At 53.6% G+C, this 57,671-nt stretch carries 52 protein-coding genes and 1 pseudogene (1 of these 53 running past the window's edge); 50 read left to right on the top strand and 3 right to left on the bottom strand.

Annotated features, from left to right (window positions below; translation table 11 throughout):
* The first annotated feature begins 104 nt into the window (after positions 1-104).
* From ABIE48_RS29335 to ABIE48_RS29255, 17 genes are all read left to right on the top strand, one after another.
* Positions 105-749 carry a TetR/AcrR family transcriptional regulator gene (locus tag ABIE48_RS29335; protein ID WP_105445773.1) on the top strand — a complete coding sequence of 215 codons (645 nt, stop codon included), beginning with the start codon at positions 105-107 and terminating at the stop codon, positions 747-749.
* 123 nt (positions 750-872) lie between these two features.
* Entirely contained in the window at positions 873-1,736 is an 864-nt protein-coding gene (locus ABIE48_RS29330) for a transporter substrate-binding domain-containing protein (RefSeq protein ID WP_145026993.1), read from the top strand.
* Between the two features lie 35 nt (positions 1,737-1,771).
* A complete protein-coding gene (locus ABIE48_RS29325; protein ID WP_076172728.1) occupies positions 1,772-2,416 on the top strand; it encodes an amino acid ABC transporter permease in 645 nt (214 codons plus the stop codon).
* 13 nt (positions 2,417-2,429) lie between these two features.
* Positions 2,430-3,182, top strand: coding sequence for an amino acid ABC transporter ATP-binding protein (locus ABIE48_RS29320; RefSeq protein ID WP_105445771.1), 753 nt, complete (start codon positions 2,430-2,432; stop codon positions 3,180-3,182).
* A gap of 85 nt (positions 3,183-3,267) precedes the next feature.
* Positions 3,268-4,482 (top strand): M24 family metallopeptidase, encoded by a 1,215-nt coding sequence (locus ABIE48_RS29315; RefSeq protein WP_192716023.1) that lies wholly within the window; start codon positions 3,268-3,270, stop codon positions 4,480-4,482.
* A gap of 230 nt (positions 4,483-4,712) precedes the next feature.
* A complete protein-coding gene (sda, locus tag ABIE48_RS29310; RefSeq protein WP_145026991.1) occupies positions 4,713-4,919 on the top strand; it encodes a sporulation histidine kinase inhibitor Sda in 207 nt (68 codons plus the stop codon).
* Between the two features lie 321 nt (positions 4,920-5,240).
* Positions 5,241-5,942: a response regulator transcription factor gene (locus ABIE48_RS29305; RefSeq protein ID WP_076172731.1), complete on the top strand. Its 702-nt coding sequence runs from the start codon at positions 5,241-5,243 to the stop codon at positions 5,940-5,942.
* Positions 5,939-6,928, top strand: a complete 990-nt coding sequence (locus ABIE48_RS29300; RefSeq protein ID WP_145026989.1) for a sensor histidine kinase — start codon at positions 5,939-5,941, stop codon at positions 6,926-6,928. The genes ABIE48_RS29305 and ABIE48_RS29300 overlap by 4 nt, the downstream gene beginning before the upstream one ends.
* A 91-nt stretch (positions 6,929-7,019) precedes the next feature.
* Complete coding sequence (locus ABIE48_RS29295) at positions 7,020-7,790, top strand: ABC transporter ATP-binding protein (RefSeq protein ID WP_145026987.1); 771 nt, start codon at positions 7,020-7,022, stop codon at positions 7,788-7,790.
* Positions 7,765-9,714 carry an ABC transporter permease gene (locus ABIE48_RS29290; protein ID WP_192716022.1) on the top strand — a complete coding sequence of 650 codons (1,950 nt, stop codon included), beginning with the start codon at positions 7,765-7,767 and terminating at the stop codon, positions 9,712-9,714. The genes ABIE48_RS29295 and ABIE48_RS29290 overlap by 26 nt, the downstream gene beginning before the upstream one ends.
* 38 nt (positions 9,715-9,752) lie before the next feature.
* Positions 9,753-10,373, top strand: a complete 621-nt coding sequence (locus ABIE48_RS29285) for a DedA family protein (protein ID WP_105445766.1) — start codon at positions 9,753-9,755, stop codon at positions 10,371-10,373.
* Between the two features lie 31 nt (positions 10,374-10,404).
* The gene (locus tag ABIE48_RS29280; protein WP_186326103.1) at positions 10,405-11,232 is read left to right on the top strand and encodes an undecaprenyl-diphosphate phosphatase; all 828 of its coding nucleotides are present in this window, start codon (positions 10,405-10,407) and stop codon (positions 11,230-11,232) included.
* A 105-nt stretch (positions 11,233-11,337) separates the two neighbouring features.
* The gene (locus tag ABIE48_RS29275; RefSeq protein ID WP_192716021.1) at positions 11,338-12,150 is read left to right on the top strand and encodes a response regulator; all 813 of its coding nucleotides are present in this window, start codon (positions 11,338-11,340) and stop codon (positions 12,148-12,150) included.
* A gap of 12 nt (positions 12,151-12,162) precedes the next feature.
* Positions 12,163-13,269, top strand: coding sequence for a sensor histidine kinase (locus tag ABIE48_RS29270; protein ID WP_192716020.1), 1,107 nt, complete (start codon positions 12,163-12,165; stop codon positions 13,267-13,269).
* Between the two features lie 190 nt (positions 13,270-13,459).
* A complete protein-coding gene (locus ABIE48_RS29265; RefSeq protein WP_116232885.1) occupies positions 13,460-14,395 on the top strand; it encodes an ABC transporter ATP-binding protein in 936 nt (311 codons plus the stop codon).
* Positions 14,396-14,423: 28 nt separating this feature from the next.
* Complete coding sequence (locus tag ABIE48_RS29260; protein WP_192716019.1) at positions 14,424-15,551, top strand: ABC transporter permease; 1,128 nt, start codon at positions 14,424-14,426, stop codon at positions 15,549-15,551.
* A gap of 1 nt (position 15,552) precedes the next feature.
* Entirely contained in the window at positions 15,553-16,704 is a 1,152-nt protein-coding gene (locus ABIE48_RS29255) for an ABC transporter permease (RefSeq protein ID WP_192716018.1), read from the top strand.
* A gap of 56 nt (positions 16,705-16,760) precedes the next feature.
* Here the strand turns inward: ABIE48_RS29255 and ABIE48_RS29250 are convergent, their stop codons facing one another.
* Complete coding sequence (locus ABIE48_RS29250) at positions 16,761-18,506, bottom strand: alpha-glycosidase (protein ID WP_145026972.1); 1,746 nt, start codon at positions 18,504-18,506, stop codon at positions 16,761-16,763.
* Positions 18,507-18,797: 291 nt separating this feature from the next.
* Between ABIE48_RS29250 and ABIE48_RS29245 the strand changes: the two genes are divergently transcribed.
* The 3 genes and pseudogenes from ABIE48_RS29245 (at position 18,798) to ABIE48_RS34485 (ending at position 20,899) form a co-directional block, all read left to right on the top strand.
* Complete coding sequence (locus tag ABIE48_RS29245) at positions 18,798-19,472, top strand: response regulator transcription factor (RefSeq protein WP_192716017.1); 675 nt, start codon at positions 18,798-18,800, stop codon at positions 19,470-19,472.
* Positions 19,469-20,434 (top strand): annotated as a pseudogene (locus ABIE48_RS29240) (histidine kinase dimerization/phospho-acceptor domain-containing protein); the annotation flags it as partial. The gene ABIE48_RS29245 and the pseudogene ABIE48_RS29240, both read left to right, overlap by 4 nt.
* 204 nt (positions 20,435-20,638) lie before the next feature.
* Complete coding sequence (locus ABIE48_RS34485; protein ID WP_483312699.1) at positions 20,639-20,899, top strand: hypothetical protein; 261 nt, start codon at positions 20,639-20,641, stop codon at positions 20,897-20,899.
* 109 nt (positions 20,900-21,008) lie between these two features.
* On the opposite strand, the gene ABIE48_RS29235 is transcribed toward ABIE48_RS34485, so the two are convergent.
* Entirely contained in the window at positions 21,009-21,458 is a 450-nt protein-coding gene (locus ABIE48_RS29235; RefSeq protein ID WP_192716015.1) for a GNAT family N-acetyltransferase, read from the bottom strand.
* Between the two features lie 148 nt (positions 21,459-21,606).
* On the opposite strand from ABIE48_RS29235, the gene ABIE48_RS29230 reads away from it, so the two are divergent.
* The 29 genes from ABIE48_RS29230 (at position 21,607) to ABIE48_RS29090 (ending at position 56,537) form a co-directional block, all read left to right on the top strand.
* Positions 21,607-22,527 carry an ABC transporter ATP-binding protein gene (locus tag ABIE48_RS29230; protein WP_285855349.1) on the top strand — a complete coding sequence of 307 codons (921 nt, stop codon included), beginning with the start codon at positions 21,607-21,609 and terminating at the stop codon, positions 22,525-22,527.
* Entirely contained in the window at positions 22,527-23,246 is a 720-nt protein-coding gene (locus ABIE48_RS29225; RefSeq protein WP_192716187.1) for an ABC transporter permease, read from the top strand. Before ABIE48_RS29230 ends, ABIE48_RS29225 begins: the two co-directional genes overlap by 1 nt.
* A 2-nt stretch (positions 23,247-23,248) precedes the next feature.
* Complete coding sequence (locus tag ABIE48_RS29220; RefSeq protein WP_089549184.1) at positions 23,249-23,992, top strand: ABC transporter permease; 744 nt, start codon at positions 23,249-23,251, stop codon at positions 23,990-23,992.
* A gap of 219 nt (positions 23,993-24,211) precedes the next feature.
* Positions 24,212-25,393 carry a GntR family transcriptional regulator gene (locus tag ABIE48_RS29215; protein WP_240913339.1) on the top strand — a complete coding sequence of 394 codons (1,182 nt, stop codon included), beginning with the start codon at positions 24,212-24,214 and terminating at the stop codon, positions 25,391-25,393.
* 202 nt (positions 25,394-25,595) lie between these two features.
* Positions 25,596-26,888, top strand: a complete 1,293-nt coding sequence (locus tag ABIE48_RS29210; protein ID WP_192716014.1) for a glycoside hydrolase family 125 protein — start codon at positions 25,596-25,598, stop codon at positions 26,886-26,888.
* Positions 26,889-27,162: 274 nt separating this feature from the next.
* Positions 27,163-28,872 carry a response regulator transcription factor gene (locus tag ABIE48_RS29205; RefSeq protein WP_192716013.1) on the top strand — a complete coding sequence of 570 codons (1,710 nt, stop codon included), beginning with the start codon at positions 27,163-27,165 and terminating at the stop codon, positions 28,870-28,872.
* 15 nt (positions 28,873-28,887) lie between these two features.
* Entirely contained in the window at positions 28,888-30,693 is a 1,806-nt protein-coding gene (locus ABIE48_RS29200) for a cache domain-containing sensor histidine kinase (RefSeq protein WP_192716012.1), read from the top strand.
* 63 nt (positions 30,694-30,756) lie between these two features.
* The gene (locus ABIE48_RS29195; RefSeq protein ID WP_354520185.1) at positions 30,757-32,169 is read left to right on the top strand and encodes an ABC transporter substrate-binding protein; all 1,413 of its coding nucleotides are present in this window, start codon (positions 30,757-30,759) and stop codon (positions 32,167-32,169) included.
* A gap of 397 nt (positions 32,170-32,566) precedes the next feature.
* Positions 32,567-33,985: an ABC transporter substrate-binding protein gene (locus ABIE48_RS29190; RefSeq protein WP_145026958.1), complete on the top strand. Its 1,419-nt coding sequence runs from the start codon at positions 32,567-32,569 to the stop codon at positions 33,983-33,985.
* Between the two features lie 122 nt (positions 33,986-34,107).
* A complete protein-coding gene (locus ABIE48_RS29185) occupies positions 34,108-37,080 on the top strand; it encodes an extracellular solute-binding protein (protein WP_354520183.1) in 2,973 nt (990 codons plus the stop codon).
* 21 nt (positions 37,081-37,101) lie between these two features.
* Positions 37,102-38,052 (top strand): carbohydrate ABC transporter permease, encoded by a 951-nt coding sequence (locus ABIE48_RS29180; protein WP_076172753.1) that lies wholly within the window; start codon positions 37,102-37,104, stop codon positions 38,050-38,052.
* Positions 38,053-38,072: 20 nt separating this feature from the next.
* Positions 38,073-38,930, top strand: coding sequence for a carbohydrate ABC transporter permease (locus tag ABIE48_RS29175; RefSeq protein WP_089550416.1), 858 nt, complete (start codon positions 38,073-38,075; stop codon positions 38,928-38,930).
* A 12-nt stretch (positions 38,931-38,942) separates the two neighbouring features.
* A complete protein-coding gene (locus tag ABIE48_RS29170; protein WP_192716010.1) occupies positions 38,943-40,364 on the top strand; it encodes an SMP-30/gluconolactonase/LRE family protein in 1,422 nt (473 codons plus the stop codon).
* Complete coding sequence (locus ABIE48_RS29165; protein WP_186326079.1) at positions 40,361-41,008, top strand: Yip1 family protein; 648 nt, start codon at positions 40,361-40,363, stop codon at positions 41,006-41,008. Before ABIE48_RS29170 ends, ABIE48_RS29165 begins: the two co-directional genes overlap by 4 nt.
* Before the next feature lie 10 nt (positions 41,009-41,018).
* Positions 41,019-43,268, top strand: coding sequence for a DUF5696 domain-containing protein (locus ABIE48_RS29160; protein ID WP_192716009.1), 2,250 nt, complete (start codon positions 41,019-41,021; stop codon positions 43,266-43,268).
* Entirely contained in the window at positions 43,265-44,134 is an 870-nt protein-coding gene (locus ABIE48_RS29155; RefSeq protein ID WP_145026948.1) for a carbohydrate ABC transporter permease, read from the top strand. Before ABIE48_RS29160 ends, ABIE48_RS29155 begins: the two co-directional genes overlap by 4 nt.
* Positions 44,135-44,161: 27 nt before the next feature.
* On the top strand, positions 44,162-45,148 hold the full coding sequence (locus ABIE48_RS29150) for a carbohydrate ABC transporter permease (protein WP_192716008.1): 987 nt from the start codon (positions 44,162-44,164) through the stop codon (positions 45,146-45,148).
* A 53-nt stretch (positions 45,149-45,201) separates the two neighbouring features.
* Entirely contained in the window at positions 45,202-46,257 is a 1,056-nt protein-coding gene (locus tag ABIE48_RS29145) for a glycoside hydrolase family 76 protein (protein ID WP_192716007.1), read from the top strand.
* A 192-nt stretch (positions 46,258-46,449) separates the two neighbouring features.
* Positions 46,450-47,469 (top strand): LacI family DNA-binding transcriptional regulator, encoded by a 1,020-nt coding sequence (locus ABIE48_RS29140; RefSeq protein WP_145026942.1) that lies wholly within the window; start codon positions 46,450-46,452, stop codon positions 47,467-47,469.
* A gap of 128 nt (positions 47,470-47,597) precedes the next feature.
* A complete protein-coding gene (locus tag ABIE48_RS29135) occupies positions 47,598-48,587 on the top strand; it encodes an ABC transporter permease (RefSeq protein ID WP_192716006.1) in 990 nt (329 codons plus the stop codon).
* A 23-nt stretch (positions 48,588-48,610) separates the two neighbouring features.
* The gene (locus tag ABIE48_RS29130; protein WP_192716005.1) at positions 48,611-49,495 is read left to right on the top strand and encodes a carbohydrate ABC transporter permease; all 885 of its coding nucleotides are present in this window, start codon (positions 48,611-48,613) and stop codon (positions 49,493-49,495) included.
* 92 nt (positions 49,496-49,587) lie between these two features.
* Positions 49,588-49,965, top strand: coding sequence for a hypothetical protein (locus ABIE48_RS29125; protein ID WP_354520178.1), 378 nt, complete (start codon positions 49,588-49,590; stop codon positions 49,963-49,965).
* On the top strand, positions 49,949-51,235 hold the full coding sequence (locus ABIE48_RS29120) for a type 2 periplasmic-binding domain-containing protein (RefSeq protein WP_354520176.1): 1,287 nt from the start codon (positions 49,949-49,951) through the stop codon (positions 51,233-51,235). The genes ABIE48_RS29125 and ABIE48_RS29120 overlap by 17 nt, the downstream gene beginning before the upstream one ends.
* Positions 51,236-51,281: 46 nt before the next feature.
* Positions 51,282-52,625: a glycoside hydrolase family 30 protein gene (locus tag ABIE48_RS29115; RefSeq protein ID WP_145026936.1), complete on the top strand. Its 1,344-nt coding sequence runs from the start codon at positions 51,282-51,284 to the stop codon at positions 52,623-52,625.
* Between the two features lie 310 nt (positions 52,626-52,935).
* Positions 52,936-53,913: an ABC transporter ATP-binding protein gene (locus ABIE48_RS29110; protein ID WP_354520174.1), complete on the top strand. Its 978-nt coding sequence runs from the start codon at positions 52,936-52,938 to the stop codon at positions 53,911-53,913.
* Positions 53,906-54,661, top strand: coding sequence for an ABC transporter permease (locus ABIE48_RS29105; RefSeq protein ID WP_145949096.1), 756 nt, complete (start codon positions 53,906-53,908; stop codon positions 54,659-54,661). Before ABIE48_RS29110 ends, ABIE48_RS29105 begins: the two co-directional genes overlap by 8 nt.
* 43 nt (positions 54,662-54,704) lie before the next feature.
* A complete protein-coding gene (locus ABIE48_RS29100; RefSeq protein WP_076172765.1) occupies positions 54,705-55,121 on the top strand; it encodes a GntR family transcriptional regulator in 417 nt (138 codons plus the stop codon).
* Positions 55,099-55,797 carry an ABC transporter ATP-binding protein gene (locus ABIE48_RS29095; RefSeq protein ID WP_152399435.1) on the top strand — a complete coding sequence of 233 codons (699 nt, stop codon included), beginning with the start codon at positions 55,099-55,101 and terminating at the stop codon, positions 55,795-55,797. The genes ABIE48_RS29100 and ABIE48_RS29095 overlap by 23 nt, the downstream gene beginning before the upstream one ends.
* Positions 55,794-56,537 (top strand): hypothetical protein, encoded by a 744-nt coding sequence (locus ABIE48_RS29090; protein WP_192716004.1) that lies wholly within the window; start codon positions 55,794-55,796, stop codon positions 56,535-56,537. The genes ABIE48_RS29095 and ABIE48_RS29090 overlap by 4 nt, the downstream gene beginning before the upstream one ends.
* Positions 56,538-56,954: 417 nt before the next feature.
* On the opposite strand, the gene ABIE48_RS29085 is transcribed toward ABIE48_RS29090, so the two are convergent.
* Positions 56,955-57,482 (bottom strand): YbhB/YbcL family Raf kinase inhibitor-like protein, encoded by a 528-nt coding sequence (locus tag ABIE48_RS29085; protein WP_145138581.1) that lies wholly within the window; start codon positions 57,480-57,482, stop codon positions 56,955-56,957.
* Between the two features lie 172 nt (positions 57,483-57,654).
* On the opposite strand from ABIE48_RS29085, the gene ABIE48_RS29080 reads away from it, so the two are divergent.
* Positions 57,655-57,671, top strand: partial view of a GntR family transcriptional regulator gene (locus ABIE48_RS29080; RefSeq protein WP_145026926.1) — the beginning only. It continues 649 nt past the right edge of the window; only the first 17 of its 666 coding nucleotides appear in the window; its start codon is at positions 57,655-57,657; the stop codon falls past the right edge of the window.

Below are 57,671 nucleotides of genomic sequence, written 5' to 3'. Positions count from 1 at the left end.
AGGCGCAGAGCTGCTCGCGAGGAAGAAATTACGCTTGACCCCAAAGGCTTCATATACTATAGTAAACCCATCGGAATTAAATTAACTGACTCGTCAGTCAAGTGATGAAAGGGGTCCTGATTCTGCCATCGCAAACTAATGAGGAACCGCAGCGCGAGCAGGAGCTGAGGCAGGCCGCCCTCGAGCTGTTTGCACGCAAAGGTTACCATAATACAAAGATATCGGAAGTAGTGAAGGCGGCCGGCGTCTCGCAGGGGACGTTCTACTGGTATTTTGACGGGAAGGAGCAGATGGCCATCCGTTTGGTGGAGAACGGTCGGGACAAGCTGGTCGAGGTCATTGAACAGGGATACCGCAAGCATGCGGGATCTGTAGACGACATGGTGAATTCCTCAGCCAACCTGCTGACCAACCTGTTCGAGTTTGCCAATGAAAACCGGAATTTGATGGCCTTTCTGCTGATCAAGGGGCAGGGCGCTGATCCCAAGGTCCGTTCGGCGGTATCAGAAGTGTGGATCGCGTTTGAAGAGGCCTTTAAGAAAAATGTGCTTCGCGCTATTGAGTTGGGCATGCTGCCGCAGTTTACGGACGTTTCGCTGCGCGTGAACATTCTCGTGTCGCTCATCACGGGCGTTTTGACCAAATGGTTGTTCGGTCCGCTGCATGACGTGGACTACGAGCCGGTATACACCGCATCGCAGATTGCCGAAGAAACGGCCCGGTTCGAGTTCCGCGGGCTGCTGGGTTAAATATTACAACCTATATAGAATGAACTAAAGAAATGAATAACACAGGCCTCTATTGGGCCGTATAACTAGGAAGTTCAATAAAAACATTAGTTCAATCTATATATTTTAAGGGGGATTATAGAAATGAAGTTTAGAGTCAAATCACTATTTATGTCGCTGTCGCTGATCGCCGTTATCGCTCTGGTACTGGCCGGCTGCGGCAAAGATCAGACGTCATCGGGCAGCAATGCTTCCGGAGGAAGCGGCAATCAGGCGTCTTCGTCGGCTGGCAATCTGCTTGAGCAGGTCAAGAAGAACGGAAAAATCAGGGTAGGTTTGATGGGTACGTATGCCCCGTATAACTTCTTGAACGACAAGAAGGAAGTAGACGGATACGACGCCGACATCGCCAAAGCGATCGCCAAGAAGCTCGGGGTTGAGGCTGAGTTCATTACAGGCGAATTTTCGGGCCTGATCGAGGGGCTGCAGCAGGGGAAATACGATGTGCTGATCAGCCAGGTGACGATCACGGATGACCGGAAGAAAACGATGGACTTCTCGGAGCCTTACATCAAGAACTCCGTAAATGTGGTCGTGAAGAGTGACAACGATACGATCAAGTCGATCGACGATTTTAAAGGCAAGAAGATCGGTGTCGGACTTGGCACCAATGACGAGAAATACCTGCGCGACGAAGCGATGCCGAAGGTTGGCAAGTTTGAAATCGCGACATACAACGACGTCATTTCGTCTCTGATGGATTTGAACACGGGCCGGATTGACGCAACGATCAACAACATGTTCGCCCTGAAGCCTCTTATCGACCAGAACCATCTGAAGATCAAAGCGGTCGGCGATTCCATCAAGGACGATTATGCCGGTGTCGCGATGCGCAAGAACAATCCGGAACTGCTGGATGCGATCAACAAAGCGCTGGACGAAATGAAGACCGACGGAACGCTGAAGGAAATCCACCAAAAATGGTTTGGCGTCGATCCAAGCTTTTAAGTTATGAGTCTTACAGCTGTGGGAGGCCGTTTTAAATGAAATTGGTAATGGATAATTTGGGTTTTCTGTTTACGGGAGCCTACTACACCCTGCTCATCACGATTGTCTCCATGTTTTTTGGGTTGTTTATCGGACTGTTCACAGCCATCGCCCGGTTAAAAGGAAACCGGCTGATCGCCGGCATCGCCAGGGTATATGTGTCCATCATCCGCGGAACCCCGATTATCGTGCAAATCTTCATCATTTATTTCGGCTTGCCCGATTATGGGATTACCCTGGGGCCGCTGACGGCAGCATATATTGCGCTTAGCATCAATATCGGCGCTTATTTGTCTGAAACTTTCCGCGGTGCGATTCTGTCCGTGGATAAAGGGCAGACCGAAGCGGCGCTGACTCTGGGGCTGACGCCATGGCAGACGATGCGCAAGGTCGTTCTGCCCCAGGCGGCCCGGGCGGCGATTCCGCCGATGGGCAACACGTTTATCGGGATCTTAAAGGAAACGTCGCTCGTGTCCATCGTTACGGTGACGGAGTTGCTGCGTTCGGCGCAGCTGCTGATCGCGCAGTATTACGTGGCGATGCCGTTCTACCTTGCTATCGCCGTCATGTACTGGGTGATGAGCACAGGCTTTTCGGCGATTTTGAACGTCATTGAGCGGAAGCTGTCCAAGGCTTATTAAGGAGGGAGAAGGCATGATCGAAGTCAGCCATTTAAGCAAAAGCTTCGGATCGCTATCGGTTCTGAAGGATGTGAGCCTGAATATTCGGCAGGGCGAAATCGTGGTGCTCCTGGGTCCCAGCGGCTCGGGCAAGAGTACCTTGCTCCGGTGCCTGAACGGTCTGGAGCAGGCTGATGCCGGCTCGGTCCGCATCGACAGTGTCCACATCGAAGCTGCGATGCGCGCCAAAGAGCGAAAAAAGGCGGTTCACGAGCTGCGCAGCCTGACGGGCATGGTGTTTCAGTCGTTCAACCTGTTCCCTCATCTCACCGTCCTGGACAATGTGATCATGGCCCCGATGACGGTGAAAAATATGCCGAAGGAACAGGCGGTTGACATTGCCGAAAAGCTGCTTGGCAAGGTAGGCCTGGCGGAGAAGAGGGACGAGTATCCTTCGCGGCTGTCCGGCGGGCAGCAGCAGCGGGTGGCGATCGCCCGCGCTTTGGCGATGGAGCCGAAGATCATGCTGTTCGACGAGCCGACATCGGCGCTGGATCCGGAGCTGACCGGCGAGGTGCTGCAGGTGATGCGGCAGCTGGCGGAAGAAGGAATGACGATGGTCGTCGTAACGCATGAGATGAAGTTCGCGCAGGAAGTGGCGAATCGGATCGTGTTTATGAGCGAAGGCATCATTCAGGAAGAAGGGGCGCCGGAGCATTTCTTTGCCGGACCGAAGACGGAACGGGCGCGCAAGTTCCTTCGCCAGATGGCGCAGGAGCCGGTATAAGGCTGGGATATAAACGATGAGACACGGACTTAAGAACGGAAATACGGAGACAGGACAGCCTGATCCGAAGGAGTTGAAGCACAGCATGAATGATCATCAGCAGCATCTAGACATGATTTCGGAGCGGGTACGGCGGATCATGGACAGTGAAAATATCGACGCGCTGGTCGCGACCAGCAGCGAAAATTTTTATTATCTCTCAGGGCATCAGAGTGCCTTTATGTATACCCTGCGCATGAGTGAGGTTGGGCTGGCGGTTCATTTCCGCGATCCCGGTCGGAAGGCAGTCATCATTATGAACGATTTCGAAGCCGCCGGGTTTGCCGGGGATTCTGAGCGGTATGAGGTTCGCACCTATCCTACGTGGGTGGACGTTGATGATCCGCTTCATTTGAAAGGCGGCAGCTATCAAGGGAAGCGGCCGGTGTCCCCGCAGGCGGAGGAGATGTTCGGCGTCCTTCAGCAGGTGCTGGAGGAGTACGGCATCTCACGGGGGCGAATTGCGGCCGAGCTGGATTTGATGCGGCATTCTTCCGTGATGGCGCTGCGCAAGGCTTGCCCGGACATTTCCGAGCTGGCCGAGGCGGGGCCGATCTTCACGCGGCTTCGGGCGATCAAGACGCCGTGGGAAATTCAGCAGCTGCGCAGGGCATGCGCCTATGCGGAAGCGGGCGTCGAGTACGCGGTCCGCGAAATCGAGCCGGGCGTTTCTGCCGCAGGGATCGTGGATGCGTTCCGGAGATCGCTGATGCGGAATCCGGACGGATCGACGCCGCGGTTCCATATGATTTCGGTCGGGGACCACTTTGCCCCTGTACAAGTGTTTGATACCCGGCCAAGCCAGCCGGGGGATGTGATCAAGTTTGACGTAGGCGTCGAGGTGGCCGGCTACGGCTCGGACATCGCCCGCACCTTCGTGCTGGGCGAGCCTACGGATGTCACGAAGCGGATCTATGAGGCCCTCCGGCGCGGGCATGACCGCCTGCTGCAGACGATCGAGCCGGGGATGCCAATGAAGGTGGCATTCCAAGAGGGGATGAGCGTCATCCGTGCGGCGGGGCTGAGCCAGTACAACCGGGGCCATCTGGGGCATAGCGCAGGGCTGAGCCTTGCCGCGGAGGAAGGGCCGTTCATCAGCCCGTCCGAGACGGCGGTTTTTGAGCCGAACATGGTCGTTTGCATCGAGACGCCTTACTACGGCTACGGGATTGGAGCCATCATGATTGAGGATATGCTTCTGATTACGGAGAACGGCGTGGAGCGGCTGAACCGTTTAAGCACGGATTTGGTATCTTTGTAATTAAGCGTAATGGAAGTAAAGTTTTGTCTGATTAGGGATAAATTTGACGAATTATTTTTTTCTGGAAAACATTCATCCCGATGAAAGTGCGTTTACAAACCGGCTGACTTGGTTTTAAATAGGGTAAGCCCATTTTCCTCGCAAAATCGGTTACTCATCATTAAGGGTTCCTTTCCTCCTGGAAGATCTCCAGGATTCTTAGGGAACCTTGGAAGATCGGGGGGATTGAAATGCAAATCTTGTCTGATGAACAGCTGCTGGAATGCGTGATGCTGGCCAAGCAGTTGGAACTGGATCGGGAATTTCTGGCCCTGCTGATGTCGGAGCTGCAGCGCCGGGGAATCGAGCTGCAGGATGAGGACGGTGTTCTTCTTCAGGAGAATTATCAGGCATCCGGAAGCCGCGAGCTCGATGCAGCTGAAATGTACTTTGCATGATCGGGAGAGTCGTCATGAGACCCATGAGAGCGCCGATGCAGCACTTGCTTCGGGCTCACCGGTTGAGCACCTGACTGAAGAGAATAAAGGCCTCAGCGATGCTGGACCATTCCATATTCGGTAACAAGATTTTCGCTGCAAGCGGTCTGCTTTCAGTGAATGTATGCAATTGGATCGTTTGAGACAAGGAGCTGCGCCCTTTGGGGCTGCAGCTCCTTTTTTATGGCATTCCAGTCTGGAATTCGGCCCGGCAGGCTGGACATGGTACAATACCAAAGGAGTGAGAAGACACCTTTACTTTTCCAAAGGAGATTTTTCGTCATGTTTAAAATTTTCATTGTCGAAGATGACAAGAAGCTTGTCAGCCTGCTGGAGGAGCATTTGCATAAATTCGAATATGACACGCGTTCTGTGACGGATTTCGCTGCGGTTCTGAGCGACTTCCGGAGCTACGATCCTCACCTGGTGCTGCTCGACATCAATTTGCCGAAATACGACGGATACTATTGGTGCCGGCAAATTCGAGGCCTGTCGACATGCCCGATTATTTTCATATCGGCCCGGGAGGGCAAGATGGACCAGGTGATGGCGCTGGAAAACGGGGCGGACGATTATTTGACCAAGCCGTTCGATTATGAAATCGCCGTGGCCAAAATCAGCAGCCAGCTTCGCCGAGCGTACGGTTCTTATGCCGCATCCCAGCAGACGCGGTCCGTCACGGTCTCAGGGCTTACGCTGGACGTGGACCGGCTCTCTCTGACCTTGAACGGGCAAAAGGTGGAGCTCAGCCATACCGAAGCTAAAATATTAGAGGAACTCCTCACCCGCCAGGAGCAGGTCGTCAGCCGCGACCGGCTGCTGGACCGGATCTGGGACGACCAGTCGTTCGTGGATGACAACACCCTGAACGTTTACGTCACCCGCGTCCGCAAAAAACTGTCAGGGCTCGGCGTGCAGGATGCCGTCCAGACCGTCAGGGGCCAAGGTTACCGGCTGCTTCCAAACTGGGAGGACGAAGCATGAAGCTGTATCTGAGAGACCAAGCCCCGCTTATCGCCCTTTATATTCTGCAATTATTTCTCATCACGCTGGTGTACCGGCTGGACGGGTACCGGAACGCCGAGGTCAGCCTATATGCGGCCCTGCTCAGCAGCTTCCTGTTCGCCGGGTACCTCCTGATCCGGTACTGGCGCAACCGGACCTTCTATGCTCGGCTGTCCGCGCCGTCCCCGACGACGGAAGAGCTGCTGAACAACAAGCAGCAGACTCCCTTGTCCCTGAGCCTGCACCGTCTGATCAAGGGGCAGTACCGCCGCTATCAAACCGAGCTGCAGCAGTATAAGCACAAGCTCGATTCCCATATTCAATTCATCAACCAGTGGGTGCATCAGATGAAGACGCCTGTGTCGGTCATCCATCTGATCATTCAGCATCAGGACAAGCCGGAGTTCACCGCGATCGGCGATGAGCTCGACCGGCTCCGGAAGGGGCTGGACATGGTGCTGTACACCGCCCGGCTCGACACGTTCGAAAAAGACTTTTATGTGGAAGAGCTGGATCTGGAGCAGGTGGTGCGTTCAGTGACGTCCTCACAGCGCCGGCTGTTTATACGGAGCCGCATCTTTCCTGTTATCGAGTTCGAACGGCCGCTTCGGATTACTTCAGACGAGAAGTGGCTGTCCTTTGTCATGACCCAGCTGGTCACGAACGCGGTCCGGTATTCCGCAGGGGAGGAGCACCGGCAAATCCGGTTCCGCGGATACCAAAGCGGCAGCGAGGCGGTTCTGGACATCCAGGACGAGGGCATCGGCATTCCGCAGGGGGATCTGCCGCGCGTGTTCGACCCGTATTTTACCGGCGAGAACGGCCGGTTGTACCAGGAATCGACCGGGATGGGACTGTACCTGGTCCAGCAGATTTGCAGCCGCATGGGACACGGCGTCGAGATCGAATCGGAGGAAGGACGGGGAACGACCGTCCGGATCAAATTCAAGCTTACAAATGTGTAAGCTAGTGTAATGTTGCGCGATGGCAGGCTGAAGCAGGCACAGCCTATAATAAGCCTATGACAGGAAATCAAAGCGGAGGAGCCTGGAGCACGTGACGATTCTGGAAGTGAAGCATTTGTCAAAAATCTATGAAGGCCGCGTACCGCTGCAGGCGCTCGACCATATCCAGTTCGCGGTGTCCGCCGGCGAATTCGTGGGTGTGATGGGCCCCTCGGGGAGCGGCAAGACTACGCTGCTCAACGTGATTGCGACCATCGACGAGCCGACGGCCGGCGAAGTCTGGATTAACGGGACCAACCCGCATCAGTTGAGCCGCAAACAGACCGCGCTGTTCCGCAGGCGCGAGCTGGGCTTCGTGTTCCAGCACTTCAACCTGCTCGATACCTTAAGTGTCGGGGAGAACATCGTGCTGTCCCTGTCGCTGGACGGCGTGCCCGTACAGGAGATGGAGCGCAGGCTGGAGGAAGTGGCGGAGAAGCTCGGCATTCGCGGGATTCTGGACAAGCGCACCTACGAGATTTCGGGGGGACAGATGCAGCGGACGGCCATCGCACGTGCGCTGATCCACCGGCCTTCGCTGATTCTGGCGGATGAGCCGACGGGCAATCTCGACTCCAAGGCGTCCAAGGACGTCATGGAGACGCTGGATCAGATGAACCGGCAGGAGCAGGCGACGGTGCTGATGGTGACCCATGATCCGGTCGCGGCGAGCTTCTGCCATCGGGTCATTTTTATCAAGGATGGCAAATTCTATAACGAAATCTATCAGGGCAGCAACCGGCAGGCGTTTTTCCAGAAAATCATCGACATGCTGTCGCTGCTGGGGGGAGACAGCCGTGTCCTTTCTACAGTTCGTTTATAGAAACGTCGCCCGCAGCAAGCGGACCTACGCAGCTTATTTTCTCAGCAGCGCCTTCTCGGTCATGATCTTCTTCATCTGCGCCCTGTTCCTGTTCAGCCCCTATATCCGCGGGCAGCTGATCTATCCGATCGTGATGCAGACGATGATCACGGCCGAATGCATCATGTATCTGTTCTCTTTTTTCTTCGTGCTGTATTCGGTAGGCTCCTTTCTGACCTCGCGGAAGCGGGAGATCGGAATCCTGCTGATGCACGGGATGACCAAGGGACAGTTGAACCGGATGGTCCTGATGGAGAACATGCTGATCGGCCTCGGGGCCATCCTGACCGGTATGGCCGCCGGCCTTATCACAGGCAAGCTCTTTTTGATGATCGGCTCCCGTTCCTTCGGGATGGCGCCGATTCCGTTTTACCTGCCCTGGCAGGCGCTGGCGCTGACGGCGGGCGCATTCGTGCTGCTGTTCCTGCTGATTTCGGTCTGCACCTCCGTCATGCTCCGAAACCGGACGCTCATCGAGCTGTTTCAGTCCGGGCAAAGGCCGAAGACGCCACCGCGGACGTCCGGCATCCAGTCGCTGCTGGCGGCCGTGCTGCTGCTTGCATCCTATGCGCTGGCCGCGACGACCACGGTGAATACGATCTACATCCGCATGCTTCCGGTCGTCATTATGACCATCGCCGGCACGTATTTCCTGTACACCCAGCTTGGCGTATGGGTCGTCCGGCTGCTGCAGAAGCGGAGGCTCTTTTTCTGGAAAAAGACGAATATCGTGACGGTCTCGAATCTGGCGTACCGGCTCAAAGACAACGCGAACATGCTGTTCATGGTGACGATCATTTCGACTGTTTCGTTCTGTGCGGTCGGCGTGTTTGCTTCCATTAATACGCTCTCCGGCCAGTTCCGGGAGGACTACCCGGCGGCGGTCAGCTATCTGTCCAAGGGCGGAAATTCTCTGGAAGCGCAGCATGTGCAGCAGCTTGAGGACGAACTTCGTGCGAAGGGGCTCAGTCCAGCGATCGTCAGCTTTCCGGTCAAAAACATCCAGGTCGGCCTGCCAGCCGGCGAAGGGGACAGCGCGCTGCTTCCGGTCATCTCTTATTCCAGCTACAAGCAGGCGGTGGAAGCCGCCGGGGACAGCGACCTGGAGAAGCCGCTGGAAGGCATTGACGCCCTGGTGATGATCAGTTCCGAGCGCGACCGTACCTACACCCGGATCCGGGAGATGGAGGTCTATACGCTGGCGGAAGAGAGGCTGCAAATCCGGGAGATCGGGTACACATCCCGGGTCCCCGTGCCTGAGCATGTCCTGCGGGAGATGAAGTGGAAGCGGGAGGGTGACTTCAGCGGCCTCGTGGTCAGCGACCGCCTGTTTGACCGTCTGACGTCTCCCGTGTCAGTGGACCTGTATACCGGATTCTACGTGGACGACTTCGAGCGTACGCTGGGCCTTGGAGAGCGGCTCGCACCGCGCGGCGAAGTCCGGTATGACGCCGGACAGCCGTACGCGATAACGGTGAGCGGCACGCTGTATGTGACGCAAATGACGTCTTACCGGGCGATGCTGTTCGCAGCGCTGCTGGTGGGGACGGTGTTTTTTATCGCGGCGGGCAGCTTCCTGTATTTCCGCCTCTATGCGGACCTGGACTACGACCGGCGCCAATACGACACGATCGCCAAGATGGGACTGACGGACCGGGAGCTGAACCGGATCGTGACCGGACAGCTTGCGATGCTCTTTTTCGTGCCGATATTACTAGCCGCTCTGCACAGTATTTTCGCTTTTATGGCGCTGCAAAGCTTCTATTATCTCTCCATCGCTTGGGAAATGGGGGCGGTGCTGGCGTGCTTCGTTACGGCCCAGGTGGCGTATTTTTTCTTCATCCGTTACAACTATTTGCGGAACGTAAGAAAGACCCTGATTTAACGCAGGGCTTCACTATAAACCGTATGGGAGGGAATTCCGTGGAGCAGTGGATTACCAGCGTCGTGGAACAGTTCGGCTATGTCGGTATTGCGCTCATTATTGCCCTTGAAAATATATTTCCCCCGATTCCGTCGGAGCTGATCCTTACGTTCGGGGGCTTTATGACAACGAAATCGCATCTGACCATCCCGGGCGTCATCGCGGCGGCTACAGTCGGCTCCGTGATCGGAGCGGTCATTCTGTACGGCATCGGCCTGCTGCTGGATGTGAACCGCCTGGAGCGGATCGTGGCCAAATGGGGCCGCATCCTGCGGGTCAAATCCTCCGATATCGCCAAGTCGGAGAAGTGGTTCAGCCGTTACGGCTACTTTACAGTGTTCTTCTGCCGGATGATTCCGCTCGTGCGGTCCCTGATCTCGATTCCGGCCGGGATGGCCCGGATGAAGTTCGGTCTGTTTCTGCTCTTTACCACCGTCGGAACGCTGATATGGAACACGGTGCTCGTGTACTTGGGGGCGGCCCTGGGAGATTCCTGGGAGAGCATTTTGCACTATATGGACGTGTATTCGCATGCCGCATACGCCGTGATCGGTCTGGTTATTGTATGCGTGCTGTTCCTGTACCTCCGCCGCGCGCGGGGAATGCGGGTTGAAAAGTAAACTGAAGGAGTTGTGAAACGTTTTGGATTTGATGGAAATCATTAAAGCGGTGATCCTCGGGATCGTCGAAGGATTGACGGAGTTCGCCCCGGTATCATCGACTGGGCATATGATTATCGTGGACGATATGTGGCTGAAGACCGGGGAGTTTCTGGCTTCGCCCGTAGCCAATACCTTTAAAGTCGTCATTCAGCTGGGCTCGATCCTGGCTGTGGTCGTCGTGTTCTGGAGCCGGTTTCTCGATCTGCTCGGCCTGCGAAGAAGGAAGCCGGAGACAGGAGGCAGCCGGGCGCAGGGACGCCTGAAGCTGACCCAGGTCATTGTCGGCCTCATTCCGGCGACCGTTCTCTGGCTTCTGTTTAACGATTATATTGACGAGTATTTGTTTTCGACCCGGACAGTGTTGATCGGGCTCGTCATCGGGGCGCTCCTGATGATCGCAGCCGACGTATGGCGGCCGAAGCGTCCGAAGACCGAGACGGTGGACCAGATTACATACGGGCAGGCCTTTGGCATCGGACTAGTTCAGTGCCTGTCCCTGTGGCCGGGATTTTCCCGCTCCGGTTCCACCATTTCCGGCGGGGTTCTGATGGGTATGAGCTACCGGGCGGCTTCCGACTTTACGTTCATTATGGCCGTGCCGGTCATGCTCGGTGCCAGTGGGTTGACCCTGCTGAAGAACTGGGAGTATTTTACGATGGATATGATGCCGTTCTTCGCGGCAGGCTTTATCAGCTCGTTTATCGTGGCGCTGATCGCCATCCGCTTCTTCCTGAAGCTCATCAACCGAATCAAGCTGGTACCGTTCGCCGTGTACCGGATCGTGCTGGCCGCCATCATTTTTCTCGTCATATGGTAACGATTCGTTATAAGCCCCTCGCAGAGGGGCTTTTTTTGCCGCTTAGAAACTCCTTCCAATCCAGGCCGGCCATCAGGTACAATAGGTTCGACAAGGAGGCCTGGCATGAAAATTAGAGTGCTGATTGCGGATGATAACTCGTTTATCCGGGAAGGAATGAAGATCATCCTGAATACGTTCGGGGAGTTTGAGGTGCTGGCTACGGTGAACGATGGGCAGGAAGCGGTGGACTACTGCCGGACTCACGAGGTGGACGTGGCGCTCCTGGATGTGCGGATGCCGAATATGAACGGGGTGGAAGCGACCAGAATATTGACCGAAGAGACTGGAACCAAGCCGCTGATCCTGACGACCTTTGATGACGACGAATACATTCTGGATGCGATCCGTTACGGCGCCAAAGGGTATCTGCTGAAGAACAATGACCCCGAGCGCATCCGGGATGCGATCAAGAGCGTGCACAGCGGTAATAACGTGCTGCAGGACGTGGTGCTGGATAAACTGAAGTCGGTGATGGACGGACTGCCTGCGGCCCAAGGGAGACGGACGGAAACAGGCGCCAATCAGGAACATGGAGGAGCCCAGCAGTCGGGTATGCAGGAGGCTGGCGGGAAAGGAGCGTCTGCGACCGCGGGGAGTGCATCTGGCCGGGGAACAGCGGGGGCATCGGCGGCATCGGCGGCGCAGGCTAAAGGAGACACGTCTTCCGATTGCCCGTTTGACCGCAGCGTATTCACCGAGCGCGAGCTGGAAGTGATGTCCCTGATCGCCCAGGGGCTGTCCAACAAGGAAATATCCAAAGAGCTGTTTATTTCGGAAGGGACGACGGCCAATTATATTACATCGATCCTGAACAAAACGGCGCTGTCGCACCGCACCCAGATCGCCATCTATTATTTGACCGGCAAGGTCCGGTAGGCGGCGGATTGTATGGAACTGTGGACCGTCGGCAACAAAACGATACTGCTGCTCTTTGTCGTGATCGCCACCTATTTTACAGCAGCCCAACCGGACCCGTGGATCGTGCTGCTGTTTCTCATTTACTCGGCGCTGAATCTGATGCTCCATATCGTGAAGGGCAGCCGGCTGAAGCAGGGCGCCATCGTGCTGATCGAGCTGTTTTTGATCGGATGTGCGGTGTACCATCCGTTTTTCGCGCTGCTGCTGCCCTTCGGGTGTTATGAGCTGGCTTCGTTTTATCCCCGGAAGAACGGGATCGTGCTCCTCGTCATCCTGATCCCGCTGATCTTCCTGCGGGATTCGATGATGGTTCTGTATATGTTCGCGGCCGCGCTGAGCTATTTCAATTATGTGCTGGTCCGGCAGTATATGGGCAGGATCGTCCGCCAGGAAGATGAAAATGAGCTGATACGCAAGGATATGCACCGCCTGGCCCGGAGCTTGAACGAAAACAGGGACTTCGCCAAGGCCTCGGAATATATGGTGAAGCTGGAGGAACGCAGCCGGTTAACCCAGCAGATTCACGACGGGATCGGGCATGCCATGACCGGGGCCCTGATCCAGATGGAGGCCGCCAAGCGGCTGCTGCACAGCGACCCCCATACCGCGGAGAATCTCCTCCAGAACGCCATCGGCATCTCGAAGGAAGCCATCGAGGAAATCCGCCTCACGCTGAAGAACAACAAACCCCCAGTGGAACAGCTCGGACTGAGCCGCCTGAAAACGGCGGTTGAAGCCTTTAGCGGCAAAACGGGGATGATGACCTCTGTCGTTCATGACGGGAACATGGAAATCATCACCCCTCTCCAATGGAAGATCATCTATGAAAATGTGACCGAGGCGCTGACCAACAGCGCCAAGTATTCCGGGGCTACGGCGGTGCATGTGGAAATCCGCGTGCTGAACCGCTTCATCAAAGCGGTCGTCTCCGATAACGGCCAAGGCTCGTCCAAGATCGTCAAAGGCCTGGGCCTGATCGGCATGGAAGAGCGGACGGCATCCGTGGACGGTACAGTCATCGCCGACGGCTCCCAGGGCTTCACGGTCACCACGCTGATTCCGTACGGCAAGAAATGATAAATTTCATATGACAGGTTATGCCCCCACGGCAAAGACATGAATTTTCTCATGGATCAAGGATGAACTTATGCACTGACATAAGGTCATCCTTTTTTATTAAGATAAGAGCATCAAGACAGATGGAGCGGGCGAGATGCATGCCGCCCTGTCGATCTGTTAAAAGGACAACGAAACGGAGTGGGATGAAATGAACGTGCTCGATATTCGGGGGCTGACCAAAAAATTCGGCGAATTCGTCGCCGTGGACAATATGTCGCTGACGGTAAGGGAAGGGGAAATCTTCGGTTTTCTCGGGGCCAACGGCGCCGGCAAAAGCACAACGATCAATATGGTATCCTCACTGCTGCGCCCGAGCAGCGGGGAAATCCGGATTTTGGACCGTGACATCACGAAGCAGAGCCGGTTCGCCAAGCTGAACCTGGGCATCGTGCCGCAGGATCTGGCGATCTATGAAGATATGACGGCGTATGAAAACGTGAGCTTCTTTGCCGGATTGTACGGTCTGCGCGGCACCCAGCTCAAAGAACGGACGGAGGAAGCTCTCGAATTTGTCGGCCTCAGCGACAAGGCGAAGAGCCTGCCGAAGAACTTCTCAGGCGGAATGAAGCGGCGCTTGAACATCGCCTGCGCGATCGCTCATAAGCCGAAGCTTATTATTATGGATGAGCCAACGGTCGGCATCGATCCCCAGTCGCGGAACTATATCCTGACCTCGGTGCGGAATTTGAATGAATCGGGCTGCACGATTATTTATACGAGTCACTATATGGAAGAAGTCGAGGAAATCTGCTCGCGGATCGCCATTGTGGATCATGGCAAAATCATCGCCGAGGGCACGAAGGAGCAGCTGAAGTCAACGATTACCGACGTGAAAGACATCCGCATCGAAGTGAAATCGGCGCAGCCTGCGGCAGCAGGGGCGCTCAAAGCGATCCCAGGCGTGCGGACGGTGCTGCAGGAAGAGAACGTGATCCGGATTCACAGCGACGCGGCGGTCGACAACCTGAACCGGATTCTGAAGCAGCTCATGGATGACGGGATGGAAATCCGCTCGGTGGAAGAGAAGGAGCCCAATCTGGAGACGGTGTTTCTGACCTTGACCGGAAGAAATTTACGGGATTAATCGCTTAAGCGGGGAGGAGGTTCATGAGGTGAATATTTTATCGATTGCATTTAAAGAAATCAAACAGGATTTCCGGGATCGGCGCACACTGATTTTTATGCTTGGCTTTCCGATCATTCTGATGCTGATTCTAGGCCTTGCCCTGACGAACGCATTCAGCGGCGACTTGAGCGTCGGTGACCTGAAAGTGGTCGTGAAGGACACCACCGGAGGAGGACCGCTGTCCGAAGCGTTTACTGCCTTTACCAAGGAGGCCGGAAAATCGGGGATCACGTTCGATTCGCTCCCGGCGGGGAAGAACGGCCGGACCGAAGTGGAGAACAACCGCTACGTGGATTATGTGGAGCTGAGCGGGCAGGGGATTTCCCTCTACGGCAGCAGCCGCAGTACGATTGAGAGCAATATTGTGCAGGGGATGCTGACGTCCTTTGCCGATAAGTACAATGCGGCTGCGGCGGTTGCGCAGACCGAGCCTGCACAGGTTCAGGCGGTGTTTGCGGGCGGAGCCGGGTCGGATTACATTAAGGAACTATCGATCAACGCGGACCGGACGCCGGGGTCCATTGATTACTACGCGCTGGCCCTGACGGTAATGGTTGGCCTGTGGGCGGCCATGCCGGCCGGGGGGCTGATCCAAAGAGAGATCGGGCGCGGAACGGCGGTGCGGCTGGTGACGGCGCCGATACGCAAAAGCGAGATATTTGCTGGCAAGGTGCTGGGCGGCATCGTGACCAACTTTCTGTTCGTGATCGTCATTATCGTCTTCAGCAAGTACGTCTTCAAGGCGTATTGGGGGGAACATATGGGCATCGTCCTGATCGTGCTGCTGTCGGAAGTCATCATGGCGCTGAGCCTGGGCCTTGCCTTCAGTTATCTGCTCAAAGGCAGCGCATCGCGGGGCATTGTCTCTCTGATCGTTCAGCTGATGTCCTTCTTTGGGGGAGCGTACTTTCCGATCGGGGACGAAGCCGGGGGAGGCATCATGGGATTTCTCGTGAATTTGTCTCCGATCCGCTGGGGAAATCATGGATTGACCCAGGTGATTTACGGAAACGACGTATCCGCTGCATGGCCGGCGGTGGGGCTGTATATTGGCTTTGCCATACTGTTTCTGGGCGCATCCATCGCCGTCATGAGACGCAGGGAGGGATTGTAACATGTGGAAGGATATCTGGTTTTTGGTGACCCGGACGCTCCGGGTCACATTCCGCAAACGCAGCACGATGATTCTGTATTTCGGACTGCCGATCGCTGGCATCTTGGCCTCCCTGCTGCTTTATGGATCGCAGGGAGCGACGGAACTGCGGGTAGGCGTGGTCAACGGTGACGACGGGCAGGCGATCGCAGCCGATACGGTTCGGTTCGTCCAAGAGTTGGACCATGTCAAGGTCGTGAACGTGACGCAGCAGGAGCTGCAGGAGCAGCTTGCCGCAAGCGATCTCGACAGCGGGCTGATCATCGAGTCCGGCTACTCGGAGAGCGTTCGGAGCGGCAGCCCGGACCATATCGCGATTCAGTCGGTGAAGGGCGCCCAGGTAACGGCGTATATGAAATCTATGCTGTACGGATATATCGACAACGTGGCGGCCATGGGCAGAATTTCGGCCGGGAACGACGCGAAGTTCCAGCAGCTGTATGACCGCTACCGTTCGGCCGACTTCAAGGTCACCTCCGAGTCTGTCAATGACACGTCGACCACGAAGGAGATGTCCTACCAGTCCATCGGCTTTCTGCTGATGTTCATGATGACCTCGGCAGTGAGCTTGTCGGAGCTCATTCTGAAAAACCGGGAGAACCGCACGTACTTCCGGGTGCTGTCTTCGCCGATTAACGCCAGGACGTACGTCATGGCCAACATCTTGATGAATCTGATCGTCATGCTGGCGCAGATCGTGATCGTCCTGTTCTTCATGCGTGTCGTGTTCCGGATCGATCCGGGCATGCCGGTGGCGCAGATGTTCGGCATCCTGCTGCTGTTCTCCTTGGTATCGGTGAGCATCTCCCTGGTGATCGTGGCCTTCTCGAAGAGCACCGCCATGGCCGGCGCACTTTCGAACCTGATCGTCACGCCGACCTGCCTGCTCTCCGGCTGCTTCTTCCCGATCAGCATCATGCCGGATGCGATCCGCCGGATGTCCGACTTCCTGCCCCAGAACTGGGTGCTGCAGTCGATCGAGAAGCTGCAGTCCGGCGAAGGCTTCGCCGGCGTATGGTTTAACCTGTCGATCCTGTTCGCGTTCGCGGTGGTGTTTTTCCTGATCGCGACCTACAAGTTCGGCAGAAACAACGATACGCGGAACTTTGTGTAAAGCTATATGGCGAAAAATAAGGGACCCCAGGTACGAAATCTGGGGTCCCTTGCTTCTTATTTGTCCGCTTTAAGCATGGCGCAGCCGTATGCCGGCAGCTTTACTTCAAGCTTGCCCTGGCGGGCAGACGCGGTTTGACCTGTGCGGATATCCGTCCAGCTTGATTCTTCCACGTCGACCGAGAGGGTATCCTCTTGGGCCGAATTGTTCATGAGAATGACGATCTTGTCGTTCTCGTCCTCGCGGGAGTAAGCCAGCTGTGTGCTTCCTTCCTCCGCGGACAGGAACGTCAGTCTTCCGGCGCGGAGCGCGCCGTACTGGTGGCGCAGAGCGATCAGGTCCTTATAGAACGCCAGCAAGTCCTGGTCCTGCTTGGCGGCATCCCACTGCATGCACCGGCGGCATTCCGGGTCCTGACCACCGCTGAGGCCGACCTCATCCCCGTAGAAAATGCATGGGGTTCCGGGGAACGTGAACTGGAACTGGGCGGCCAGCTTCATTTTATCTTTGTTCCCTTTGCATTTGGTCAGCAGGCGCGGCGTATCATGGCTGTCCAGCAGGTTGAACGCCACTTCGTTCGCCTGGCGCGGATAGCGGGAGAGCTGCTTGCCGATCGCATTGGCGAATCCTTCGGCATCCGTAATTCCGTCGACAAAGAAATCGAGCGCCGCGTTGGTGAACGGATAGTTCATGACGGCGTCGAACTGGTCCCCCTGCAGCCATGGTGAGGACTCGTGCCAGATTTCGCCGAGAATATAGGCGTCCGGTTTAGCCTGTTTTACGACCTGGCGGAACTCGCGCCAGAACTGATGGTCGACCTCGTTGGCCACGTCCAGGCGCCAGCCGTCGATGTCGGCTTCCTTGATCCAGTATTCCGCGACCTTCAGGAGGTACTCCTTCACTTCAGGGTTTTCGGTATTCAATTTCGGCATGAGAGGTTCAAAAGCAAACGTGTCGTAGCTCGGTACGCCGTCCTCCACGCCGATCGGGAACTTGCGGATGTGGAACCAGTCTTTGTATCGCGACTGCTCTCCTTTTTCCCGAAGGTCCAGGAAAGGGGCGAACGTCCGGCCGGAGTGGTTGAACACCGCATCCAGCAGCACGCGGATACCCCGCTCGTGGCAGGCGGCCACGACCTTCTTCAGCAGCTCCATATCCCCGAATTGGGGGTCGATCGTTAAGTAATCTTCGGTATCGTATTTATGGTTGGTCGTCGCCTTGAAAATCGGCGTAAAATAGATCGCATTGATGCCCAGCTCACTTAAATGATCCAGGTGGTCAAGCACCCCCTGCAGATCCCCGCCGAAGAAGTTGTCCCGCTCAGGCTCGCCGCCCCAGGGCAGCGTTCCTTTCGGATCCAGCGACGGATCGCCGTTTGCGAAGCGCTCAGGGAAAATTTGATAAAAGACCGCGTCCTTCACCCATGCCGGCACGGTGAAAATATCGACCGGATTGATGAAAGGATACTCGAACAAACGGTCCGGCGTCTCTGGCGGCTCCGGAAGGAAATCGTATTCGGTCATCCAGTACTTTTCCTTGCCGTCCTCGAGCAGAAATCCGTATTTCAGCCGGCGGTAGGGAGGCGTCACTTCGCATTCCCAGTAATCAAACAGTTCGTCGGAAACCAGCTTGATCATCGGGATATACTCCATCGACTCATCCCAAATGTACTTGTCGCCGGCCATAGCCGATACCGAGGTCACGTCGTCTCGTTTGGTGCGGATTCTCAGGTGGATGGTACGTCCGTCATAGGCATAACACCAGTTTAGTTTGGGGCGGTGGTACACAGCTTCCAGCAGCATCTCATTTTCCTCCTCACGCAAAAAAGGCACAACCAGGGTCCATTACTTCAGCCCGAGGTTGTACCTTCATTTAGGGTAACATAGCCTTTAAATTGGAATGCTGAGAACATCGGTTAAGGAAACGTCCGTGCTCAGGTAGCTAAAATATAGCATGATTCCTTCTGGGCTTCAACCTGTAAAATTGTGCGGCCGATAAGTGAACGCTCCTCCTCTTCCAGCGAAATAGGGTATAATCACAATGAAATTACCTTGGATGCTTATGCCTGAAACAGACAGAAAGGAACGATATCATTGAACGTATCATTGTTATATATCGAGGACGACGCCGAGATCGGCGAATGGGTCTGCCGGGACCTGACTGAACGCGGATATCAAGTGGAATGGCAGCGCAGCGGCGAAAGGGCTGCGGAGCTTGCGGCCAACTGCAAGCTTGTTATTCTCGATATCATGCTGCCGGGCCTGGACGGATTTACGGTTGGACAAAGGCTGAAGAAGGCGTACCCGGAGCTGCCGATTCTGATGCTGTCCGCGCGGACGTCCATCGACGACAAGCTGGAAGGGCTGCAGTTTGCCGACGATTATCTCACGAAGCCTTTTCATCCCGATGAGCTGGCGGCCCGCATCGAAGTGCTGCTCCGCCGGTCGGGATCGGTCGCGTTCGATGTGCTGGAACTGAAGCACTTGTCGGTACACGAGCGGGAGAACCGGATCGTGAACCGCGAGACCGGGGAAGAGATCATCCTGACCGGCAAGCAGTATCAAATTTTCAAGTTTATGCTCCGGCATTTGGGCCAGATCCTGACCAAAGAGCAGATCTATGAGGGCGTGTGGGGCGAGCCTTATTTCGACGGAGACAAAACGCTGATGGTGCACATCCGCTATCTCCGCGAGAAGCTGGAGCGTGACCCGGCCGCGCCCGAAATCATTGAAACGATCCGCGGTGTAGGTTACCGCATCAAGGCATGAAGACGGGCAAAAGCGGAAAGTTCCGCGGTTCGCTGCTGTCGAGATACCTTTTAATTATGGTCATCGCGCTGCTTTTTATTCCGGTGGTGTTTCCTGCGGCGCTGATCGGATATCAGCTCGTCAACTTGAATATCATCGATCCGCTGTTTCCCTCGGAGCCGGAGCAGGAAAATCCATACGCCGGCTTGCGTCTTGAGAGGAAGTGGCATCAGGAAGCCAAGCAGCTGAAGGACAAAACCCCGGCGCAGATCGATGCCAGGCTAAAAAAGCTTAGCCAGGAGTACGACAAGGCGGCCGTGTTCTGGGTTGACGGGCAGGGCAACCTCAGGGAGCCGGGGGGCAGCAAGCTGGATCTTCCGAAGCGGTGGAGCGCGTCGGATGCGATGGCCTATATGAAGAAGTACCGGGAATCCTACGGGAAGTTTACGGTGGTTGCTTTTATCGGGGATGCAGAGTCTCTGGGCAAGGGGTTTATGGTCATCGAGGTGCCGAAGGAAGTGCAGAGCACCCGCAGCGACTCGGTGTCAGACCGGACATTTTACTTCGTATATGTACTTATTCTGCTGATGTTTTTGGCCTTTGTCGCCGTCTCATGGATGTTCTTCGTGAACATGAGAAGGCGGCTGCTGAGCCTGCAGCATGCCATGAAGGTGCAGGGTCAGAACGGACTGCCGGAGCCGATCCAGGTCAAAAGGGAGGATGAGATCGGACAGCTGGAGAACGCATTTAACGGGATGGTGGCCAAGTTGGGCCGAAGTTTAAAGCGCGAACGGGAAGAGGAGGAGCTGCGCAAGCGGCTGATCGCCAACCTGTCGCATGACCTGCGTACACCGCTGACTGTCATCCGTGGCCATGTCCATACGCTGCAAAAGGAGCCCCTGTCCGATCGGGGACAGGAGCTGCTGAAGCTGACCGAATCCAAGCTCGGCGATCTGGGCGGGCTGATCGATAACCTGCTGTCGTATAATCTTCTGACGAGCGGCAGATACACCCTTCAGCCGGTCCAGGCGGATGTGCTCCGGATCGTGAGGGAAAGCGCGGCCGCCTGGTATCCGTTGTGGGAAAAAGAAGGCTTCGAGGTGGATGTCTCGCTGCAGGAAGAGCCGCTGTGGTGGCTTGTCGATATCCAGTGGTTCCGGCGGATTCTGGATAACCTGTTTCAGAACGTGCTGAGGCATGCCCATTCCGGTTTGTATATCGGCATCGCTACTGAGGCGGCCGGGGGCAGGACGGCCATCGTCATTTCCGATCATGGCCAAGGCATGCAGTCGTCTTCCGGCGGCAAGGGCGCCGGGATTGGCCTCGCGATCATCGGCTTCCTGACGCGCGAGATGGGGCTGTCCATGCTGATCGAGAGTAGTTCGCAGGGGACAAGGGTCCTGCTGTACCCTGCGGGCTCGGAGAAACCGGGGCTGATGATCAAGTGAAGCCTTGGTTTTGACCATAGATAACTACACCCCCTTATTAGCCGAAGCCTAACAAGGGGGTGTAGTTTAATCAGAGCGGTTTTCTGTATACTTTCACGTGATGAATATTTCAGCAGTTAAAGGATTTGATGAAGTTTTTCTGATCCTTGGTGAACACGTATCCACGGCGTTCGTAGAATCGGTGGGCCTGGACGCGGCTCGGATGTGACAGCAGCTTGACTCCGGAAAACCCGTGGCTTCTCCCCCACTGTTCCAGATGGCTGATCAGCATACTGCCGACCCCTTGATTCCGGTGCGATTTTTTTACGACAAACCCCAGAACGTTGATCAGGGAGTCGGAAAAGAGCAGCTCATAAGGACTGCCGTGAATGTATCCGACGACTTCTTCATTTTGCTCGCACACAAAAATGACATCCTTCGTCTGAGCCGTGATGGCTTCAATCCTTTTTTTCACCCGGTCTTCGGTAAACAACCGCAGATCCGGGTTGAAATCCTGATTCAATACGTAAATATCGCGGTAATCCGTTGCTTCAATCTGCCTAACCGTGCAATCCGTCAATGTTACGCCTCCAATCGTCAAGAGATGACAAGTTTCTCTCATTTATGGTAGAGGCTGGCGCGGATTTTGGCAATGGAGTTTTAAACGAAATTTAAACTTGGAGCAGCCTGTCTTTTAACCTTGGCCCGGTAAGATGGGTATCGAGGTGATGATCGTGAGTGAACTCGTGATACAGACGAGAAATTTGAACAAAAAATACCGCGGCCGCTATGCCGTACGCAACTTGGATTTGGAAATCGCCAAGGGGGAAATTTACGGCTTTCTCGGACCGAACGGGGCCGGGAAGACGACGACGATCCGGATGCTGCTCGGCCTGATTCGCCCGACCGTGGGCTCGATCCAGATTTTCGGCAAGGACCTGAGGAAGGATAAAATGAACATCCTGCGCAAGGTCGGTTCGCTGGTCGAATATCCTTCGAACTACGGCCATCTGACAGCCGTGCAAAATCTGGAGGCAATCCGCCGCATCCTCGATGTGCCGAAGGCGCGCATCCACGAAGTGCTGGACATCGTGTCCCTCACGAAGGACGCGAAGCGCCCCGTCAAAGGGTATTCGCTCGGGATGAAGCAGCGGCTGGGCATTGCCGCCGCTCTGCTCGGAAGTCCGGAGCTGCTGATCCTGGACGAGCCGACCAACGGGCTGGATCCGGCCGGGATCCACGAAATACGCGAGCTGATCCGCAGCATGCCGAAGCAGCACGGGATTACCGTGCTCGTCTCGAGCCACCTTCTTTCCGAGGTCGAGCAGATGGCTGGGACCGTCGGTATTATCCGCGAAGGGGAAATGGTGTTCCAGGATACGATCGACAACCTGAAGCAGCAGGCCTCAGGCGGATTCCGCCTGGTCGTATCGGAGCCGCAGGAGGCGCTGGTTCACCTGATCGGCCAAGGCTATACCGGCCGGATGGAAGACGGGGCGATCAAGCTGGACCAGCTGAGCGATCCGGAAGTGGCGCTGCTCGTCAAGCGCCTCGTAGACAATAACCATGCCATTTACCGGGTGGAAGAGAAGCGCCGGTCGCTGGAGGATATCTTCATGCAGGTGATCGAGCAGGGGGGATTCTCATGATGGTGGCGCGCGCGCTGTCGGCCGATTTTCTGAAAATGCGCCGCAAAGGGATCTGGCTCCTCGTTATTCTGGGCTCGGTCGGACTGCTGGCGATGCAGGGGCTGAATTTCGGCCTCCGGTATGACTACCTGCTGCAGCGCTATCAAGATGATCCGTGGGCCGGATTGATCGGGGAGATCTTCTCGTTCGTGCCGATCGCCCTGTTCCTGGGCACGACGCTGATCGCTTCGCAAATTGCCAACGTTGAGCATGGCAGCAACTCCTGGAAGCAGCTGCTGGCACTGCCGATTTCGCGGGGCGCGGTGTTTACGGCCAAATATCTGCTGGGGATCATTGCCCTGACGGCATCCTGCCTGATTTTGTCCTGCGGAACCGTCGTCCTGGGACTGGCCCTCAAATTCAATCCGGACCATATTCCGTATTTGACGATTCTGAAGCTCAGCTTTGTGCCTTTCCTGGCGGCGCTGCCGCTGTTTGCCCTGGAGCTGTGGCTGTCCCTGACGTTTAAAAATCAGGCGCTGCCGATCACGCTCGGCATTACCGCCGCCATCGCTTCGCTGTTCGCGGGGAATTACCCGGAATGGTTCCCGCTGGCCTGGCCCCTGCTGTCGTTCTACGGAAAGGCGTCCCCGGCCTTGCCGGTAGGCGGAGGCATCATTTTGGCATTTATCATTTATTTGGCTGGCATGGGGCAATTCCGCGGAAAGGATGTGGACTAGAGATGCTGAGTTACTTTCGGGTGTTATCCGCCGAACGGCTGAAGATGTCACGCTCTCTGATCGTGCTGCTTATCCTGGTCAGTCCGCTCGTCTCCGTCCTGGTCGGGCTGCTGTCGGACGTCGACAGCCGGCAGCAGCCATGGCTGGTGCTGCTCGGCGCCTTGAGCATGCTGCATGCGCTGCTGTTCATGCCGATCATGTCGGGAATCTTCGCCGCCTTCATCTGCCGCTACGAGCATCAAGGGGGCGGGTGGAAGCAGCTGTTGGTCCTGCCGGTGACCCGGTCCGGGGTGTTCCTGGCAAAGTATACGGTCATTATCGCTCTGCTGCTGATCATGCAGGTGCTCTTTCTCGGCGCACTGCTGCTGGTCGGCGCCGTGAAGGGCCTGCCCGGTCCGATTCCGTGGACGGAGATCGGCCGCAGCCTGCTGGGCGGCTGGGTCGCCTGCCTGCCGCTCGCGGCGCTGCAGCTGGCCGCCTCGCTCATGTGGAGCAGCTTCGCGGCTCCGCTGGCGCTGAACGTGATGTTCACCATCCCGAATATGCTGGTGGTGAACTCGGCCACCTATGGTCCTTACTATCCCTGGGCGCAGCCGTTTCTGGCAACCCTGCCGGCAGGCACGATGGAGGGAGGCGGATTCGGGGCGCTGAACCTGCCGTTTGAAAGTCTGATGATTACAGTCGTCGGCAGCTTTGTAGTCTTTTTCCTAATCGGGTGGATCTACTTCCGGATGAAGGAAGTATAGAAGGTTTGGATTGCTGAAAATAAGGGTAAAGCAACATAAGGGCGTCCCCGCTGGGGGCGCTCTTTTTTTTGTGCTGGTGCAGGGTGAAGATGCTGTTCAACAGGGCTTCCAGTCCGGCGGCTATTCACAAAGCGAATATAACATGATATATTATTTAGAGATTGTAGAATGGTTCAGCGGAGCTGAACTTGTGGACCCAGAGACAGAGGAGGTTGCAACGTGTCGCATGAATCGTCGTCGAAGCCGATGTACGAACAAATCTTTGAAGAACTGCGCGATCAGATCGTAGCCGGAAAATATATGCCGGGGGAGCGGATCCCATCGGAAAAGGAGCTGGGCGAAGCCTACAGCGTCAGCCGGATCACCAGCAAGAAGGCGCTGGAGATGCTTACGCAGGAGGGATACATTGTCCGCCAGCCGGGAAGAGGCTCCTTTGTGGCCGAGGATTATGAAAGCGGGGGAGGAACACCGCCGTCCCGTGCGGGAGCAGCGTCCAAGCGGCGCCGGGAGAGCGGCAAGCTGCTGATCGGACTGGTCATGACCGACTTTGGGGACAGCTATGGAACGGACCTCGTCTTCGGCATGGAGGAAGCATCCCGCGAGCATGACAGCTACTTGATTCTCCGCAGGTCGCTGGGAGAGACCGCCAGAGAGCAGGAAGCGATTCAGGGCCTTCTGGAGATCGGAGTGGACGGGCTCATTATTTTCCCGGCGCAGGGTGAATACTTCAATGCCGAAATTTTGAAGCTGGTCATCAGCGAGTATCCGTTCGTGCTGCTGGACCGGCACCTGAAAGGCGTCTCCGCCAGCTCCATCAGCACAGACAACGTATCGGCGTCCAAGCAGCTGATCCATTACCTGTTCGGACTTGGGCATACCCATATCGGCCTTATGACCACCCCGCCCCGGGATACGACCGCCATCGAGGAGCGGATCGAAGGGTTTATCCAGGCCCATGCGGAAAGTGGCATTGCCGCCGACCGGAGCCTGTGGATGGAGAACATTACGGCGACGCTGCCGGCTGCCTTTGTACCGGAGAACAAGAAGAAGGAGAAGGAACATATCAAGCGCCATCTCGCGGCCCATCCGGAGATTACCGCTCTGTTCGCCATGGAATACAACATCGCCAGGCTTGCTTATGAGGCGGCGCTGGAGTCGGGGATCCGTGTGCCGGAAGACCTGTCGATCGTATGCTTTGACAGTCCGGATGACGCTGCCGGCTCCTTGTTCACCCATATGCGGCAGAAGCAGAATGAGATGGGGAGGCTCGCCTTTGAAAACGTGCTTAAATTGCGAAACGGCGAGAGCGTTCCCGGTAAAATCCTGCTGGATGCCGAGCTCGTCGAAGGCTTGTCGGCGGGACCTGTCCGGAACGGCGGGCTTGCCATGAAACACAAATAGAGCTGGAACCAAAGCGGCAGGCCTCAGTGGGAATGCCGTTTTTCTTTTAAATAATATAATATTTAACGATAAAATGTTATAAAAAGTATATTGACATGTTAACTTACCAACAAATATAATTTTTGTGTATTCATACGGTAGCATAGCTGATATATTCATTAACTTTCGACGCTTATGATGCCATAACCAAGGAGGAGAGCGCATGAAATCACTGAGTACGGAGCCTGTTACTTTGGAACGGTTGGCCGGGAGAATGTCGGAACAACTGGCCGGAGAGACGCGTTTGCTGGACATTTTTCAAAATGCGATACGGAATACTTGGGGAACGACGCTGAAACGGATGGAGGACGGAACGACTTTCGTCATTACCGGCGATATTCCGGCGATGTGGCTGCGCGACTCGGCCGCGCAGGTGCGGCCGTTTCTGGTGCTGGCGAAGGAGGATCCGGAAGCCGCCGACATGATCGAAGGCTTGGTGCGGCGGCAGCTGGATTCGATTTTGCTGGACCCTTATGCAAACGCCTTCAACGAGGAAGCCAACGGGCGCGGCCACCAGGCGGACGAGACAGAGATGACCCCCTGGATATGGGAACGCAAATACGAAATCGATTCGCTCTGCTATCCGCTTCAGCTCAGCTATCTGCTCTGGAAGAACACGGGCAGAACCTCGCAATTCCAAGGCAGCTTCCGTCAAGCTGCGGAGGCCATATTGGATTTGTGGACGGTGGAGCAGCGCCATGAAGAGCGGTCGCCTTACCGGTTCCAGCGGAAGGACTGCGTGCCGAGCGATACGCTGGTGCGGGACGGCAAAGGCGCAGAGACGGCCTATACGGGCATGACCTGGTCCGGATTCCGGCCGAGCGACGATGCGTGCGAATACGGTTATCTGGTTCCTGCCAATATGTTCGCCGTCGTGGTGCTCGGCTATTTGCAGGAAGTCGCCGGAGAGGTGCTGCAGGATGAAGAACTGCAGGGCAGGGCCGCCAAGCTTGCCCGGGAGATCGAGCAGGGCATCCGGGAGCACGGCATCGTGCAGCATCCGGAGTTCGGGCCGATTTACGCCTATGAAACTGATGGCTTGGGCCATCACAATCTGATGGACGACGCCAACGTGCCGAGCCTGCTGTCGATTCCGTATCTCGGTTACCGGGACGCTTCGGATGAGGTATACCAGAATACACGGCGGTTTATTTTGAGTCGGAACAATCCTTATTATTATGAAGGAACTGCGGCCGAGGGGATCGGCAGCCCGCATACACCGCAGGGCTACATTTGGCATATCGCCCTGGCGATGCAAGGGCTGACCGCGGACAGCCCTGAGGAGAAGCTGCGCCTGCTGCAGGTGATGAGCCGAACGGACGCGGGAACCGGGCTGATGCACGAAAGCTTTAAGGCCGATGATCCGGCGGAGTATACGAGACCTTGGTTCTCGTGGGCAAACATGATGTTCTGCGAACTGCTGATGGATTACTGTGGCATCCGCGTGATGCGCTAAGAGAGATAATCCCAGATATCTAATAAAGTGCGGAGTTGGACGAAGGCTTTCCTGCACCTCGATATTACTTTCCTCCTACTTCCGTAGGGGGAATTTTTGTTTCATCGCCTTGGCGAAGGCCAAGAGCTTGTTGCATATGTGAGGAGACATAGCGAAGTAAAAATATTACACTTAATCCAAAGATAAAAACATTATATTACTTTTGCTGCTTCTGTAATATTGGTGTAACACAGCCTGGTTTGTGTTGGGCTGATCGAAAAGGAGGGCATACACAGTGATAAAACTCATGGTAGTCGATGACGAGCACTGGATTCGGGAAGGCTTGAAAAGGACCATTGATTGGAGCTCACACGGAATCCAATTTATCGGTGACGCCGAGGATGGCTGCAAGGCGTTGGAATTAATCGAAGCCCATGTTCCGGAAATTATCATTTCGGATATCAAGATGCCCACGATGGACGGTATGGATTTAATGGAAGAAATCAAAAAGCGCGGAATCGATACAAAGGTTATTTTTATTAGCGGCTTCAGCGACTTTGCGTATGCGCAGAAGGCGGTCAAGCTAGGAGCGTTTGACTATATTCTCAAACCGGTTGAAGAACCGATTTTGCTTGAAATTATTGAACGCTGCATCAGCGAAATTAAACAGAAGCAGGAGCTGAACTCTCGCCTGCAGGAATTGTCGGGCCGCATTCGGGAAAGCTTGCCGCTCGCCAGACAGAAGCACCTGGAGATGTGTTTAACCCGATCTTTGACAGAGCGAGAGATGCAATCCACATGGGAAGCCCTTCATATCAACCTCGATCCGAAACGGCTGATCGTTATGACGATGGTCGTCCACGAGTGGGGGGACCGGGAGATGGACGAAAGCGGATGCTCGCTCATGAGGTACGCGCTCGGGAATCTGGTGGAAGAAATCCTGTCCCAAAAGGGCATCCGGTGCTTAGCTTGTCCTTTACAAGGGAATGATTTTGCGGACATTGCACTGATTGCTTCGCTAAGTGAGCCCGATACCTCTTTCGGCGTCGAGGACTTGCACCGCTATATGGATGGCGTTATTGAAGATGCGCTTCAAGTGTTAGGCGTTCGAATCAGCATAGGGATCAGCGGCTTAAGAGAACGGACGCAGCTTGTATCCTCTTTTAGGGAAGCGCTTACCATAAGTATGAACTATTTGGTTCACGGACCCGGGCAGGTCCACACTGCCCCGATGGACGGCAGTTCAGCAGGTCATGGATCCAAGCCCCGCCCGGCTGAGCAGCTGGACTACCGCATGGCTGCATGCATGGGGCAATTGGCGGCGGACGTTCTGCTCACGGATCACAAAGCGGACTCCCTTGACTCGGCATTGTCGAATCGGATTCTGCATGCCATGAAGCTGATGGATGCGGGCAGATTGTCCGAACTGCTCGATGTACAAACCGGGCTGCTTCAAGAGCTCATCAAGCAGACGCCGGCCATTGCCGTGCGGTATGAAATGAATATGCACATCAGCATCCTTTTGTCCAAGTGGCAGGAGCTGCTCCAGGCAAAGGATCATTCTAAGGCTTCCACCATTACGCATCAACGCAAGCTTCAGCTCTACAGGTGTTCAATTGGCGATTGGAAGGCCATGATCATGGACACCTTCCTCATAAAGGATACTCATGCACCCTCAATTGCGCATAAGCGAACGATAGAAACGGCGCTGCGTTATATCCATGATAACTACCACCTTGGCATCAGCCTTCATAACGTGGCTGAAAAGATATACATGAATCCCTCTTACTTCAGCAGAGTGTTTCACGAAGAGGTTGGCGAAACGCTCAGCCGCTATCTCATTCGAATCCGAATCACGAAGGCGAAAGAATTGCTTGAACAGACCCCTCTAAAGGTATATGAAGTCGCAGACCGGGTCGGATATCGGGATTTTCGGCATTTCGTCAAAACCTTTAAGGAATGGGAAGGCATGACGCCCGCTCAATACCGTAATTACGGGGCATAAGAAGAGAGGGACCTCATGAGACTGCAGTTCATCGATAGAATCAAGTTCAATTCGGTCGGAATGAAGGTGTTCGGATTCTATGTAGCCAGCATGATCGTCATTATTACCGTTATGGGATATCTATCCTATGATAAATCCGCTCAGATGATGGAGAACAAAATCGGAGGCATGGCGCTTCAGAATGTTCAGCAGATGAGCAAGCGGGTCGATATCCTTCTGGAGGGATACGAGGACCGTTCCCTTCTTGTCGTCGGCAATAAGGATATTCAGAAGCAGCTCATGGGAGATTTTATGGACGAGAAGGAAAGGATTCAGACGAATAACGCGAATACCGCCTTTCTATCGAACCTGGTAAACTCCAGGAATGATATGAATAATATCTATCTGCTCAGCGAGAGGGGCTACTCCTACCGCTATTCACCCAAAGAATCCTTTCCGGTCTACAATTCTTACCCCTATGAATATTTCACGGAGGACTGGTATCAACAAATCCGTCAGGCTGACGGCAGGCTCGTCTATTTCGGCATCATGCCTTCATTAATAAAAGGTCCGAGCTCCGAGCCTGTTTTTACTTTTGGCCGTGCCCAGAAAAATATGAAAGGCCGCGGAGAAATTATCGGCGTCGTGCTGTACGAAGTCGATCCGGCGGAGGTCCGGGAAATTTTGGCGGAAATCGATTACGACGGGTCGGGGATCAACGTCATGATTGACGATGCCGGCCACATCAAAGGGGATAAGGGTGGAATTCTATTGTCCAGCAAACTGGACATTCCGTTCAAGGAAGAGCGTCAGGGAACGCTAAACTACTCCATAGACGGGCAAGAGATGCTGGTAGTCTACAGTCAACTGGAGACGAACCATTGGAGGCTCGTTGGCATGCTGCGCAGCAATGATTTGATGAAGGAAGCGATGGATATTCGCTGGTACATGCTGTCGCTGGGCATTGTTTTTTCCTGCATCGGTATCCTGCTCGCGATCATTATCGCTTCTGCCGTTCACCGGCCGCTTCAGAAGATGACGCATGCGATGCGCCGAGCCAGGGACGGCGATTTCAACATCCGGATTGTCGATAAACGAGAGGACGAATTCGGCTATTTGTTCACCCATTTTAACCAGATGGTGGCCCATATCAAAGAATTAATCAACGAACTGTATGTGCAGAAGCTGCTGGAACGGGATCTTCAGCTGAAAATGCTGGGATCTCAAATTAACGCTCATTTTCTGTACAATACGCTCGATTCCGTCCACTGGATTGCCCGCATACATAAAGTTGACGACATTAGCACGATGATCTTCGGACTGTCGAAGTATTTGCGGATCAGTCTGAGCGAGGGAAGGGATGAAGTGCCGGTCAGCCAGGTCGTACATTTGATCGAGAGCTATATCATGATCCAGAAGGTTCGGTACAAGGACAAGTTTACGCTCTATGTGCAAGCGGACGAATCGCTGATGGATTATAGAGTGCTCAAATTTATTTTTCAGCCGATCGTAGAGAATGCGATTTATCACGGGCTGGAGCGAAAATCAGGCAAGGGCCGGCTGGATATCGCCTTTACCCGGGAAGGCAGCTGCCTGAAATTCGTCGTTACGGACGACGGTGCCGGAATTGCGCCGGATAAGCTGGCTGAATTGAAGCACATTCTGGGCGGAGAACAGCCTGCGGAGGAAAGCAGCTTTGCGCTGAGAAATATTAACTCACAAATAAAAATCGCATATGGCGCCCAGTACGGGATCGAGATGGAGAGCAGCTTGGGGGAAGGAACCAAAGTAACCATGACGATCCCGCTCACGAAGCGAAGCCCTGCCCAGCAAGTCAGTTGAAACGAGTTTCATATGACAGCGTGCGTAGATGATTACAAGAGAAAGTTAAAAGTGGAGGTAACGATGAAAGTGTTCTTGACTCGTCGAAAGATGCCTGTTCTTTTCATACTTGTACTCCTGGCCACCGTAATCATGGTATGGAACGCTTATGTCAGCAAGGGAGCGACATTCAATGTTAATTCGGAATTATTGGGCAAAAATGCTGCGAGCAGCTCAATTAAGCATAACGGCCCTGTAACGATAAGCTTCTGGTATTCGTGGGTCGGAGGATTTCAGGACGAATTCTACGATACGGTCGTGAAGCCGTTCGAAGAGGCAAACCCGGATATCAAGGTTGAAATGACCTTCATCGAGAACTCGGACAATTCGCAAGGCTCGGATAAGCTGTTGACGGCGATTGCCGGAGGAAAAGCGCCGGATGTCGCGATGATCGACCGGTTTATTGTAGGCGAATGGGCGGCGATGGGCTCCATTGAAGACATTTCGGCTTATGCGAATCGTGAAGATATGGCGAGTATTTATTACAAAAGCGTGTGGGCGGAATCCCAATACGACGGCAAAACGTACGCCCTCCCTTGGAATATGGACAGCCGCGCCATGTATTATAACAAAACGATGATGAAGCAGGCGGGTTTTGACCCTGACAATCCCCCGAGAACCATTGCCGGTCTGGATGCCATGGCAGAGAGGATGTTCAAAACGAACGGGGGCGGCGCATATGATCAAGTCGGATTCGTCCCGTGGATGGGTCAGGGCTTCTTGTATACGCATGGATGGAACTTTGGCGGCGAATGGGAGCGAGGCGGGAAGCTGACGCCGAACGATCCGCGGAACGTTAAAGCGATGGAGTGGGTGCAGGGTTACGCCGAGAAGTACGATGTAAAGAAACTGTTGAAATTTTCGGAGATGATGAGACAAACCGGAAGAAACTCCTTTTTGTCCGGCAAAGTTGGATTTGTCTATGAAGGCAACTGGCTTCTTAATGAGATGGAAGATTTGGATTTCGAGTGGGGTGTGGCGCCGATGCCTACAATCGATGGCAGCCGGCCGGTCACATGGTCAGGGGGGTGGTCGTTCGTCATGCCCAAAGGGGCGAAAAATAAAGAGGAAGCTTGGAGGTTTATGAAGTACGTAGCGGGCAAGGAAGGCACGCTCTTATGGGCCAGCCGCGAGGGCGGCAAGAATGATCTGATGTGCATTCCGGAAGTGAATGCCAAGCTCGGCCTGGATCAGAAGGAACCGATGAAGGTGTTTACAGAGCTGCTTGGGAATGCCTACATCAGGCCCGTCACACCTGTGGGCGGATATATGTGGGATGAAATGCTCCGCGTGCAAACGCTGGCGATGAATCTGCAGGGGGAACCGGGAGAGCTCTTGAATGAAATGAAGAAGAACGTCGATGCTGAATTGGCTAAGGTCATGGGGTACGGAAACAGCAAAATGGAGCATCCCCAAGGCCGCGATGAGCAGCCGTAAGAGTGTCTGTCATGTATGACAGGCACTCTTTTTTTCTTGCCTCGAATGGAAACGCGAAGCCGATGGCTCCCCTTCCAAGATAGTAAAGATAGTACACGAAATACAAAAGCAATCTCATTATCTCCTTCCATAAAAGCGTTTACACTAAAAAAGAACTAACTTCATTAATACCATTTAAAACCTATATAAGATGAACTAAAGAATAGGATGCAGGCAAGGGAGTAAAATGATTCCGAAGAAGCGAAGCGGTCACATTTGGCTTTCGGATTTCTACCTCACATGGGTTCAAACCAATCAAGAAATTCGAAAACAAGAGGGATCGTAGGGACATTTTACGTACTTGCCCCCATTCCTAGTTCAATATTTCAACTTATATATGCAAAAAGGAGGCATGTAAGTGAGGAAAAAGAAGGGCGCCACTCATTTGAGAAGAGCGATGCTCAAGTATCTGGTTACCGCATTATCGGTATGCTTCGTATTAACAGGCTGCGGGGGCTCGGGCGGGTCCAGCGGAGAGAATGGAGCCAACGATACAAAGGGAACGGACAGTACGAATCAACAGACCGATACCGCCAAGAAAAATACCGATACGGGTAAAGGCAGCGGTGAAAAGGTAACGCTTGAGCTCTGGGGTTGGGGAGGCAAATTCCAGACGGACTACACGAAAATTGTCATCAGCGAATTTGAGAAAGAGCACCCGAATATCAAAGTGAAATACATTATCGATCAAGGGGGCACGGATAAGCTGACGACGCTGATTGCCGGCGGTACGCCTCCGGACGTAGCGGTGCTCGACCGCTTCATGGTAGGGCAATGGGCGGCCAAGGGATCGCTGGAAAGCCTGCAGCCGTTCGTCGATGCCGGAGACGAAGTACGCGCCGACGATTATTATCCGGGCGTCTGGGCGGAAGCGAATTACAAGGACCAGCTCTATGCGATGCCGTTCACCACAGATAACCGGGCGCTTTATTATAATAAAACGCTTATGAAGGAAGCGGGTCTCGATCCGGAGAAGCCGCCGGTTACGATTGCGGAATTGGACGCGATGGCGGAGAAAATGTTCAAGAAAACAAGCAACGGCAGCGGCTATGAGCAGGTCGGCTTTATTCCATGGGCAAACCAAACCTACTTATACACGCAAAGCTGGAACTTCGGCGGAGAATGGACCAATGGCGATGAATTGACGCCAAACCACCCGCAAATTGTGAAAGCGCTTGAATGGATGGTCAGCTACGCCAAAAAATACGATATGTCCAAAATCAACAAGTTCAACGATGTTATGGGCAAAACCGGCATTAATTCGTTCTGGACCGGCAAAGTCGGATTCGTCGTGGACGGCAACTGGGTGCTGAACGATTTGACCAGCAATGCGAAGGTGAAGCCTACCTTCGAGTGGGGCGTCGCCCCGATGCCTTCCGCGGAAGGCTATCCTCAAACGACATGGGCAGGCGGCCATTCCTGGGTCATGCCGAAGGGAGCCAAGCATCCGCAGGAAGCATGGGAGCTCCTCAAGTTTATCGGCGGCTATAAGGGCACGCTGCTCTGGGCCAAGCGGGCAGATGCAGGCAACGATATTACGACGATGCCGAAGGTGAACGAAGAAATTAAGATCACCGAGAATCCGAAGCTGAAGGTATTCGTCGATTTAATGCCTGTGGCCCATTACCGCCCTGTTACGCCTGTTGGCCAGAAGCTGTGGGATGAAACCTTCCGCGTTCAGGATTTAGCCTTGAACGGAAAGGGCGAGCCGAAGAAGCTGCTGGACGAAGTCAAGAAGAACGTCGATAACGAGCTCAAAAAACTGGAATCGAAATAATCAAGGTGGACCGGTTTCATAAGGAGGGGGCGGCTGAATCGCCTGTCCCCTTTCTTCATCAGAAGGAATAGAACCGCTTAAGGTACATCCTGATGAATTGAACGACAAAGAGGTGACGGTGCTTGAAATGGCGTTGGAATGATGCACTAAAGTGGAAGAGAGTCATGCTTATATCGATCACTTTTCTTGTCTTTTCGCTGACCTTCGGTGAGAGCTTTCATTCTTATGCCAACAACGAACGTTTACGGGACCGGAATCAGAATCAAGGCGTTCCGCTGACGAATGACCAATTAGCCATGAACAGTATTTTGGAGCCGACTTACGCGACTACGCTTGCCGGATATAAGAAAGAGGGCTATCCGCCAGCCGATCAACCGGACATCGTGATGAAAGCCGATCAGCATTCGGCGTTTGGAGGCACGAAGCCGGTCTTGGAAACGGTAGACGGCCTTTCCGCTCTTGTGTGGGACAGCACGACAACGTGGATCGAATGGTCGGTAGATATCCCGCAGGACGGTCTTTACAACCTGGCCCTAAGTTATTATCCGATGCCGGGAAAAAGAATGCCGATTCAGCGGGAGCTGCTTATTGACGGAGAAAGCCCGTTTCGCGAGGCGCAGCGTATCTATTTCTACCGCAGCTGGGTCGACCGGGGCGATCCGGCCCAAAACAACCAGGGAGACGACGTCAGACCCAAGCAAATCGAGAAGCCGCAGTGGATGGACCTTCCGGTTTCGGACGGGAATGGTCTGTACCCGGAACCCTTCCAATTTTATATGACCGCAGGCAAGCATGTCATTCGGATGAATTACTTGCTTGAACCAATGGCCATCGACGAGATCCGGATTACGTCACCGGAGCAGCTACCCAGCTATGCCGAAGTGAAGCAGGCCTACACCGCGCAAGGTTATGAGCCCGCCCAGCAGATCAATGTGAAAGTGCAGGCAGAGAACAATCCGATGAAATCCGATCCAACGATCCGCAGAGAATCGAATGGCGATCCGTTAATGGAGCCGGCAGGCGATGGGCGAATCCGGCTGAACGCATTTGGCGACTGGCGCTGGAGGAAGGGCGGTCAGAAGGCATCGTGGGCGTTCTCGGTACCGAAGGACGGGTTGTATAAGATTGGGCTGAAATTTGGACAATGGTGGGGCGATGGACTGCCGTCCTATCGTCAAATTCTTATAGATGGGAAAGTTCCGTTCAAGGAATTGGAGCTGTACCCTTTTACCTACTCGCGCAACTGGCGGATCGAAACGCTGCATAAGGACAATGAACAAACAGGAAAAGATGAACCCCTGCTCGTGTACTTAACGAAAGGCGAGCATACGCTGACGATGACCGCCCAGGTCGGGCCGTATCAACCGATCATGGAAGCCTTGACGGCCGATACCCAGAAGCTCTCTGATCTGTACAGACGCATTATTATGATCACGGGACCGACGCCGGATCCGAACTTCGAATATGAGCTGAACAAGAAGGTGCCGAAGCTGATTGAGGACTTGAAGGTCATCGCGGACGATCTGCTCGTTCAGATGGATGCGCTCAAGGCTCTGTCGGATGTAGAGCCGAGCACGGTGAACAGTCTTCGGATGATGAACCACACGTTCGAGAAAATGATCCGTAACCCCGATTCGATTCCAAGACAATTATCAGAGCTCAGCAACAGCCAAACGAACCTCAGCACGCTGCTGATGGATCTCCAGAATGTGCCGCTTGTTCTGGATTACATCCTGATCAGCGCCCCGGATACGAAATATCCGAAGGTAAAATCCAATGTTCTGCAAAAATCGGTCAGCACGTTCAAAAACTTCATGGCTTCCTTTACGAAGGACTATACGGGCGTAGGCAGCGTCTACGACAACGAAACGGGGGAGGAAGAGGGTCCGGTTATCGAGGTTTGGGTATCCCGTGGCAAAGAGTGGGCGGAAATTATGAAGGAAATGGCGGAGGAAGACTTCACGCCCAAAACCGGCATACGCATCAACATCAATACGCTTCCGGCCGGCCAATTGAACTCGGGCTCCGTCAACACGCTGCTGCTCGCGGCAAGCTCCGGCAGAGCGCCGGATGTCGCAACAGGCGTCGATGCGCATCTGCCCGTCGAATTTGCAATCCGGGACGCTTCCGTCGATTTAACGCAGTTTCCTGATTATGAACAAGTCAGTAAACGGTTCCTTGCGGGATCGCTCATTCCTTTCAAATACAATGGGGGGAACTATGCGCTTCCGGAAACGCAGGATTTCAACTTATTGGTCTTCCGGAAAGATATCTTGAACGAGCTGGGCGTCAGCATCCCGAAGACATGGGATGAGGTCTATGCCCTGCTTCCGATTCTGCAGCAGAACGGGATGCAGATGTATTATCCGATCACGCAGCTTGGCTTCATGCCGTTTCTCTACCAGAATGGCGGCGACTATTACAAGGAGAACGGAACAAAGTCGGCGCTGGATTCACCGGAAGCCTTCCAGGCCTTCACGGAATGGACGGAGCTGTATACCAATTACAAATTCCCGGTCATGGCGAACTTCTTCAACAGGTTCCGTACCGGGGAAATGCCGATCGGGATCGCGGATTATCTCACGTATGTACAGCTCTCTACCGCTGCGCCGGAGCTGATCGGACGCTGGGGCGTCGCTCCGTCTCCCGGCCATCAGAAGGCCGATGGATCGATTGACCGCACGACCGGTGGAGCGGTACAGTCCGTTGCGATCTTCAAGCAATCGGAGCATCAGCAGGAATCCTGGGAGTTTCTGAAATGGTGGACGAGTACAGAGGTTCAGCTGCAGTTCGGCCAAGAGCTGGAGGCGCTGCTCGGCGTCGAGGCCCGCTGGAATACGGCGAATATAGACGCTTTATCGCAGCTGCCATGGCCGGAGGACGACCTCAAGGCATTGAAGGACCAATGGAAGTACTACAAAGAGCAGCCGTACGTGCTCGGCGGATACTTCACGGGGCGGAACATCGATAACGCCTGGAACCGCGTCGTTCTTGGCGGTATGAATATCAGGGAGTCGCTGGAGAAGGGCATCAAGGATATTAACAAAGAGCTTAACGCCAAGCAGAAGGAATTCGGGTTCACGCCGAAAGACTAAGGCGGCGGAAGGAGGAGCAGTATGCAAAGCAGCGTGGAGGTTAAAGGGCCGCTCCAGCTGGCCCCGCAGAAGGCACGTCGATTCAAATTGACTCACGCGAGAAAGAGGGCTGCGCTCGGTTATTTGTTTCTCAGCCCGTTCCTGATTCTCTTCATCGTGTTTACCGTCATTCCCGTCGTGCAGTCGGTCTATCTCAGCTTCACCTACTACAACATGCTCCAACCGGCGAGGTGGGTAGGCTTATCCAACTACAGCGTCTTGTTTCTGGAAGACGACATCTTTCTCACATCGCTAAAAAATACGTTTATCTTCGCTGTGATCGCCGGGCCGCTAAGCTATTGCTTATCCTTTTTGCTCGCGTGGGTGATCAATACGCTGAAGGCCAAAATGATCTTCTCGTTGGCCTTTTACGTCCCTTCGATTACGAGCGGAATCGCTTTATCGATCGTCTGGCTGTACATATTCTCCGGAGACCGCTACGGGTTATTGAACAATGCGCTGCTCAACTGGGGCATGATCAGCGAACCGATTCTCTGGAATACCGATCCGAATACGATCATGCCGGTTATCATTATCGTTTCTTTGTGGATGAGCATGGGTACGGGATTCCTGGTGTTCCTGGCGGGGCTGCAGAATGTATCGCCAGAGCTGTATGAAGCGGGCGCTATTGACGGGATTTCCAGCCGGTTTCAGGAATTGTGGTTCATTACGCTGCCGCTGATGAAGCCGCAGCTGCTGTTCGGCGCGGTCAATGCTATCGTCGGCGCTTTCGGGGTGTTCGACATTGCTGTGGCCATCTCCGGTATGCCGAGCCCGAACTATGCGGGCCATACGATTATTGCGCATCTGTTCGACTATGCCTTCATCCGGTTCGAGCTGGGATACGCATCGGCAATCGCCGTCTTCCTGTTTGTAGTCACGTTCGGCTTAGGCCGCATCGTGATGCGGTTACTATCGTCCAAAGATCAATAAGGGGGCTAAAGGACGTGACGATGAGCTTTACGAAATTTATCGCCCGTTTCAACAGGGGTTTGTTATACGCGTTTATGATCGCATTGGTCGGATTTACGTCCTTGCCGATCGTATATATGATTTCCACGGCTTTCAAACCGCTCGACGAGCTGTTTCTTTATCCGCCGAGATTTTTTGTGCAGAAACCGACCCTGCGCAGCTTCTTTGATCTGCTTACCGCGACGGACAGCTCTGTCGTTCCTTTCTCGCGGTACATCTTCAACAGCTTGTTCGTCTCCGTTGCGGTCGTGCTCTCCAGCTTGGTTGTGTGCTGCCTGGGAGCGTACGTGTTATCCAAGTTCAAACCGCCCGGTGCGGGCTTCATCTTCTCCGTCATCCTGTCCGCTCTGATGTTCTCGCCGCAGGTGACCCAGATCCCGACCTATATGATCGTATCGAGCTTAGGCTTGGTCAATACGTATTGGGCGTTAATTCTGCCGAAGATCGCCGTGGCCTTCAATATCTTCCTCATGAAACAGTTCTTCGACCAAATTCCCGATGCCCTGATCGAGGCTGCGCATATCGACGGCGCATCGGATTGGAAGATCTTCTGGAGGGTGATTATGGCGGTGAGCAAGCCGGCCTGGGCAACGTTGATTATTTTCTCTTTCATCGGGAACTGGAACGATTTCTTTTCGGCGCTCGTGTTTACGACAAGCGAATCGATGAAGACGCTGCCGCTGGCGATTCAGACACTGGCTGGAGGGCCGGGCGTCGTCGCACGGACGGGTGCGCTGGCTGCCGGCACGTTCTTGATGACGCTTCCTCCAATTCTCATCTTCCTGCTGTTCCAGAAGCTGATTATGAATACGATGGTTCATTCCGGGATCAAATCATAGGGGGCGGATATGGTGTACAAACGAATAACGGCGAGTATACTCGGCGGTCTGCTGTTTCTGATCTGCAGCTTCCCTGCCCATGCGCTCCCGCAAATGTCCTATACGCTCGATCCGATGTATGGCCATCGGATGCCGATCCCCCTGACCTATACGGTAGACACGATCATTATGGATGTTGGCCAGCCCGGCTTAAATAAACCAAACGACTTGTTTATCGACGAGAAGGGGCTCTTATACGTAGCCGACACGGATAACAACCGGATTGTGAAATTGGACGGCCAAGGGAAAGTGCTGGACATCTTCGGGAAGGAACAAGGCGTTGAGCTCAGCAGTCCGAGCGGTATCTATGTCGATAGCCTCGGTCATATGTTCGTAGCCGACACGGGCAGCGGCAGGATCATTCATCTGTCTCCGAAAGGGGAATTGATCGAAGAATTCGTCAAGCCGGAATCTTCCCTGCTGAGCGAAGATTTGGACTTTTCCCCGGATAAAGTCATCATGGACCGGCGCGGTTATCTCTATGCGCTCAATAAAAATGATTACAGCGGCTTTATGATGATCGACGCGATGAACCAGTTCCGCGGCTACATCGGCGCCAACCGCGTTCCGTTCGATTGGAAAAAGCTGCTCATCCGGTTACTGGCAACGCCGGAGCAGCGGGAGCAGCTGAATAATGCGGTTCCGCCGCAAAATTCGAATATCACAATCGACGGTAAAGGATTTATTTATACGCCGACGGTTTTGATCGAAGCGGACCAGCTCAAGAAGTTCAATGCCATGGGTGAAAACATCTACAAAAAGGCATTTTTCGGCGAAGCCTCGATCGAAAGCGGAGCGCTGGAAAACCCTTATTTCATTGATATGGCCGTCGATCAATACGGTGTAGTGAACGCACTCGACGCAATGTCGCGGAAGATCTATCAATACGATCAGGAAGGCAATCTGCTTGCCGTATTCGGCGGACAAGGCGATGAGAAGGGGCGCTTTGAATACCCGACGAGCATCGTCGTCGATAAGGCGGGCAAAATCTACGTGCTGGACCGGGACCGCAATAACATTCAAATTTTTCAGCCGACACGCTTCGCGGAATTGGTCCACCAAGCGAGCCAGCTGCACTTCAACGGGCGTTACCAGGAAGCGATGGTGCCCTGGAAGGAAGTGCTGAAGATCGACGAGAACTATCCGCTCGCCCACCGCGGCGTGGCGAAAGCGCTGATGAAGGAAGAGAGATGGAAGGAAGCGATGCGGGAATTTAAGCTGGGCAATGACCAGGAAGGGTATTCCCTGGCCTTCGCCGAGTATCGGCATGGCTTGTTGCGCGAATATTTGGGCTGGATCATCATGGCCGTCGTTCTCATCGTGGTCGCCATCTACTTTATCGTCAAATTCATGATCCGCGTCACGAATACCGTCATAAGGAGGTATGGCTATTGATCAGAACGGCGGATTTCAAACAGTCGGGTCTCCGGTCACTGCGGCTGGGCATAGCAATACTGTTTCATCCCGTGGACGGATTCGAGGAGCTGCAGAAAAACAAGCATCTGATCTCGGCATTCGTCTTAATCCTGCTGACCATCAGCGTCAGAATTATCTCGATCTATATGACCAGCTTTCATATGACGTCGCTTCAGCCGAAGGATGCCAATTTGAATTTGGAAATCATCCGCTTCGTCGTGCCGCTGATCTCGGGCGTTATTGCCTGTTATTTAATTACGGCGATTATGGACGGCGAGGCCTACTTCAGCCAGGTGCTGACCGCGATGTCCTATGCCTTGATTCCCTATATCGTATTTACCATCCCGCTGGCTGCCGTCTCCTTGGTGATGTCAAGGGGCGAACTGGGGCTGTACAACAGTATCAATTCGATCATATGGCTGTGGGTGGCCCTGCTCATCTTCATTCAACTGAAGGTGCTGAACGACTATACCTTTAAGAAGGCGGTCGGCGTCCTCCTTTTATCCATCTTTGCCTTTATTATTTTCTGGGGAACGGTAGGGCTTGTCTTCGCCTTGACGAACCACGTTCTTCAATTTGTGCGTGAAGTGGCCGTAGAAGTCAGATACTTACTGGAAAATTGAGGAGGGTACCATGAAAACGAGACTCGCCAAACGATGGATCTACTATTTAACCGTCAGCGTCATCATTGCTGCGCTCGTGCTCCTGGCGTTACCCTCCGTGCAAAAAGCTATTGAACGGGCCAAGGAGGAAATGCGGCCGAATAAGAACCAGGTCGTTGAGAGTGAGCAGATGCCGGCTCCGGAGGAGAGCGGACAGCCGCAGAAGCCAACCAATTATGAGAAGATCGCCGAAAACGACCGGCTTGAGCTGCTGTTCCGCTCATCCGATTCCGCCATCGCCGTGATCGACAAGAGCAACGGGTACCGGTGGGAATCGGCAGTTCCGCTCCAGGATGTCGAAACGGACGGGAATGAGCTGTGGACCGCCAGCAGTCAGTCGATTTTTCATCTGACCTACACGGATCCCCATCTGCCTGCGCTGGAGACGCAGGAGACGAACTTTGCACTTGAGCAGCCGAAAATGACGACGACCTCACTGGAAAACGGGATATCGGTCCGTTACGAGCTGCCAAGGCTGAAAATCAGCTTCGATATGAGCTTCCAATTGAAGGGGAACGCCCTCGAAGTCACCGTACCCGGCCAATCGATCCAGGAAGGGGAAGACAACTGGCTCATGTCGGTTGCACCGCTTCCCTTCTTCGGAGCGGCATCGGATCACGATCAAGGCTATGCGGTCTATCCCGACGGGCCGGGTGCGCTGTCTTACTTTAAGACGAACCACCCGAATTATTTGAATCCTTATCGTGCGAGCGTTTACGGTGAGGATACGATTACCTTCAATTTTTTCGGACGGGAACAGAATGCGATGCTGCCGATCTTCGGCTTGAAAGTGGCCGATAACTCTTTTATGGGGATCATCACCCAGGGGGAATACGACGCGAATATCCTCTATTCGCCGAGCGGCTATCTCATTAATTTGAACCGTGTATCTTCCGAGCTCGTTTACAGGCGTGAGTATGAAGCGGTTAAGAAAGACGGCAATTTGACGAAGAAGCCCGAAAAGGATCTGATCCGCGAGGATCATACCATCCGTTACGTGTTCTTTAGCGGCAAAGAAGCCGATTACAGCCATATGGCGACCGCCTACAGGGAGTATTTGCTCAACGAGCAAGGCGTGGTTCCGAAGGTGAAGAAAGGGGAGGCGGTTCCTTTCGGGCTTGACCTGCTTATGGGCATTAAGAAGGACCAGATTCTGATCGATCATTTTATTCAGAATACGACCTTCTCAGAGGCGCAGGACATGATGAAAGACCTCAGCCAACGCGGCGTACAGTCGATTTCAGCGAATCTGCTCGGATGGACGGGCGAAGGCTACATGAGTTATCCGTCAGGATATAAGCCTTCCCGTAAGCTGGGCGGAACAAGCGGGCTGGCGAAGCTGAGCGAGTACGCGAAGGAGAAGAACTACCAGCTTTTTCTGCAGGACAACTATGTCGAGGCATGGAAGGGCAACGACGGGTTCTCGTCGCGCAAGGACGTCGTTGTCGGAGCCAACCATTTTGTCGTGACCGACCGTTACAGCGAGCTCTTCTACTTGAATGCAGGCAAGCAGAATGCGCATTTCCAGAAGAAAGTGCTTAATCCGCTGCGCAAGCTGGACATTACCGGCATTAACTTCGACGGCATCGGCAGTCAGCTCTACTACGATTATAACGACGATTACCCGCTGAAGCGCGGAGGGACAGCCAAGCAGTGGACGGAAATGATGGAGAAATCGGTCCTGCAATTCGGCGGTGCGGCCTCGGTTGGGGGCAATGGATACAGCCTGAAGCATTCCTCCCGCCTGTTCGGCATCCCGATGGAGGACAGCGGCTTCTTCTTTACCGACGAAACGATCCCGTTCTACCAAATGGCGCTGCATGGCATTATTCCTTACTCGGGCGATCCGCAAAATTTATTTTACGATCCACAGCTGCAGTACCTAAAGATGGTGGAATACGGCTATATGCCTTACTACCAATTAACGATGAACCACTCTGAAGATTTAAAGGATACCATCTACAGCGATTTGTTCAGCTCGGCCTACAGCAACTGGGTGGATCAAGCGGTCCAATACTATAAAGAGATGAACGACAAGCTGAGGCCGGTATGGTCGCAGACGATGAAGGAGCACCGCAAACTGCAGGATGATGTCTATGAGGTCGTATATGAGGACGGGACTCGCGTCATTGTCAATTATACGCCGGGTGAGGTGACGGTCGATCATCATGTCGTTCCGGGCAAAAACTTCATCGTGGTGCCGAAGGGGGGATCAGCATGACAGGGAAAAAGTTGAGTCTGGAACGAAAAAAGATGCTGGCAGGCTATGTTTATATCGCTCCATGGGCGGTCGGGTTCGCATTGTTCATGCTGTATCCCTTGATTTACTCCCTTTGGCTGGCCTTTCATGAAGTGGTCGGCGTCGGCAATTTCGACCTGGAGCCTGTCGGCTGGGGAAATTTCAACAAAGCGTTCGTGCTGGATACGCAGTTTATTCCGTTGTTCATTTCGGTGGTGCAGGATGCCGTCATCAATACGCCGCTGATTCTGGTCTTCTCTTTGTTTATCGCGATCCTGCTGAATCATAAGATCCGCGGGCGCGCCTTCTTCCGGGCAGCATTTTTCCTGCCCGTTTTGATCGGCTCCGGCCTTGCGATGCAGCAGCTGCTCTATGCAGGGGTCGGCAAAGACACGCTGGTGAACGGCATCGGTGTTCCGGAAGAAGTATTTCTGTATATGGGCCCGACGTTCTCGCAGATCGTCTTTGATATGCTGAGCAGGCTTACCGTGATCTTCTGGAAAACGGGCGTGCAGATCCTGCTCTTTTTAGCCGGACTTCAGGGGATTTCTCCGTCGCTCTATGAATCGGCAAGATGCGACGGGGCAACCGAATGGGAGATGTTCTGGAAAATCACGCTGCCGCTGATTTCACCGATCATCCTGCTTAATCTGGTCTATACCTGCGTGGATTCCTTTACGGATATCAACAACAGGATGATGGTCTATATCAAAGATACGGCCTTTACGAAGATCGAAATGGGCTACGCGTCCGGTATGGGCTGGATCTACTTCTTGTTTATCTTCCTGCTGCTCATTATCGTATTTGCTTCGACCAGGCGCTTAGTCGTATATACAGGTGAAAAATGAGAATGAGGAGCAAGGAGGTGGTGCAGCGTGAAACCGATTCCGATGTCGAAGACCAGGCAGCGTGTGGCTGTGCAGCCCGAAAGTATCGCTAACCGGGCGAAAGCGTTAAGAAATAACAGCGTCATCAGCCGGATCAGCAGCAAAAGCCGCTGGTTCGCGCTCATTTACCGCATCTTCGTGTACGTGATTCTGATTGACTTGGCCTTTGTTTTTCTCTATCCGTTTATCTATATGATCACGACGTCGCTCAAGCATCCGGTGGATCTGATCGACTTCGCGATCAAGTGGATTCCGACGAGTCTGGCGTGGGAAAACTTCTACTACGGCATGAAGGGGCTGCAGTTTTGGACGCATTTCAATAACTCGGCCCTCATTTCCGTAGTGAGTGTGATCGGCCAGGTATTATCCTGCTCTTTCGTCGCCTATGGATTCTCCCGCATTAGGTTTCCCGGACGGGAAGTCCTGTTCGTGCTGTGCATGTTCACGATGATCATTCCGCCACAAACGATCATCGTCCCTTTGTATATGCAGTACAAGACGATCGGCTGGCTGGACAGCGTGATGCCGCTGATCGTGCCTTCCTTCTTCGCCAATGGGCTAAGGGGGGCCTTATTCATCTTTATCTTCCGCCAGCTGTTCCGCGGACTTCCGTGGGAGCTGGAGGATGCGGCCAGGGTGGATGGCTGCGGAAGCTTCCGCGTATACTGGAAAATTATTCTCCCGCTTACACCGCCCGCGATCGTCGTAACAACCCTGCTTTCCTTGGTATGGCACTGGAATGACTTCTTCGAGCCGTCGATCTTCCTGACGTCGGAGGAGAAGTTCACCTTGCCGATGATGCTTCCGCGGCTCTATCAATCTCTGGATACATTGACAGGCAGCAGCTTTGAAGTGTTCAGCCTGCCTGTCGTCATGGCCGCTACATTCCTTGCGCTGATTCCGATGCTTGTCGTCTATCTCTTTCTGCAGCGGTATTTCATTCAAGGCGTGGAGCGTTCCGGGCTGGTTGAGTAAGCGGAATGAACAGCACTCCATTCGGGTGCCGTTGAAAGGGGAGAGAGGTCGCCATGCTGTGGTCAGAACGCGCGGATGCGGCGCAGGAAGCGCTGCGCCGGCATTATTGGAACCAGGATATCGCCATGTTTAATATTGAAACGCCGTGTCCGAACGGCGATTGCAACACGATTTTTCATTACTGGTGGATGGCGCATGCCGCTGACGTGCTGGTGGACGGACTGCTGCGCACTGGCGAGGCGGTTTACGGGGAGACGCTCGCGGAGCTGCATGACGGCATCCGGCGCCGGAACGGCGGCGTGTACCCGAATGAGCTGTACGACGATATGGAATGGATGGCGCTCGCCTGGCTGCGCGCGTATGAGGCGACCGGCGAGGAGAAGTACAAGGAAACCGTCCACATCCTGTGGGAGGACATCCAGAGCGGATGGAACGACCATATGGGAGGCGGCATTGCGTGGCATAAATCCCAGCTGGCTTACAAAAACACCCCGGCCAATGCGCCCGCCGCCATTCTCGCGGCAAGGCTGTACCGGTGCTTTGGCAACGCGGAGGATTTGGAGTGGGCCCGCAACATTTACGATTGGCAGAAGCGCTCCCTGGTCGATCCCGCCACCGGCTTCGTCTGGGACGGCATGAACCGGACCGGGGACGGAAGCATTGATAAGGACTGGAAGTTTACCTACTGCCAGGGTGTCTTTATCGGAGCGGGCGTGGAGCTGTGGCGGGTGAGCGGGGAGCCGGGCTTCCTCGTGGACGCTCTGCGCACAGCCGATGCCGCCAAGGCGGAGCTTGCCGCGGATGACGGCGTGTTCCCGGACGAAGGAAGCGGGGACGGCGGCCTGTTCAAAGGCATCCTGGTCCGCTACCTGGCTGAGCTGAGCCTGGCCTCGGAGGAGGCGGCCCGGCTTGCCATCCCGATGCTCGCCGCAAATGCCGGCGTGCTGTGGGACGCCGGGCGAAGCGCCGCATGCCTGTTCGGAACGGACTGGAGCCAGGCGCCGGCAGAACCGGTATCCCTGAGCACCCAGCTGAGCGGTGTGAAGCTGCTGGAGCGAATGGCGGTGCTGGAGAAATTGGGGTTTGCTGATCATGAGAATAAACAATAGGCATGTTTAACGATATCTTAAACAGCAGAACTTCATCGTTGGTATGGAAGGCAGGCTCAGTGGACCGTTCACGTAAAGTGGGCGGTCTTTTGGTTTGTTTTCCCGCTTACTAAAAAAAGGATTGTGTTGAAAGCGCTTGTATGGTATTTTATGTACATAAAAACGTTTTTATAGCAAAGGAAGAATGGTTATATGGGTAAGGTAACGATCAAGGATGTGGCTAAAGCGGCCGGAGTTTCCATTTCTACGGTTTCGAATGCATTGAATGACGTGGATGTATTGACTCCGGAGACCAAGTCACATGTTCTGAAGGTGGCAGAACAATTAAATTATGTACCGAACCTGAACGGGAAGCTGCTGAAGTCGGGGAAGACCAAGATGCTTGGCTTCTTTACAACAAGCGTGGCAGGGCCCTACTTCTACACACTGGTTGAGTCGATGTCACATGAATGCGACCGTCTGGGTTACGGACTGAATGTGTTTATTACGAAGGATAAGCAGGTTATCATGAGCAATATTATGGGCGGCCGGGTGGATGGCGTCATCATATTCGAAGAGCTGAGGATCGACGACAAAGACATCGCCGCTATGGAGAAGGACAAGATCAATGCCGTGTTCCTGGATCGCGAGATTCAGAAAGAGACGATGGGCAGCATCATTTTCGACTCCTATGAGGCCGGTTATGAAGCGACTAAATATCTGATCAGCCTGGGGCATAAGAAGATTGCCTATATTTCCGGCGTGGATACGATGTTTGACAGCGTTCAGCGGAGAGAAGGATATCTGGCTGCGCTGCACGAGTGTCAGTTTCCCATCGATGGAGACTATATCCTGCAAGGTTATTTTGAGGAAGAAGGCTCCTATAACGCTGTGAAATCCTTTCTTCACCTGCACCCCGACAAAGTGCCGGATGCTTTTCTTGCCGGTAACGACGTGAGTGCCATCGGTTGTATCCGGGCCCTGAAATCCCTGGGATACGAGGTTCCCCAAGATATAAGCGTCGTGGGCTTCGATGATATTGATATTGCACAGTATTTTACACCGCCTCTCTCGACCGTACGCAATCAGATTGCCAGACAAGGCATTCTGGCAGTGGATCACCTGGTTCGCATGATTCAGAAGAAAGAGCAAGGCAAGACTCAGAAATTGCCTGGGGAGCTTGTCGTTCGCGGCACCAGTCATGTGAAGATCAATCGGAATAACCCGGTTTAAGTGAAAGGGCTGATGATTATTCCGATTCTTTTTTTAAAAATGATACAAAATAGGAGGATATTTTTTGCCAAAAAATAAAAACGTTTTTATTTAAGTCTGTCATTTTGTGATCAAAGGAGGCTTACCAGGTGGGCAAAACCGTTTTAGTTCAGCCAACCGGCACAGGCCCGGTTCAACCAACCGGAAAGAAGCCGCGAGGGCAGAGAATCAAGGAGTTTTTCATTGATTTCAAGCGGCAATGGGAGCTTCAATCGATGATTCTTCCCGGTATTATCTTTATGTTTATTTTTTGCTACATACCGATTTATGGTTTATCCATTGCTTTTAAAAATTACACCGTCATTGATACGCTGGATTCCGCTCCGTGGGTTGGTCTGGACAATTTCAAAATTATTATATCGGACAAGTATTTTTGGGATTCCGTAGTCAACACGCTGGGCATCAGCTTTTTGAAATTGGCGGTGGGCTTTGTCATTCCGATCATTTTGGCCATTATGATTTACGAGGTAGGCATGGGACGATTCAAAAAGTTCGTACAGACCATTTCGTATCTGCCTCACTTCTTGTCATGGATCGTGCTGGGCGGAATGCTCATTACCTGGTTCTCCACCTCCGGTTTACTTAACGAAGTTCTGCTTGGTTTAGGGCTGATCTCGCAGCCGCAAAACATTTTGCTCGACCCAAGCAAGTATTGGTGGATTGCGACCTTATCGGATATCTGGAAGGAAGCTGGATGGGGGACGATTCTGTACTTGGCGGTCATGTCCAAGATTGATCCTACCTACTATGAAGCCGCAAAAATCGATGGTGCGAGCCGCCTCAGACAAATCTGGAACATCACACTGCCTAACATGAAGATGATTATCAGCTTAAATCTGATCCTCACTGTAAGCGGTTTATTGGGGTCGAACTTGGATCAAACCTTGGTGCTCATGAATTCACAGAACCGGGAAAAGGCAGAAGTCATTAACTCGTACGTGTACCGGATGGGGATGACGCAAGGGGATTTCTCTTATGCCACCGCGGTTGGTTTGGGTGTATCCATCATTTCTGTCATTCTGCTCGTTACGGCTAATAAGGTGACCAGCAAATTAAATGATAATCAATCCGTTCTATAGGCCATGCAGGGGGAGGCATTACGGTGAATTTGAAAGCAGCAAAAGGGGATCTCGATAGCAAAATCTTTGATACGATCAACATCATCCTATTGGTTGTATTTACGATTATTATTGTCGTTCCGTTATGGAACGTCGTCGTTTCATCCTTCAGTTCGGGCAGGGCACTTGCCGAGGGCGGGTTTATCTTCTGGCCTAAGGAATTATCGCTTGAGAATTATCAGGCTGTGTTCAGGGATACAGGCATATGGCAGGCATTTTTCATCTCGGCTGCCAAAACCGTGATCGGGGTTATAACCCATGTATTCTTCTGTGCCATGGTAGGTTACGGTCTGAGCAAAAAATACGTCCGCGGCCGCAAGTTCTACGTTGCGATGGGTGTCATCACCATGTTTTTCTCGGGCGGTATGATTCCGACCTACTTATTGATTAAAAGCTTGGGCCTGCTAAACACCTTCTGGGTTTATATTATTCCGGCTCTCTTAAGCTTCTATGATGTCATCATCCTGATGAATTTCTTCCGCAATGTGCCGGATTCGCTGGAAGAGTCGGCGAAGATCGATGGCGGCGGCGACTGGAGAGTTTTTCTGAGCATATTCATTCCTCTTTCTATGCCGGCCATGGCCACAATCGCCCTGTTTAACGGGGTAGGGCAATGGAATGATTTTATGACCACGAAACTGTATATCACCGACCAATCGCTATATCCCTTACAGATGATGCTGTATGAAATTATTGTGCAGTCTCAGACGCAATCGATGCAAAATATCGGTTCGGTAGCGATTCAAACCACCACGAAAGGGGTCCAACTAGCAACAATCGTCGTAACAACACTGCCGATTGTTGTGATGTATCCGATATTGCAAAGATATTTTATCTCGGGAATGATGCTTGGGGCAGTCAAAGAATAGAGAAGCAACTTCTTAAGGGAGTGGACAAGAAGCTGGCTGTAAAGACACAGGCTCTATCAGGAAAGCGCTTTAATTAAAAGGGAGGGTACAGGATGTTTACGAACAAAGCTTTTGGAAAGAAAGGACTCACACTGCTTACTGTATTGATGAGTGTTGTATTGGTTGTGAGCGGCTGCAGCGGATCGGGCGGCAAGTCCGGCTCAAAGAAGGAGAACTGGGTTTCGATAGAAGACCGTTATACACCGGATGCCGAGACTCCGGCCTGGAAGCTGGATAAAAAAGAAGAGGTAACCAACCTGACTTGGTATGTAAATGCGGATTGGTGGAATACGGATTTCGGCAAGGACGTTGTCACCAAGAAAATCAAGGAAGATCTGAATATCAATATCAAGTTCATCACGGGTGACGATACCAAATTGAACACGTTTTTTGCCGGCGGGGAAAATGCCGGATTTGATCACAACGTTTGACTCCAACTCCCCGGTGGTACAAAAAGCGGCCACATGGGCGCTGCCGTTAAATGATCTGGCTGAGAAATATGATCCCTACTTCAATAAAGTCGCTGCACAAGACACACTCAAATGGTTCCAGCTCAAGGACGGCAAAACCTACGGATATCCGAACTATTCCAATACACAAAAGGACTATGACAGCGGCAATATTCCTGCGAAAACGGCATTTATCATCCGTAAGGATGTTTACGAAGCCCTGGGTAAGCCGGTCATGGGCACACCAGAACAATTTCAGGCTGTCCTCCAGGATATCAAGAATAAATTCCCTGACCTGATTCCATTCGGGTTCAACTCCATTGGTGAAGGAACAGGCTCGCTTGGCGATACGCTTCAGGACTTCATCGGCGTGCCGCTGGAAGACAAGAATGGCGGATTCTATAACCGTAACCTCGATGAAGACTATTTAACTTGGGTGAAGACGCTTAATTCCGTATACAGAGCCGGGGCGATCAGCGATGACAGCTTTGCCGATGACGGAACAGCTTTTGAAGAAAAGGTCAAGGCCGGCAAATATGCAACCATTTTGCTGGATGGAACACCGCAGCAGGGCGGCAACCTGCAAAGCTTCTACAGTAATAATAAAGGCAAAGAGTATATCGCGATTGACGGACCCCAAAGCACGGCCTTGCATTCACCGACACTGAACCAATCCGGGATCACAGGCTGGATGATCAGCTTTATTACGAAAAATAATGTGGATCCCGCTAAATCGATTCAGCTCTTCACCTACTTGTTAAGCGAAGAAGGACAAATGCTGATGAACTATGGTATTGAAGGCGAGACCTATAAAGTGAACGCGGATGGAAAGGTTGAGTTTCTGCCTGCTGTGAAGGAGCTTCAGTTGAACAACCCGGATTCCTTTAAAAAGGATTACCGCATGGGCGAATTCATGTTCTTTGGCCATGACCGCCACAAAGCGCTCAGTGGTGACGCATTCCCGGATGCCATCAAGCAAATGCAGGAATGGGGTAAAGGAAAGCTGGTACCACACTTTATTCTGGAAAATATCAACCCTGACCAAGGAACACCGGAAGCGCGTTCTTTGGCCGCAATCAATACGAAATGGAACTCAACACTCATCAGTATGATTCGTTCGAAGGATGATGCTGCGTTTGATAGCCTCTTGAATGAATACAAAAAGTTCCTGGACAGTAACAATTGGGACAAAATCGTGGAGGTTCGCAATGAGAAGATGAAAGCGAACAAAGAGAAGCTTGGGCTGAAATAAGCTTTCACGGATAGGAAACGATATATAGAAATCTGGAGGGAACAACATGCTGAACATGACAATCTACCAGTCGAATGGGGAAGAGGAATTATTCATTAAGAAAACCAAGGAGGAGCTTTCGCCTGTATCTCCCACTGCGCTGCTGAATACGGTTGTTATCGATGAGGAGCAGACGTATCAGGAGATGGATGGCTTTGGCGCGTCCTTCACGGATTCCGCGGCTTATCTGATTCATCAAGTACTGAGGGCCGAGCAGCGTTCGGAGCTTATGACACAATTGTTCGATCCGAAGGAAGGGATTGGTTTGTCGGTACTGCGCCAGCCCATGGGCGCATCTGATTATGCACGTGACTTCTACAGTTATAATGATCTGCCGGAAGGCCAGTCCGATATGGAGCTGAAGCAGTTTTCCATTGCACACGATGAGGACGATATTATTCCACTCCTGCAGGAAGCGCTGCGATTGAATCCGGATATGAAGCTGATGGGTTCGCCTTGGAGTCCGCCTGGCTGGATGAAGACTAGCGGGTCGATGATCGGCGGGGAGCTGAAGCAAGAGTGCTATTCGGTTTATGCCAATTATTTCGTCCGTTATATTCAGGAGTATGCATCAAAAGGTCTGCCTATCTATGCGGTTACACCGCAAAATGAGGCATTGTATTCACCAGGCCATTATCCCGGCATGATCATGCTGCCTGAGGCACAAAGTGATTTCATCAAGAATCACCTGAAGCCGCAATTCGTGAAGAATCATATCGATACGAAAATCCTCTGTTATGATCACAATTGGGATAGACCCGACTACCCGCTGACGGTGCTTGAGCAGGCAGGCGATGCGGTGGATGGTGTCGCTTGGCACTGGTACGGCGGGAAGCCGTCAGCCCAATCGGACGTATTCGAAGCTTTCCCTGATAAAGAGGTTCATTTCACGGAAGGGTCAGGCGGGGAGTGGATTCCGCCGTTTGAGCAAGCCTTCTCGAATGTCATGCGGACAGGTATCGAGATTCTCCGAAATCATAGCAAGTCTTACGTCTTATGGAATATGGCACTGGATGAGAAAAATGGTCCTACCGTACCCGGCTTTGGTACAAGCACCTGTCGCGGTATTGTGACCGTGAATCAACAGACGAAGGAACTAACCTATACGCTGGACTACTATGCGCTGGCGCATTTCAGCAAGGGGATCCGTCCGAAAGCGCGGCGTATTGCTTCGACCAGCAATGATCTGATCCGCTCCGTTGCCTTTAAAAATACGGATGGCTCGATCGCAGCTGTTATGTTTAACGACAGCGAAGCATCGGAGAGTGTAGCTGTTCAGCTGCACGGAAAAGAGGCATTGCAGCTTGAGATGCCGCCCAAGAGCGCTTTAACGGTAATGTTTGAAGCGTAATTAGTAGATGGGCCGATTTATAATAAAAACCAGCTTGTTACATGAGAAAACGGCCTGCGCCGATTGAATAGTATAAAAGAGGATTACACTGCAAGGCGATCGCTTCCCGGTATTCAACCGGAGAGTGGTCGCCGATTTTTTTCTGGAAGCATTTATAATTTTTCGATGTTCTCAATTTCTCCTACAATCTGCTCGGTTTGGTTTAGGTGACACAGAGAAAATTTACTCCGAAACAAAAGGATTGGGCTTTACAATCTCAATGTTCTAGTGTACTATCTAACTATAACACTAATACAAGGGAGTTGTGAGCATGAACCATCGAACAAATATGCAGGCGGACGCCGATGCACCGGTTCTTTCACTCCAAGGGGTATCGAAACGGATCGGAAGCAAGTGGATCGTCAGCCAGCTTTCTTTTGATGTGCATAAAGGCGAAGTGGTAGGCCTGCTGGGGCCCAACGGTGCGGGCAAGACGACAACCATCCGCATGATCGCCGGATTGATCGGGATGACGGAGGGAGATGTGCTGGTCCGCGGGAGCAGCATCCGCAACGACTGGAAGCAGGCGATCCGCCATATCGGGGCGATTATCGAGAACCCGGAGTTCTACCCGTATATGACCGGATACGATAATTTGAAGCAGTATCAGCGGATGAATCCCTGGATCAGCCGGGAGCGGATCGACGAGGTTGTCCGGCTCGTGGGGCTGGAGCAGGCCATGAAGAAGAAGGTCAAAGCCTACTCGCTCGGCATGCGCCAGCGGCTCGGCATCGCCCAGGCGCTGCTGCATGAGCCGTCCGTCCTGATTCTGGATGAGCCGACGAACGGCCTGGATCCGGCAGGCATCCGGGAGATGCGCGACTATCTCAAAAATATCGCCCGCGAAGAAGGCATCTCCATCCTGGTGTCGAGTCACCTCCTGCTTGAAATGGAGCAGCTGTGCAGCCGGGTCGTCGTCATTCAAGACGGCAAGCTGGTGACAGTCCGCTCCATTTGCGGAGGCAGCGGGGAAGCGGAGCAGCCGGGGCAGCAGGAAGCCATTCGCGTCATGTTCCGCGTCGGCCGCCTGGAAGAGGCGAAGAGACTGCTCGAAGGGCTGGATCTGGCCGAGGTACTCGCGGTGAACCCGGAACAAAGCGAGCTGATTCTTTCCTTGCAGTACAAGGACATTCCGGGGGTAGTGGAGCGGCTGGGCAGCGGCCGGATCCCGATTTACCTCATTACCGAGCTCAAACAGTCTCTAGAAGACGAATTCCTGAAATGGACGGGAGGAAACCAAATTGCGTAGTTTTTCTTTGCTGGTGGTCAACGAATGGCTCAAGATGGCCAAGAAGCGCAGCTTCTTCATTCCTTATGCCATCGCTGCGGTGGCCGCAATCGCCCTGGGCTGGATTCTGAAGCGTTGGGGTGGCGAGATGATGACAGGGGCGAGCGCCCTGGATTATACGGTGTTGATGGCGGGTATGAGCGGCTTTGGCCAAATGACGGCCATGCTGGCGATCATCTTCACGGCCGGCATCGTATCCGGGGAGCACGGCCAAGGAACGATCAAGTTCCTGCTGATCCGCGGGCAGAGCCGGTCCGCAGTTCTGGCATCCAAGTACACGGCGGCCGTCTTGTTCACGCTGTCGCTGGCGGTATGGCTGACGGTGCTGAGCTTCGCAGCGGGTGCGTTCTTCTTCGGCACGGATGCAGGGGAAGCCGGCTGGCGGGATGTGCTGGTGGCCGGAGGCAGCACGCTGGTGTACAGCATCATTTTCATGACACTGGCCTTTATGATGGGGGTGCTGACCCGGTCGACGGGAGCCGCGATGGGTGTAGGCATGGCCTCGGTGATGTTCAGCGGAATCGTTATTCCGAAAAGCTTCTATAAATACGTGCTGTTCCCGAACGCAGACCTGTCGGTGTACAGTCAGGGCGGTCACGCACCGATTCAGGGGATGAGCCTGGGCTTTTCCATCGCCGTTCTGGCGGCATATCTCGTCTTGTTTCTTGTCGCCAGCTTTGTTACGTTTAAGAAACGTGATATAGCCTGATGCGCGGGAACGTAAGCTGACGGCGAAAGGAGTCTGTCCTGAAGTGAGTATTGAATTCGACAACAATTTGCCGATCTATCTGCAAATCATGAACCATATCAAGAGACAAATTGTCTCAGGCATCCTGCAGCCGGGCGATAAAATCCCTTCCGTAAGGGAACTGGCGGCCGACCTGCAGATCAACCCGAACACGATCCAGCGCACATTTCAGGAGCTGGAACGCGAGGAAGTCGTAGAGACCCGGCGCGGGCTGGGAAGATATGTGACAAGCGAGGAATCGAAGATTATGGCGATTAAAAAGGAAATGGCGGGCGAATTGCTTCACCAGTTTATCCATGGCATGCAGGAGCTGGGGTTCAAAAATCAAGACATCGTCTCCATCGTAAGCGAGGCGGTCGCGGAGGACCGAAAGCAAGGCGTAAAGGAGGGGGCTAAGGGTGGAAACACTGCTCAAAGTTGACGGCGTATCCAAGAAATACGGAGGCAAGCTGGCGCTGAACAGCGTGTCACTGCGCATCGGACCGGGACGGATCGTCGGCCTGCTCGGGTCGAACGGCAGCGGGAAGAGCACGCTGATGCGGATCGCCGCCGGGCTGACGCCGCCTACCGCGGGAAGCATTTCCGTGCTGGGCAAGCCGGTGGGCAAGGAAACGCGCAGCCTGATCTCTTATATGCCGGACCTTCCGCTGACGGAGAGCTGGATGAGGGTGAAGGATGCGGTTGCTTTTTACCGGGATTTCTATGATGATTTCGACTTGGAAAAGGCGCGCGAGATGCTCGACTTTATGAATTTGAAGGAGAACGACCGGGTCAGCTCCCTTTCCAAGGGCATGGGCGAACGGCTGCAGCTGACGCTGGCCCTCTCCCGCCAAGTGAACCTGTATCTGCTTGACGAGCCGATCGGCGGCGTGGATCCGGTGGCCCGGGGTAAAATTCTGGACGCGATCGTCCGCTTCTACAGCGAAGACAGCAGCCTGATTGTCAGCACGCATCTGGTGCGCGATATGGAGCGGATTTTTGATGAAGTCATGTTTATCCAAGACGGCGTCATCGTCCTGCACGAGGAAGTCGAGAGCATCCGCATCAACCGTGGAAAAGGCATTGACGATCTGTTTAAAGAGGTGTTTGGCGAATGATCAAGCTGTTAAAATACGATTTAAAGCGCAACGCGACGCTGCTGCTCGGCGGGATGGCGATTCTCCTCCTGTGCGAGTTCGTCCTCCTCTGGTCCAGGGCCACGGATGAAGTGAAAATCGTCCTCTCGGTCCTGTTCTTCGGCGCAGTCTCGGTGATTTACTTCATTTCCAGCCTCCGTGTGTTTGACTACAACATCTCTACGGTCAGCCGCCGGCTCGTTCCGGTAGGTGCCTTGTCTTATGTGGGAGCTTCCCTGCTGTACGGGCTGCTGAACTCGCTAGTGCTGACCGTAATTGGCGCGGCGTTCACTGCCTATATGGTGGTCAACTTAGGGGGCGGATTCAGCTGGGCCGGCCAGATTCCGGTCTGGGCCATCGTGCTGATCGTTGTAGAATATCTGTTTCTGCTCGTATACGGCTTTTTGACCTTTTATATGACGATTGCCTTGGCGCGCAGCCTGGTAACCAAGGGCGTGTTTTGGGTCGGACTGCTGATTTTTATCGTCCTGACCATCGTCCTTTCTTATGTTGAAGACTTTCTGTTCGGCCAGGATTCGTCCGCGTTGTTCGGAAGCGTGGGTCTGGAGTGGAGCTCTCAGTCCGGCGTGCTGGCCCGGGAGCTGCCGGGTCTCCTGTCTGCCTGGCAAACCTGGGGCTCCATCGTGTTTGAGGGGCTGCTGTGCGTCGCCTTTTTGTACGTGATCAAATGGTGTATAGAGAAAAAAATCGAAGCGAGATAGGGAAAAGGTTGGCCTTGAGCGGCGTTACGTTGAAGACCGAATGCAGGGGTAAACCTTGCCGCCGTTTGCTATAGAAAGAAAGGTTAGGGAACTTAAAAGGTACCCGTACACTGACACTTCAAAAAGTGTTTCGTGTACGGGTACCTTTTTTGCTTACTGGGTTATTTGAATTTGATGGTGTTTTTAATTTTGCTCCCGCAGCCGCATATGATCGTGTGCTTCAAATCTTTAATTGGCTGATGGCACAGGGGGCATATGCTTTGATGAATTGGATCGTTCAATCTCACAGCCACCTCCGTACTTAACTCGGCTTCGCTCGGTGCATTTGTCGTGCCGTTCCTGCCTCGATGCTCTATACCGGCGGCAACAACACAAACAAACAAACTCTCTTTTCATTCCATCGACAAACGGTTTGGGTTACTTGCTTTCCCCTGTAGCCACGAGCACGGCTCTCCCCAGCGTATGACCCAGCATGGTGAATCCTAAGACGGCCGGCGTGGCGCTGCGGTCAACGCCGATATCCTCAACATCCAGCGCATGAACGACAAAATAATACCGATGCGGACCATGTCCCGCTGGAGGCGCCGCACCGATAAACCGTTCGAGCCGGGCATCGTTCGGCAGCTGCAGGGCGCCTTGCGGCAAACCGCTGCCATGCTCGTCGCCTGCGCCAGTTGGCAGCTCGGTGACATTGGCAGGGATGTTGATGACGGCCCAGTGCCAGAAGCCCGATCCGGTTGGGGCATCCGGGTCATATGCGGTTACGGCGTAACTCTTCGTCCCTTCGGGCGCACCGGACCATTTCAAATGGGGCGAAAGATCTTTACCGCCCTCGACTCCAGACGCGTATTGCTGGGGAGGTAGGGGAAGGCCCTCCGCAATATCATTACTCGTTAACCGAAAGGCTTCAACTTCCGGCAATTTGGCAAATGGGTTGTTGTTCATTGTAAACTCCTCCTTTTTTGTATGAGTCGATTATATACACAAGAATCGATTCTGTAAACAGAAATCGTTTTGAATACTTATTATCGATTTATTTCTTGTTTTTTTGTAGGTTTCGGTGTAAATTATTTAAACGTGTACAATCCCGATATACATAAAGGATGGTGTCGGCTTCATGGCCAAAAGAAACGG

This window comes from Paenibacillus sp. OAE614 (genome assembly GCF_040546645.1).
Taxonomy (GTDB): domain Bacteria; phylum Bacillota; class Bacilli; order Paenibacillales; family Paenibacillaceae; genus Paenibacillus_AQ; species Paenibacillus_AQ favisporus.
The sequence above is the reverse complement of the archived record's forward strand: the minus strand, read 5'-3'. Positions and strand labels throughout refer to the sequence as shown.

Bases quoted from the DNA above. Each gene is read 5' to 3' on its own strand.
- ABIE48_RS29270 (WP_192716020.1), top strand. From the start codon at position 12,163: ATGGAACTGTGGACCGTCGGCAACAAAACGATACTGCTGCTCTTTGTC.
- ABIE48_RS29115 (WP_145026936.1), top strand. From the start codon at position 51,282: ATGCTGAACATGACAATCTACCAGTCGAATGGGGAAGAGGAATTATTC.
- ABIE48_RS29125 (WP_354520178.1), top strand. From the start codon at position 49,588: ATGTTTACGAACAAAGCTTTTGGAAAGAAAGGACTCACACTGCTTACT.
- ABIE48_RS29200 (WP_192716012.1), top strand. From the start codon at position 28,888: ATGAGACTGCAGTTCATCGATAGAATCAAGTTCAATTCGGTCGGAATG.
- ABIE48_RS29195 (WP_354520185.1), top strand. From the start codon at position 30,757: ATGAAAGTGTTCTTGACTCGTCGAAAGATGCCTGTTCTTTTCATACTT.
- ABIE48_RS29210 (WP_192716014.1), top strand. From the start codon at position 25,596: ATGAAATCACTGAGTACGGAGCCTGTTACTTTGGAACGGTTGGCCGGG.
- ABIE48_RS29255 (WP_192716018.1), top strand. From the start codon at position 15,553: ATGTGGAAGGATATCTGGTTTTTGGTGACCCGGACGCTCCGGGTCACA.
- ABIE48_RS29085 (WP_145138581.1), bottom strand. From the start codon at position 57,482: ATGAACAACAACCCATTTGCCAAATTGCCGGAAGTTGAAGCCTTTCGG.
- ABIE48_RS29180 (WP_076172753.1), top strand. From the start codon at position 37,102: ATGCAAAGCAGCGTGGAGGTTAAAGGGCCGCTCCAGCTGGCCCCGCAG.
- ABIE48_RS29325 (WP_076172728.1), top strand. From the start codon at position 1,772: ATGAAATTGGTAATGGATAATTTGGGTTTTCTGTTTACGGGAGCCTAC.
- ABIE48_RS29160 (WP_192716009.1), top strand. From the start codon at position 41,019: ATGAAAACGAGACTCGCCAAACGATGGATCTACTATTTAACCGTCAGC.
- ABIE48_RS29220 (WP_089549184.1), top strand. From the start codon at position 23,249: ATGCTGAGTTACTTTCGGGTGTTATCCGCCGAACGGCTGAAGATGTCA.
- ABIE48_RS29090 (WP_192716004.1), top strand. From the start codon at position 55,794: ATGATCAAGCTGTTAAAATACGATTTAAAGCGCAACGCGACGCTGCTG.
- ABIE48_RS29320 (WP_105445771.1), top strand. From the start codon at position 2,430: ATGATCGAAGTCAGCCATTTAAGCAAAAGCTTCGGATCGCTATCGGTT.
- sda (WP_145026991.1), top strand. From the start codon at position 4,713: ATGCAAATCTTGTCTGATGAACAGCTGCTGGAATGCGTGATGCTGGCC.
- ABIE48_RS29250 (WP_145026972.1), bottom strand. From the start codon at position 18,506: ATGCTGCTGGAAGCTGTGTACCACCGCCCCAAACTAAACTGGTGTTAT.
- ABIE48_RS29330 (WP_145026993.1), top strand. From the start codon at position 873: ATGAAGTTTAGAGTCAAATCACTATTTATGTCGCTGTCGCTGATCGCC.
- ABIE48_RS29275 (WP_192716021.1), top strand. From the start codon at position 11,338: ATGAAAATTAGAGTGCTGATTGCGGATGATAACTCGTTTATCCGGGAA.
- ABIE48_RS29230 (WP_285855349.1), top strand. From the start codon at position 21,607: ATGATCGTGAGTGAACTCGTGATACAGACGAGAAATTTGAACAAAAAA.
- ABIE48_RS29175 (WP_089550416.1), top strand. From the start codon at position 38,073: ATGAGCTTTACGAAATTTATCGCCCGTTTCAACAGGGGTTTGTTATAC.
- ABIE48_RS29110 (WP_354520174.1), top strand. From the start codon at position 52,936: ATGAACCATCGAACAAATATGCAGGCGGACGCCGATGCACCGGTTCTT.
- ABIE48_RS29305 (WP_076172731.1), top strand. From the start codon at position 5,241: ATGTTTAAAATTTTCATTGTCGAAGATGACAAGAAGCTTGTCAGCCTG.
- ABIE48_RS29335 (WP_105445773.1), top strand. From the start codon at position 105: ATGAAAGGGGTCCTGATTCTGCCATCGCAAACTAATGAGGAACCGCAG.
- ABIE48_RS29145 (WP_192716007.1), top strand. From the start codon at position 45,202: ATGCTGTGGTCAGAACGCGCGGATGCGGCGCAGGAAGCGCTGCGCCGG.
- ABIE48_RS29315 (WP_192716023.1), top strand. From the start codon at position 3,268: ATGAATGATCATCAGCAGCATCTAGACATGATTTCGGAGCGGGTACGG.
- ABIE48_RS29265 (WP_116232885.1), top strand. From the start codon at position 13,460: ATGAACGTGCTCGATATTCGGGGGCTGACCAAAAAATTCGGCGAATTC.
- ABIE48_RS29140 (WP_145026942.1), top strand. From the start codon at position 46,450: ATGGGTAAGGTAACGATCAAGGATGTGGCTAAAGCGGCCGGAGTTTCC.
- ABIE48_RS29280 (WP_186326103.1), top strand. From the start codon at position 10,405: ATGGAAATCATTAAAGCGGTGATCCTCGGGATCGTCGAAGGATTGACG.
- ABIE48_RS29300 (WP_145026989.1), top strand. From the start codon at position 5,939: ATGAAGCTGTATCTGAGAGACCAAGCCCCGCTTATCGCCCTTTATATT.
- ABIE48_RS29225 (WP_192716187.1), top strand. From the start codon at position 22,527: ATGGTGGCGCGCGCGCTGTCGGCCGATTTTCTGAAAATGCGCCGCAAA.
- ABIE48_RS29155 (WP_145026948.1), top strand. From the start codon at position 43,265: ATGACAGGGAAAAAGTTGAGTCTGGAACGAAAAAAGATGCTGGCAGGC.